Source organism: Shewanella sp. 30m-14 (assembly GCF_052977125.1).
This window is the reverse complement of record NZ_JBRILW010000008.1, coordinates 115,344-173,014: the sequence shown is the minus strand read 5'-3', so window position 1 is coordinate 173,014 and position 57,671 is coordinate 115,344. Positions and strand designations below refer to the sequence as shown.

General features: G+C 45.2%; 51 protein-coding genes (2 of these 51 cut by a window edge). 26 read left to right on the top strand and 25 right to left on the bottom strand.

Going from position 1 to position 57,671, the window contains the following annotated elements; genetic code table 11:
* The 4 genes from ftsX to ACVBIU_RS08505 all read left to right on the top strand — a co-directional run.
* On the top strand, positions 1-382 hold the end of the coding sequence (gene ftsX, locus ACVBIU_RS08520; RefSeq protein WP_447163520.1) for a permease-like cell division protein FtsX. The gene continues 584 nt to the left of window position 1, outside the view; the window shows 382 of its 966 coding nt (coding positions 585-966); its start codon lies off the left edge, out of view; it ends in the stop codon at positions 380-382.
* A 337-nt stretch (positions 383-719) separates the two neighbouring features.
* On the top strand, positions 720-1,577 hold the full coding sequence (gene rpoH / locus ACVBIU_RS08515) for an RNA polymerase sigma factor RpoH (protein WP_447158955.1): 858 nt from the start codon (positions 720-722) through the stop codon (positions 1,575-1,577).
* Positions 1,578-1,641: 64 nt separating this feature from the next.
* Positions 1,642-1,785, top strand: coding sequence for a hypothetical protein (locus ACVBIU_RS08510; protein ID WP_447163519.1), 144 nt, complete (start codon positions 1,642-1,644; stop codon positions 1,783-1,785).
* Between the two features lie 704 nt (positions 1,786-2,489).
* Positions 2,490-3,041, top strand: coding sequence for a hypothetical protein (locus ACVBIU_RS08505; protein ID WP_447163518.1), 552 nt, complete (start codon positions 2,490-2,492; stop codon positions 3,039-3,041).
* A gap of 300 nt (positions 3,042-3,341) precedes the next feature.
* Here the strand turns inward: ACVBIU_RS08505 and menE are convergent, their stop codons facing one another.
* The 4 genes from menE to menD all read right to left on the bottom strand — a co-directional run bounded on the left by menE (position 3,342) and on the right by menD (position 8,475).
* The gene (gene menE, locus ACVBIU_RS08500) at positions 3,342-4,781 is read right to left on the bottom strand and encodes an o-succinylbenzoate--CoA ligase (RefSeq protein WP_447163517.1); all 1,440 of its coding nucleotides are present in this window, start codon (positions 4,779-4,781) and stop codon (positions 3,342-3,344) included.
* A gap of 69 nt (positions 4,782-4,850) precedes the next feature.
* A complete protein-coding gene (gene menC, locus ACVBIU_RS08495; RefSeq protein WP_447163516.1) occupies positions 4,851-5,936 on the bottom strand; it encodes an o-succinylbenzoate synthase in 1,086 nt (361 codons plus the stop codon).
* Positions 5,937-5,950: 14 nt separating this feature from the next.
* Positions 5,951-6,766 carry a 2-succinyl-6-hydroxy-2,4-cyclohexadiene-1-carboxylate synthase gene (gene menH, locus ACVBIU_RS08490; protein ID WP_447163515.1) on the bottom strand — a complete coding sequence of 272 codons (816 nt, stop codon included), beginning with the start codon at positions 6,764-6,766 and terminating at the stop codon, positions 5,951-5,953.
* Positions 6,766-8,475 carry a 2-succinyl-5-enolpyruvyl-6-hydroxy-3-cyclohexene-1-carboxylic-acid synthase gene (menD, locus tag ACVBIU_RS08485; RefSeq protein WP_447158949.1) on the bottom strand — a complete coding sequence of 570 codons (1,710 nt, stop codon included), beginning with the start codon at positions 8,473-8,475 and terminating at the stop codon, positions 6,766-6,768. The genes menH and menD overlap by 1 nt, the downstream gene beginning before the upstream one ends.
* A gap of 238 nt (positions 8,476-8,713) precedes the next feature.
* Between menD and ACVBIU_RS08480 the strand changes: the two genes are divergently transcribed.
* Complete coding sequence (locus ACVBIU_RS08480; RefSeq protein WP_447158948.1) at positions 8,714-9,691, top strand: LysR family transcriptional regulator; 978 nt, start codon at positions 8,714-8,716, stop codon at positions 9,689-9,691.
* Positions 9,692-9,862: 171 nt separating this feature from the next.
* On the opposite strand, the gene ACVBIU_RS08475 is transcribed toward ACVBIU_RS08480, so the two are convergent.
* Together ACVBIU_RS08475 and ACVBIU_RS08470 are read right to left on the bottom strand one after the other, a co-directional pair.
* On the bottom strand, positions 9,863-10,324 hold the full coding sequence (locus tag ACVBIU_RS08475) for a tellurite resistance TerB family protein (RefSeq protein ID WP_447158947.1): 462 nt from the start codon (positions 10,322-10,324) through the stop codon (positions 9,863-9,865).
* Between the two features lie 111 nt (positions 10,325-10,435).
* Positions 10,436-10,954 carry a DUF2780 domain-containing protein gene (locus ACVBIU_RS08470; RefSeq protein ID WP_447158946.1) on the bottom strand — a complete coding sequence of 173 codons (519 nt, stop codon included), beginning with the start codon at positions 10,952-10,954 and terminating at the stop codon, positions 10,436-10,438.
* A 207-nt stretch (positions 10,955-11,161) separates the two neighbouring features.
* Between ACVBIU_RS08470 and ACVBIU_RS08465 the strand changes: the two genes are divergently transcribed.
* From ACVBIU_RS08465 to ACVBIU_RS08455, 3 genes are all read left to right on the top strand, one after another.
* On the top strand, positions 11,162-11,908 hold the full coding sequence (locus ACVBIU_RS08465) for a hypothetical protein (protein WP_447158945.1): 747 nt from the start codon (positions 11,162-11,164) through the stop codon (positions 11,906-11,908).
* Positions 11,909-12,035: 127 nt separating this feature from the next.
* Positions 12,036-13,466, top strand: coding sequence for a DUF4145 domain-containing protein (locus ACVBIU_RS08460; RefSeq protein ID WP_447163514.1), 1,431 nt, complete (start codon positions 12,036-12,038; stop codon positions 13,464-13,466).
* Between the two features lie 386 nt (positions 13,467-13,852).
* Positions 13,853-15,121 (top strand): hypothetical protein, encoded by a 1,269-nt coding sequence (locus ACVBIU_RS08455; protein ID WP_447163513.1) that lies wholly within the window; start codon positions 13,853-13,855, stop codon positions 15,119-15,121.
* A gap of 61 nt (positions 15,122-15,182) precedes the next feature.
* On the opposite strand, the gene ACVBIU_RS08450 is transcribed toward ACVBIU_RS08455, so the two are convergent.
* A complete protein-coding gene (locus tag ACVBIU_RS08450) occupies positions 15,183-15,512 on the bottom strand; it encodes a hypothetical protein (RefSeq protein ID WP_447158942.1) in 330 nt (109 codons plus the stop codon).
* A gap of 188 nt (positions 15,513-15,700) precedes the next feature.
* The gene (locus tag ACVBIU_RS08445) at positions 15,701-16,675 is read right to left on the bottom strand and encodes a LysR substrate-binding domain-containing protein (RefSeq protein ID WP_447158941.1); all 975 of its coding nucleotides are present in this window, start codon (positions 16,673-16,675) and stop codon (positions 15,701-15,703) included.
* A gap of 100 nt (positions 16,676-16,775) precedes the next feature.
* Between ACVBIU_RS08445 and ACVBIU_RS08440 the strand changes: the two genes are divergently transcribed.
* Positions 16,776-17,978: a multidrug effflux MFS transporter gene (locus ACVBIU_RS08440; RefSeq protein ID WP_447158940.1), complete on the top strand. Its 1,203-nt coding sequence runs from the start codon at positions 16,776-16,778 to the stop codon at positions 17,976-17,978.
* A gap of 199 nt (positions 17,979-18,177) precedes the next feature.
* Positions 18,178-18,771: a tRNA-uridine aminocarboxypropyltransferase gene (locus ACVBIU_RS08435; RefSeq protein WP_447158938.1), complete on the top strand. Its 594-nt coding sequence runs from the start codon at positions 18,178-18,180 to the stop codon at positions 18,769-18,771.
* 230 nt (positions 18,772-19,001) lie between these two features.
* Here ACVBIU_RS08435 and ACVBIU_RS08430 read toward each other — a convergent pair whose 3' ends face one another.
* The gene (locus tag ACVBIU_RS08430) at positions 19,002-21,140 is read right to left on the bottom strand and encodes a putative bifunctional diguanylate cyclase/phosphodiesterase (RefSeq protein WP_447163525.1); all 2,139 of its coding nucleotides are present in this window, start codon (positions 21,138-21,140) and stop codon (positions 19,002-19,004) included.
* A gap of 450 nt (positions 21,141-21,590) precedes the next feature.
* On the opposite strand from ACVBIU_RS08430, the gene ACVBIU_RS08425 reads away from it, so the two are divergent.
* The 3 genes from ACVBIU_RS08425 to ACVBIU_RS08415 all read left to right on the top strand — a co-directional run bounded on the left by ACVBIU_RS08425 (position 21,591) and on the right by ACVBIU_RS08415 (position 23,701).
* Positions 21,591-21,908: a hypothetical protein gene (locus ACVBIU_RS08425; RefSeq protein WP_447159133.1), complete on the top strand. Its 318-nt coding sequence runs from the start codon at positions 21,591-21,593 to the stop codon at positions 21,906-21,908.
* A 37-nt stretch (positions 21,909-21,945) separates the two neighbouring features.
* Positions 21,946-22,581, top strand: a complete 636-nt coding sequence (locus tag ACVBIU_RS08420; protein ID WP_447163512.1) for a class I SAM-dependent methyltransferase — start codon at positions 21,946-21,948, stop codon at positions 22,579-22,581.
* 148 nt (positions 22,582-22,729) lie between these two features.
* Positions 22,730-23,701 carry a hypothetical protein gene (locus ACVBIU_RS08415; protein WP_447158936.1) on the top strand — a complete coding sequence of 324 codons (972 nt, stop codon included), beginning with the start codon at positions 22,730-22,732 and terminating at the stop codon, positions 23,699-23,701.
* An 82-nt stretch (positions 23,702-23,783) separates the two neighbouring features.
* Here ACVBIU_RS08415 and ACVBIU_RS08410 read toward each other — a convergent pair whose 3' ends face one another.
* Positions 23,784-24,452: a flagellar brake domain-containing protein gene (locus ACVBIU_RS08410; RefSeq protein WP_447158935.1), complete on the bottom strand. Its 669-nt coding sequence runs from the start codon at positions 24,450-24,452 to the stop codon at positions 23,784-23,786.
* A gap of 278 nt (positions 24,453-24,730) precedes the next feature.
* On the opposite strand from ACVBIU_RS08410, the gene ACVBIU_RS08405 reads away from it, so the two are divergent.
* The gene (locus ACVBIU_RS08405) at positions 24,731-26,062 is read left to right on the top strand and encodes a M16 family metallopeptidase (RefSeq protein WP_447163511.1); all 1,332 of its coding nucleotides are present in this window, start codon (positions 24,731-24,733) and stop codon (positions 26,060-26,062) included.
* Positions 26,059-27,519, top strand: a complete 1,461-nt coding sequence (locus ACVBIU_RS08400; RefSeq protein WP_447163510.1) for a M16 family metallopeptidase — start codon at positions 26,059-26,061, stop codon at positions 27,517-27,519. The genes ACVBIU_RS08405 and ACVBIU_RS08400 overlap by 4 nt, the downstream gene beginning before the upstream one ends.
* Before the next feature lie 164 nt (positions 27,520-27,683).
* Here the strand turns inward: ACVBIU_RS08400 and trmL are convergent, their stop codons facing one another.
* A complete protein-coding gene (gene trmL, locus ACVBIU_RS08395; protein ID WP_447158932.1) occupies positions 27,684-28,145 on the bottom strand; it encodes a tRNA (uridine(34)/cytosine(34)/5-carboxymethylaminomethyluridine(34)-2'-O)-methyltransferase TrmL in 462 nt (153 codons plus the stop codon).
* 185 nt (positions 28,146-28,330) lie between these two features.
* Between trmL and ACVBIU_RS08390 the strand changes: the two genes are divergently transcribed.
* Together ACVBIU_RS08390 and ACVBIU_RS08385 are read left to right on the top strand one after the other, a co-directional pair.
* Positions 28,331-29,263 (top strand): LysR family transcriptional regulator, encoded by a 933-nt coding sequence (locus ACVBIU_RS08390; protein WP_447163509.1) that lies wholly within the window; start codon positions 28,331-28,333, stop codon positions 29,261-29,263.
* A gap of 1,929 nt (positions 29,264-31,192) precedes the next feature.
* Positions 31,193-31,798, top strand: a complete 606-nt coding sequence (locus tag ACVBIU_RS08385) for a hypothetical protein (RefSeq protein WP_447163508.1) — start codon at positions 31,193-31,195, stop codon at positions 31,796-31,798.
* A 408-nt stretch (positions 31,799-32,206) separates the two neighbouring features.
* Here the strand turns inward: ACVBIU_RS08385 and ACVBIU_RS08380 are convergent, their stop codons facing one another.
* From ACVBIU_RS08380 to exaC, 3 genes are all read right to left on the bottom strand, one after another.
* Positions 32,207-33,085, bottom strand: a complete 879-nt coding sequence (locus ACVBIU_RS08380; protein WP_447163507.1) for a YjjW family glycine radical enzyme activase — start codon at positions 33,083-33,085, stop codon at positions 32,207-32,209.
* A 59-nt stretch (positions 33,086-33,144) separates the two neighbouring features.
* The gene (locus ACVBIU_RS08375) at positions 33,145-34,713 is read right to left on the bottom strand and encodes a YjjI family glycine radical enzyme (RefSeq protein ID WP_447163506.1); all 1,569 of its coding nucleotides are present in this window, start codon (positions 34,711-34,713) and stop codon (positions 33,145-33,147) included.
* Positions 34,714-34,910: 197 nt separating this feature from the next.
* Positions 34,911-36,431 carry an acetaldehyde dehydrogenase ExaC gene (exaC, locus tag ACVBIU_RS08370; RefSeq protein ID WP_447158926.1) on the bottom strand — a complete coding sequence of 507 codons (1,521 nt, stop codon included), beginning with the start codon at positions 36,429-36,431 and terminating at the stop codon, positions 34,911-34,913.
* Positions 36,432-36,703: 272 nt separating this feature from the next.
* On the opposite strand from exaC, the gene acuI reads away from it, so the two are divergent.
* Positions 36,704-37,684 carry an acrylyl-CoA reductase (NADPH) gene (acuI, locus tag ACVBIU_RS08365; protein WP_447163505.1) on the top strand — a complete coding sequence of 327 codons (981 nt, stop codon included), beginning with the start codon at positions 36,704-36,706 and terminating at the stop codon, positions 37,682-37,684.
* A gap of 341 nt (positions 37,685-38,025) precedes the next feature.
* Here the strand turns inward: acuI and ACVBIU_RS08360 are convergent, their stop codons facing one another.
* Positions 38,026-38,958: a LysR family transcriptional regulator gene (locus ACVBIU_RS08360; protein ID WP_447158924.1), complete on the bottom strand. Its 933-nt coding sequence runs from the start codon at positions 38,956-38,958 to the stop codon at positions 38,026-38,028.
* Between the two features lie 759 nt (positions 38,959-39,717).
* On the opposite strand from ACVBIU_RS08360, the gene ACVBIU_RS08355 reads away from it, so the two are divergent.
* The 4 genes from ACVBIU_RS08355 (at position 39,718) to ACVBIU_RS08340 (ending at position 44,447) form a co-directional block, all read left to right on the top strand.
* Entirely contained in the window at positions 39,718-41,238 is a 1,521-nt protein-coding gene (locus ACVBIU_RS08355; protein WP_447163504.1) for a flavocytochrome c, read from the top strand.
* Positions 41,239-41,266: 28 nt separating this feature from the next.
* Entirely contained in the window at positions 41,267-41,620 is a 354-nt protein-coding gene (locus ACVBIU_RS08350) for a cytochrome c3 family protein (protein WP_447158922.1), read from the top strand.
* A gap of 342 nt (positions 41,621-41,962) precedes the next feature.
* Positions 41,963-43,207 carry a hypothetical protein gene (locus ACVBIU_RS08345; RefSeq protein WP_447158921.1) on the top strand — a complete coding sequence of 415 codons (1,245 nt, stop codon included), beginning with the start codon at positions 41,963-41,965 and terminating at the stop codon, positions 43,205-43,207.
* Positions 43,208-43,340: 133 nt separating this feature from the next.
* Positions 43,341-44,447, top strand: a complete 1,107-nt coding sequence (locus ACVBIU_RS08340; protein ID WP_447163503.1) for a hypothetical protein — start codon at positions 43,341-43,343, stop codon at positions 44,445-44,447.
* Between the two features lie 93 nt (positions 44,448-44,540).
* Here ACVBIU_RS08340 and ACVBIU_RS08335 read toward each other — a convergent pair whose 3' ends face one another.
* Entirely contained in the window at positions 44,541-45,428 is an 888-nt protein-coding gene (locus ACVBIU_RS08335; protein ID WP_447158919.1) for a LysR family transcriptional regulator, read from the bottom strand.
* A gap of 121 nt (positions 45,429-45,549) precedes the next feature.
* Here ACVBIU_RS08335 and ACVBIU_RS08330 point away from each other — a divergent pair, with 121 nt between their 5' ends.
* The gene (locus ACVBIU_RS08330; RefSeq protein ID WP_447163502.1) at positions 45,550-46,197 is read left to right on the top strand and encodes a TetR/AcrR family transcriptional regulator; all 648 of its coding nucleotides are present in this window, start codon (positions 45,550-45,552) and stop codon (positions 46,195-46,197) included.
* A 29-nt stretch (positions 46,198-46,226) separates the two neighbouring features.
* On the opposite strand, the gene ACVBIU_RS08325 is transcribed toward ACVBIU_RS08330, so the two are convergent.
* Together ACVBIU_RS08325 and ACVBIU_RS08320 are read right to left on the bottom strand one after the other, a co-directional pair.
* Positions 46,227-47,597, bottom strand: coding sequence for an ATP-binding protein (locus ACVBIU_RS08325; RefSeq protein ID WP_447163501.1), 1,371 nt, complete (start codon positions 47,595-47,597; stop codon positions 46,227-46,229).
* Positions 47,598-48,281: a response regulator gene (locus ACVBIU_RS08320; RefSeq protein WP_447163500.1), complete on the bottom strand. Its 684-nt coding sequence runs from the start codon at positions 48,279-48,281 to the stop codon at positions 47,598-47,600.
* A 231-nt stretch (positions 48,282-48,512) separates the two neighbouring features.
* Here ACVBIU_RS08320 and ACVBIU_RS08315 point away from each other — a divergent pair, with 231 nt between their 5' ends.
* Both ACVBIU_RS08315 and fieF read left to right on the top strand, forming a co-directional pair.
* A complete protein-coding gene (locus tag ACVBIU_RS08315) occupies positions 48,513-49,001 on the top strand; it encodes a Spy/CpxP family protein refolding chaperone (RefSeq protein WP_447163499.1) in 489 nt (162 codons plus the stop codon).
* 181 nt (positions 49,002-49,182) lie between these two features.
* Positions 49,183-50,052, top strand: coding sequence for a cation efflux pump FieF (gene fieF, locus ACVBIU_RS08310; protein ID WP_447158914.1), 870 nt, complete (start codon positions 49,183-49,185; stop codon positions 50,050-50,052).
* A 154-nt stretch (positions 50,053-50,206) separates the two neighbouring features.
* Here the strand turns inward: fieF and glnG are convergent, their stop codons facing one another.
* From glnG to ACVBIU_RS08295, 3 genes are all read right to left on the bottom strand, one after another.
* The gene (glnG, locus tag ACVBIU_RS08305) at positions 50,207-51,616 is read right to left on the bottom strand and encodes a nitrogen regulation protein NR(I) (protein WP_447158913.1); all 1,410 of its coding nucleotides are present in this window, start codon (positions 51,614-51,616) and stop codon (positions 50,207-50,209) included.
* Between the two features lie 17 nt (positions 51,617-51,633).
* Complete coding sequence (glnL, locus tag ACVBIU_RS08300) at positions 51,634-52,674, bottom strand: nitrogen regulation protein NR(II) (protein WP_447158912.1); 1,041 nt, start codon at positions 52,672-52,674, stop codon at positions 51,634-51,636.
* Between the two features lie 149 nt (positions 52,675-52,823).
* Positions 52,824-53,372, bottom strand: a complete 549-nt coding sequence (locus ACVBIU_RS08295) for a DUF4124 domain-containing protein (RefSeq protein WP_447158911.1) — start codon at positions 53,370-53,372, stop codon at positions 52,824-52,826.
* Between the two features lie 247 nt (positions 53,373-53,619).
* Here ACVBIU_RS08295 and ACVBIU_RS08290 point away from each other — a divergent pair, with 247 nt between their 5' ends.
* Positions 53,620-54,306: an MliC family protein gene (locus ACVBIU_RS08290; protein ID WP_447158910.1), complete on the top strand. Its 687-nt coding sequence runs from the start codon at positions 53,620-53,622 to the stop codon at positions 54,304-54,306.
* A gap of 194 nt (positions 54,307-54,500) precedes the next feature.
* On the opposite strand, the gene ACVBIU_RS08285 is transcribed toward ACVBIU_RS08290, so the two are convergent.
* From ACVBIU_RS08285 to ACVBIU_RS08270, 4 genes are all read right to left on the bottom strand, one after another.
* A complete protein-coding gene (locus ACVBIU_RS08285) occupies positions 54,501-55,124 on the bottom strand; it encodes a glutathione S-transferase family protein (protein WP_447158909.1) in 624 nt (207 codons plus the stop codon).
* Positions 55,125-55,247: 123 nt separating this feature from the next.
* Positions 55,248-55,925 (bottom strand): type 1 glutamine amidotransferase domain-containing protein, encoded by a 678-nt coding sequence (locus ACVBIU_RS08280; RefSeq protein WP_447158908.1) that lies wholly within the window; start codon positions 55,923-55,925, stop codon positions 55,248-55,250.
* A 110-nt stretch (positions 55,926-56,035) separates the two neighbouring features.
* Positions 56,036-57,193 carry an iron-containing alcohol dehydrogenase gene (locus ACVBIU_RS08275; RefSeq protein WP_447163498.1) on the bottom strand — a complete coding sequence of 386 codons (1,158 nt, stop codon included), beginning with the start codon at positions 57,191-57,193 and terminating at the stop codon, positions 56,036-56,038.
* Between the two features lie 165 nt (positions 57,194-57,358).
* On the bottom strand, positions 57,359-57,671 hold the 3' portion of the coding sequence (locus ACVBIU_RS08270) for a TetR/AcrR family transcriptional regulator (protein ID WP_447159132.1). Its footprint extends 290 nt past the window's final position; the window shows 313 of its 603 coding nt (coding positions 291-603); the start codon falls outside the window, past its right edge — the gene reads right to left on this strand; the stop codon is at positions 57,359-57,361.

The window sequence follows — 57,671 nt, the reverse complement described above, 5'->3', positions numbered from 1 at the left end:
AGCCATCGCAGCACTTCTAGTATTAGCCGTGGTATTGGTCATTGGTAATACGATTCGCTTAGCGATTATGAACCGCCGTACTGAAATTGAAGTGATGAAACTGGTTGGTGCAACCGAAGCCTTTATTCAGCGACCTTTCCTTTATACCGGGATCTGGTATGGCGTAATAGGTGGTGTGTTAGCGTGGATTATCATTAACTTATTGGTTTGGTATCTGGACTCAGCGCTAGCGGAATTGTTGGGTTTATATGGCAGTACGTTGCACATGGAATCTCTCACCTTTGCTGAACTTGGGCAATTAGTCTTACTCGCTTCGTTTTTGGGGTGGTTAGGTTCCTATCTTTCTGTGCGTCAGCATCTCAGAGCAATAGAACCGTCATAATAAAAGACTATTCTAACTGACAACTAGCCAACAAAAGCTCAGGCTAAATGATGAACTTTTTTTCATTTGCGTTAACGATAGCTAGGTGTAATATTTTGTTGGCGAATTTAAGTATGGCATTTAGCTTGGGTACTAGACTGGTATGATAAGCGGTTTTTGTGAGTCAGTATGCTCACTCTATACCTACTATATAAGTGATACATAAGCGTACATATTAGATAACGCCGATGGTTGACATATTTTGTCAATTAGTCGATAGTTCACAGTCCGTTTCAGTAATGAGCGGCTCGAAAGTAGATTTTAGCAAGACCTTTGTAAGCAAGTCGCAGGAGCGTAAATGACAGAACAAACGCAATCAATGGCACTGATGATTCCCCAGAGTAGTGGAAGCCTCGAGTCTTATGTTCATTCAGCACACAACATCCCGATGTTGGAAGCTGATAAAGAATATGAGCTAGCGAAGCGTCTGCAAGAAACGGGTGATTTGCAGGCTGCGAAGCAGTTAATTATGTCGCACTTACGTTTTGTAGTACACGTTGCAAAAGGTTACTCAGGCTACGGTTTACCACAGGCTGATTTGATTCAAGAAGGCAATATCGGCCTGATGAAAGCGGTTAAGCGTTTCGACCCAGATGTGGGCGTACGCTTGGTATCGTTTGCCGTGCATTGGATTAAAGCTGAAATTCATGAGTATGTGCTTAAAAACTGGCGCATCGTAAAAGTGGCCACCACTAAAGCACAACGCAAGTTGTTCTTTAATCTTCGTAAAGCTAAAAAGCGTTTAGGTTGGTTTAGTGATAGCGAAGTGGGCATGGTGGCTGAAAATCTAGGTGTATCAAAAGCCGACGTGACCGAAATGGAATCACGCATGGCAGCGCAAGATCCTGCATTTGATCTGGCTAGCGATAACGATGACGAACAAGATTATGCTCCTATGCATTACCTTGAAGATCATTCATCAGATTTAGCGTCTCAAGTTGAAACAGACAACTGGGAGCAGAATAATCAAGCGCGTTTGCTATCGGCCATCAAGACACTTGATGAGCGTAGCCAACATATTCTTCAAGCGCGTTGGTTAGATGAAAACAAGACCACATTGCAAGATTTAGCATCGACTTACCAAGTGTCTGCTGAACGTATCAGGCAGTTGGAAAAGAATGCAATGAACAAGCTTAAAGGCTGTATGGAAGTTTAATTCCATTATTAGTTTTAGAGACTTTATTAATAATTGAAACCTGCTTACCCAAGCAGGTTTTTTTATGTCTGGAACATTTATGCCAAAAGCCCATGGATGGGTAGCTTTTGGCTTTATGTCTGGAACATTTATGCCAAAAGCCCATGGATGGGCAGCTTTTGGCTTTATGTCTGGGGCTTTTATGCCTAGAGTTTACCTAGGGATGTAGGTAGTTCTTATCAATCAAACTTCGTTTGATAAAGGTCGTGAGCTTCCAGCTCACACACGGCCAAGAAGGGGTCAACAGCAACCCCCTCTTGGATCTCCCCGCCGCCCCCGACGAAGTTGTTGATCCTCATACTTATGGATAAATAACTAACGCTTCCGATGGGGCATCCTGCCCCGCGAAAGCTATGCCGACGTCCATGTCGGCATCACGTGATTTATTCCAACGTACTTCGGCAACTTCGATGGGGAATTGGTGTTTTCTGTAAGTTCAGTGACAAGCGTTAGCTTTACAGTTCGTATGATAAACACTGAAACCTACAGGTTATGCTTTTCTAACCCGGTGTAGATACGGTTGAGGCCGTCGAAAACAAGGATGTTTTCGTTGAGTGGTCAGGGCCTGTTTTGTTTTTAAGAGCAAAAGCGTGCCTCAGCAGTGTCTGCGCATACGCCTGCCGCAGGCATTTAGCTGCATTCGATAGTGAAAGTGAAAGTGAGTAATGAGTTAGTTAGTCGTCTCGGTTAGCTGCTAAGGAGCTTTCTGTGAGGATGTGAGAGCAATTCAGGTACCAGTGCAAACTTTTCCTACTATGAATGCTCGTTTCCACAATTGTAATTTGCTAGAGTTATTATTAATCAATGGGTTCATGTATATGAATCTTTAATGAATATAAGCGTATACGCATTCTGAATATATGAGGTTTTAAAATGAGCAGGCCCACAGGAATAAGTCGTAGAATTGAGCAGTGCATAAAGCACCTTCAGGAAAATGATTATGAGGGAGCATTGGTTAATCTATTTCCTGTAATTGATAAAACGGCAAAGAAACGTCGACCGAAAGCCGGCGTAGGTCTTAGAATTAAGAGTTTTTTAAAGGATGAAGAGGTTTTAGTCACAGCTGTCGGAACCGGTAATGTTTTTAAAGGCTGTAATTTTGACGGCATGTCGTTTGAGGATGCTCTTTACAAATTTGGACGAACCTCTATAGCTCATGAGGGGGAACTAGATCCACGATTAGCATTCAATCAAAACGGCGGAATGGTAATTGGTAAGGATAATTGGAATCTGCCATCAGGGTATATAGTGGGTATGACGCTTGCCGTAATAACTTCCCCAGAGAATATAGGTGAACGTACAACTGAAGGCTTAGGGATCACGATCTTCGAGAGGCAATTTAATCTTAATGATATCTGGGGGCAACCCGAAGATGTTAAAAAGCATATTTGCTATAAATTTCGTAACTCAAGTCTATTTGATTAAAAGCGAACAGATGATTTACGTAGTGAATTAAAGTGGTAGCGCTTTGTTAGTAGCCGAATGTGTGGGGGAAACGCTTGCCCTATATGAACCAGACGAAACTACATCTACTAGATGCGAGCCTCATACTCGAATATGAGGCTCCTAAGGTCTAAGGTGATTGCGCCTTTATAGGCGAGTGTAGATGCTGCTAAGGCCTTAGAAATATGGCCAATTCTATTCTATACATGATTTGGGATTCCCTCGGCCCTTGGAGACAATATGGCTGGAGTTTTCGCTAAAAGTTGACTGAAATTCAACTCACTATTTCGCGAGATTAACCGCTTCAACAACCTGTTTGCGTACAACCTTAATCCCGGCACAGCTGACTTCTGGCCAAGGGTAATAACGCCTTGGTCGCTTGAAGCGGGCAATTTTGTCGGCGAGGAACTTAGTTAGCTCGGCTTCCGAGGGCAACTGCTCTTGGTCATGACTGGTGCCACTCACTAGTTTAAGAATAGCCGATGGTAGATAGCCAAACTTGGCATCGTCCTCAGGAAACACGATGGCGTCAACGATTAACGGATGTAGCTTGAGTGCCGCTTCTATCTCTTCGGGTTGGATATTCTCGCCGCCGCTGATAAACATGTTGTCGGCGCGGCCGTCGATGCAGAGGTTGCCGTTATCATCAAAGTGGCCTAAATCTTTGGTGTAGAACCAGCCGTCCTTATCTAGCGGTAGATTAAAGCCATCAGCGGTTAAATATCCAAGGAATAAGCACTCGCCTTTTACCCATATTTCACCATCAACAACCTTTAACTCTCGCCCCGATAAGACGTTACCACTAGAGCCGTCGCTGCGGGCGATACCGGTGCTGATCTGCGATCCCATTTCTGTCATGCCGTAGCTGGTGTAGGCCTTGATATTGCGCTTAGCCAGTTCGGCTAACAGGTTGGCTGAAATGGCGCCGCCGCCGAGCAGCATGGCTTTGACCTGGCTTAAGTTGTCGCTACCGCTACCAAGAAGCTGTTGTAGCTGCGCGCTGACTAAAGACAGGTGGGTGATAGCGTCGCGACTGAGTTGTTCAGCCAGAGTTAGGTGCTTGTCTTCAAATACCACGCAGGCACCTGCGAGGGCGCAGCGGTTTAAAATCGCGAGGCCGCCGATATGAAATAGCGGCAGCGACAGCAACCAATTATCCCCTGCAGCTAACGTAATTAGTTCACTTGAACCTGCCGCGCTGGCGATATGGTTGGCTAGGCTATGGGCGGCGGCTTTGGGCGTACCGCTGCTGCCAGAGGTGAGTATTGCGTTAACGGCAACGAGAGGTTCAAGAGCTGGTGCCAGCTGCTGGCTTTGGAGTGTAAAATCTACAGTCACTGACTCAAACTGGTTTTGATTGCTTAAGGCCAGAACCAGTGACGAGTCCACCGGATTATCAACTGCAAGCCAGTAGTGACGATAACTGTGAGTTTGCATCAGATCCACGACTTGCTTAGCAGCAAAGCGTGGCGATATGGGACAAAAGAGGATGCCGCTGTCGACACAGGCCCAATAGAGTAGTAGCAGCTGAGGCCAATTATGAGCGATACAGGCGAGGCGGTCGCCTTTTTGCAGCCCCTGGGCTGATAACTGCTCTGCAACTGAGTTAACCTGCTGGCTTAGCCCCTTATAGCTCACCGCTTTACCTGCAAATTTGTAGGCTGCGTTAGCGCCGTGACGCTGCGCGATGTTGTGGATGGGTGAGCGTGTCTTAGCTTGCATGCAGTTATCCGTTATTTGGCCTATGTGGATCTTGTTGAGCTGCTATAGATAGAGGTCTGAGGTAGTCGCTTACTTAAGTGCGACGAGTAGCGTCAAATCATCAAGGCTTAAACAGTCTGCTTTGCCTGAATGAGCGAGCAAGTCCTGGCTAAAGGCGCCAAGCGTGTCGATCCCTGGGATCTCATTTGGCGTCATGATCCGTGCCAAATGGCTTAAGGCGTCGATACCTAAACTGGCTTCTAAACTAGAACTTAACATACAGCGAACGCCATGTTCTTCAGCTGTATCAATCAGTCGTTGTAACGTCTCGAGACTGCCAAGCAGCATTGGCTTGAGGATTAGCGCACGTAGCCCTGGTTGCATTTCAAATTGATAGTCTGGGCTATTGAGTGTTTCATCCAGTGCCCATGGCAGCTCAATGGCTTGATAAAACGCGTGGTTATCCTCAGGGTTTTGACAGGGCTCTTCAATATACTCAATGCTGTTAAGTGGTATGCAGGCGGCAAATTCTATGGCTTGCTCCAGGCTAAAGCCTCGATTAGCGTCTAAACGCAATTTTAGATCGGGTCGAATCGCTAAGATCTGATGAATAAGCTTGATCTCATCTTCTAATGAGTCTTGAGCCACTTTAACTTTTACGGCAAAAATAGTTTTAGGCAAAGAGCGGACTTTGTCTGCGACGGCGTTAAGCGGTTCATCGGCATGACGATAAATAAGCGGCACGGTACGTGGCGTTATTAGGTGGCTGTCTAACTTGCCGTGCAGTTTACCGTGCAGCAGGCTAAGGCCATAAGCGAGTGCGGGATATTGATTAGCAATCGCGCTTTGTTCGGCAATGTCTAACAGCTTATCGGCTGGCTGCTGGTGCAGCAATGGCAATATTTCAATGAGTTGCTGGCTAACCGCTGCTAATGTCTCACGGCTAAAGCCTGTAATCATTTGCCCTTGGCTGTCGGAGCCGCTAAGCGGTGAGATCTCAACCGACTCTTGCCTATCGCCATCGGCTGTCATAATTGTTCCAGTGAGTACTAAGCCTTGGCGCTGCTCAATGCGCTGCTTGCCTACTGGCAGTGGCTTAGTTAGGTCGATAGCAAACTGATGCAGACTCAATTGAGTAAGAGTTAATGGGGCTGCTTGCTGTTGAGTTGCTGTCATTGAGTGCTCACTCTTTAGTTAGAAGTCGAGTTAGAAGTCGAGGTAAAAACGTGTTTTAGTAGTTTACCAAAGAGGATGGGCGCTGCTAAGTGCACATTGTGGCCGCTGGCTTCAATAGCATGTAACTCTAGCACTTGCTGTTGTTGCCAGCATTTGGCCAGCGCCATAAATTTACTGTCTTGATGGCCTGCTATAAAGTGTGTAACGACGCTCAATCGACTGGGTGTATCCCAAAGGTCGCCTTGCTCGGCGAGCGAGGTCGCTTGATAGCAATTGGCTAGCAGTTGTGGCTTATTGGTCGCCCTCTTGTCGATTAAGTGGACGCGTTCAACGTCGGTTAAATCACTAAATACAGCTTGCTGATACCATAGGCCTAAAAAGCGTTTAATGGGCAGGTTTGCCAGTTTTAATGCCCATGCTGAATCACTCTCTTTACGAGCAAGTTTATCACTTTCTTGTTTTAAACCGGGATGACAAGACTCCAAAACCAAGCTCAGTAATTGCTGAGGGTACAGGTTTGCGATATGCAATGCGATACGCCCGCCAAGAGAGTAGCCCACTAAATGGTATTGGCTAATGCTAAGCGTCGATAAGGTCGTTTGAATAAGCTCTGCGCAGCGGTTAAACCCCGGCGTGGGCAAGAGGAATGGGTTTGCCTGACAAGCCTCAAGGTTATTATCACCATGGCCGGGCAGGTCGAGAGCAATACAAAAAAAGTCATCTTGTAACTGCGCTACAACCTCATTCCAGTCTTCTTTGCTGCCTAAAAAGCCGTGCAGGAATACCACGGCTGGCGAGCCTATTTGACCTGCGCAGCGATAGCTCAGCATTAGCTTTGCTTTACCCAATTGGCTAGTTGCGCTATCTGCTCGCTGGCTTGGTTCTGGGCCACTGTGACTTCTATGACAGAGGGGCCAGAGTAGGTCATAGCGTACTCGTAGGACTCTATAAAGTCGGTTAACGAGTCGACTTGATTGTAGGCTAGGCCGAACATGGCAGCGCCGAAACCAAATTCAAGTCCGTGAGATAAACGATAGTAGTCGCTTCTGAGCTGCTCATTGGGCACAGGCAATAAATTAAAGATATTACCGCCATCGTTGTTGAGAATGACGATCACCAACGGGCTGGTGACACTGCGGGCTATTGCCAGCGAATTAAGATCATGTAGCGCAGAGATATCGCCAATGATGAGTGTCGTTGGTTTGGCCTCGGCAATAGCGACACCGCAAGCGGTAGCTAATAAGCCATCAATGCCTGATGCGCCGCGGTTAGTGAAAACCGTTGCGCTGCCGGTGGTGATAGGTGCGAACATGTCATACAGGCGCACGGGAAGACTGTTACCGATAAACAGTTGCTGCTCATTGGTTTGCATCTTGGCAATCGCTCGAATGGTTTGCGCTTCACCAAACTCGGCATGATCAATCTGCTGCTGATACAGGGTTTCTAACTCATCGTTAAATTGAACTAAGTTTAGTGCCCAATTTGCTTGTGACGATCTTGGCCAGGCGAGCGCGGCAAATTGATGGGCTGGGGCAATCCAAACCTGCTTAGATTTATTACTGGGGTCAAGCCGTTGTTGCTGCGGCAGTACTTGCCAATAATCTTTCCAGTCTTGGTCATTGAGATAGCTAATGAGGCGTTTGGACAGAATACGACCGCCAAACACAATGACTTTTTCAGCCTGAGCTAACAGTGCCTTTGATTTTGGCTGGTGCAGCAGTTGATCGATATTACCGATTGCGCCGCCATGCTGTCTCAGTTGCGACTGTGCATCGGTGACAATGGGCCAGCCCAGTTTTTGTGCAAGTGCGATGAGCTGCTCAGGTTGTTGCTCGGGTGCGAGTGTCGCGGCAACAATGACTCCTTTACCATGAACAAAACGGGCAAGAGCATCAGATGTCGGCATCTGGCTTGTATTCATTGGAGCGAACCGACTGTAAGGCGTGGTTTGTTGCTGCCACTGGGTCACTGGCGCTAGATAGCGAGAAAAATCGACACTAGGTTCATTTGGATATAGAGGTTCACGATACATACAGTTGATATGCACGGGTTGTGATTGGTTACACACCGCTTCATCTAACATGCTCAGTAGCGCTTGTGGCGCGATATTCATGTCGGGTGTTGGCAAATTTAGCTGTTTAGCATATTGCGCGAAAATAGCGGGCTGAATAATGGCCTGGTTAGCACCGCAGTCGATAAGCTCTGGCGGTCTATCGCCAGATAACACGATTAAAGGCACATGGGTGAGCCAAGCTTCTATCACAGCAGGGTAAAGGTTAGCGACTGCAGTCCCTGACGTGGTAATAATCGCAACAGGCGCTTGGCTTGCTTTAGCTAAGCCCAGCGCCATGAAGCCTAGGCCTCTTTCATCAAAGTGAATATGTTGGCTGAGCTTCGACTGTTTTGCCGCCGCTAGAGTTAATGGGGTGGAACGGGAACCTGGCGCCATACAGACGTGTTTTACACCAAGGCGGGCCAGTTCTTCTAAGATTAACGTTCCCCAAAGCAGGTTCAGTTCAGCTGTGTGTTCAGTTTGCATAGGTATTTACCATCTCATTGATAGCCTTAGTTTAACTTGCTTTAGGCTAAAGGAGTATGATCACTCTAGAGTTTTCTTTAGCGAGCATTTTGTCAGGCATTAATAGAGAGAGTCAGTCTTTATATTTTTATACCTACAATTAGGTATAGATGTGATTGGGGTAGCAAAATCGTATACTTTTCAGTGTTATAGTATTGTATACAATAATTAATAAAATGTTTTTTTAGGCAAGGATTTGATGCGTAAGGAACTTTCGAAGTTAGACTATTTTACTCTCAAGGTGTTTGTTGGCTTAGTTGAGTTTAAAAATGGTTCGGTTGTTGCCCAGAAACTTAGTACGACACAACCAAAGGTGAGCCGCGCTTTAAGTAATATGCGAGAGGTGGTCCGTGATGAATTGTTTGTTAGGCGCCAATATGGTGTTGAGCCTAATGTAATGGCGGATAGAATATATCCTATCGCCAAATCTATTGTTCAGGCCTATGAACAGATGGCTGATGCGACTGCTCAACGCCCTGCTAAAAATCAATTAGTGATCGCAGCTCAAGAGCATTTATCTGGATTCTTGGTCGAATCGATTACTGAAGTTTGTCAGCGCCAAGGGCTAGATATGTCGGTGAGCATTCAACCTTGGAGCGATAATGTGCAAGAGTTATTGGCTCAGGGAAAAGTCGATTTCGCAATTACGGTAAACGCTAAAGCGTCTGATGTAGTACAGAACGTCAAGGTTGGAGACGTTAAGTATTACTTTCTGGCTGCAAAGAAGGGGCACTCATTATTTGAGAAAGAGTTGACGCTGAAGCATCTACTCGAAAATAAGCTGGTTTTTATTAACTACTCTAAAGTGGGCTTAGTTGATCATTGGTTTGAAAGTTATACAAAAGAACATGACTTAGACCTTAAAGTGAGTTTTAAAACGACGAGTTTAGCGATGGCGCTCAATCATCTTACTAAGTGTGATGATGTGTGTTGGACAGCCTCCATCTTCTCTCATCTGTACTTTAATAACCGGAATGATATCGATTATATCGATGCAACGGATTTTTATAATCAGGTGCTGTTTCCTAGCCGTGACCGTGAAAGTTATACCTACTATTTGCAGTATCACCATTCCCATGAAAATGATTTTTCTAAGGCGTTATCGACGCTGTTAACTGAAAAGCTCACGCTTGCTCAAGAATTATATGACCAGCAAAAGCTAGCTCAGGCTGCGTAATGATAAGAGGATGGAAACCAAGTTAACTCACTCAAGTATAGGTATTTTAACTTGATGTTGTTGGCGGAGGGTAACTCATTTAGACGGTTCACCGCTGGTTAACAGGTACATAATCATCTAATAAGATTAATGCGGTTTTAGAATGAACCTTCATTCTAAAACCTGCTAAGTCTAAGAGGGCTTTCCGAGTTGTTCCATGGCGATATTTCGCATCTGGATCAGTTCGCTATGGCGCAGATATAGAAGCTCAGCAGTGCGGCGAATAATTTGGTCTTCATAGCGACATAAATGACCATCAGCATAGGCAAGCTGCCACATTGCTAAGATCAGCTGCTGTTTTTGTTCTACATCGAAATTGTCATTAATCGCTTGAGTAAACTCATACAAAGAGGTGGATTTCTCTTGTGATTTTTTTGCATCACTAATCAAGGTTTCTACATCGTTAATGCTGAGATTTAAAGTGGTGGTTAACAGCTCTGGCAGGAGTTTATTTTCTTGCTCAGACACACTCTCATCAGCCATCACCACTTCTAAAAGTAGGCTTGCAGCTGCTAGATTTAAATGTTCGGCGAGCTCTTCATCAGATAGTTTGACGTGTGGGTTAGCAAAGAAATGTTTGAGTTTTGCAAGCATATTAACTCCTAAAGCTGAAGAGGGAATGTGATTATAATGATATTTAGAGCACTATTTTCATCGAGAGTTCCCTCTCAGTTATACGCCGATAACTGAGAAGGAGAAAGGCGTTTATAAGATAGAGTTAAGGCCTTTCATCAGTAGATCTGCTGTGCCAGCGCTACCGTTGGTGTCTAAGTATCCTTTTACAATATCGACCATAGGCGCTGCTAACTCTTTTGAAATCCCTAGCTTTTCAAAGGCGTCATACACCATGGCACCCCCTTGAAGAGACTCACCTAAGCCACCGGCTTTTGATAATAAACCAGACATGCCTGAGTCACTGTTTAGCTCAGGAGCTGCACTTAACAGCCCATCGACCCCTGGGATCGAATCAGCTATTGAGCTAAAGTCATTGCTACCTAAAGAGCTTTTCGCCAGTGAAAGCAAGCTACCTAATCCACCCTCAGCTTGGGTCTGACTCAGACCCAGTTGTGACATCACGCTACCGACTAAGTCACTTGACTCGGCTTGCTCGCTCGGTGCTTTAGCGGTTTCAGTTGCTTGGCCTAATTGGTCCAAAATTCCAGCACTGGCTGGAGTGCTCAGTAGGGCGGTAATGGCAAGCAAACTTGCAGTTGTTAATTTCATTTGGGCTGTCCTTAGTTGTTTATATTCTGTCTATTCTAGCGGTTTTAACAATTTGTTTGCATTTTTTTGTTTGTCGACACCAACGAATACGAATCACATATTCAGTTTGAGTGGTGTAATTAGTGATTTCAATTGTGCATTAATTTATAAACTTGGGTATCCTTAGCGTTAACTCGTGTTATTGAATTTTATCTTTTGGAAAACCCTATGCCATTGTCAGCAATTTTGACTCAAGCTTTTAACTTTTTTCGAAACAATATTAGTCAGTTAGCATTTTTGTTTGTACCAATTTTATTTATACAAGTTGGTATACAACTATGGCTAAGTTTAGAGATTAGTTCTGCCGATCTTGAAAACCCACAATTTGGCACTAGCCACATGGTCGCCATGATGGTGCTGTTGCTGGTATTTTCGTTCCTGATCGCCGCTTTAACGTTATTTTTAGAGATCCGTTCTCAAGGTCACAGCCCAAGTAATGGCATGATCTTAAAGACGGGTTTGAACTTTGTTCCACCGCTATTGTTAGCGGGAGTGTTCTCGGGTCTTGCCGTTGCCGCGCCAGTGATGATTTTGGCTGCGATTAATGTCAACTTGATGATTATCGGTATCTTTGTATCGCTTTATCTGTTTGCTCGCCTGGCATTCGTTAACTTCATGGTTGTGGTTGAAAGACTGACCCCAATGGAAGCTATTAAGCGCAGCTTTAGTTTTAGTGGTCCAATCGTACTTAAAACAATTGTCGTGCTATTGCTATACATTCCATTGTCGCTATTTGGTGGCATATTGGCACAAATTACTGAGCTAGGTGGCCTTCCTGTACAGCTTATTGGCGAAGTGATTGTGGCCTTCTTTGGCCTATTTGTGAACGTTGCCCTGTTCCGTTTGTATATGGTGTCGCGTCCGACTCCTGAAACGCCTGGCAACATTCAAGAAAACGACAGCAGCACTGATTAAATCAGTATTGTATTGAGCCTTGCAGTATTTTGCTTTCGAGTAAAGTGCTGCCGGGTTAGCGTGTTAGTTTAAAATTGCGACTCGCTTAAGCAGCGATATTTTTCGGTTGTGGTTAGGGGTATACGTCTTGTTGAACGATATTGAATTCGTGAATCTGTTTTCTGCGGAATTAGGCGAGGATTATCGCAAGGCTAAAAGCTATGTAAAAGATGTTCCTACCCAGGCTTTACTGCATGTGCGTAGCTTCAGTCATAAGCTCACCAGCTTGCTTGCTGAACCCAAGACAGTGCACTTTGAAAGCCCTAATCTGTATGATCGTATCGAGCAGTTAAATCAACGCCGACTCATAGATGTTAAAACCACACGCGCACTGCATAAGCTTAGAAGCGATGGTAACCGTGGCGCCCACCCTGAAAAATATCACCTGACTCCAGATCAGTTACAGCAACTAAGTGAACGTTCGATCAAGCACCTTTTATCTTTGGTTGAATCGCTGTTTGTGAGCGTGACGAAACAAGATAAACCCGACTACTACTTCGAAGAGTTTGATTCATTGGCGGGACGAGATCTTTGTTATCGTGCGGTAATGGAGCGAGATCCCGAGTCTCAGTATTTAGTGGGTATGTCGCTAAAAACGCGGGCATTGATGCAGCGTGAGCAAGAGTTGGCACTGCACGATAGTGGTCAGGAGGCGGTGGAAGATCGCTCAACAGCTTCACTGAAACAAGCCAGCTATTGGTTCGCCCAAGCCTCGGAAAAAGAGTTAAATGCCTTGTATGAGCACGGCGTGTCTTTAATCCATGGCTACAGTGGAGAGACTGACGTAGCCGCTGGTGAGCGAGCGATTGCTAAAGCTGCAGATGCAGGAATTGCCAATGCGATGGCACTGCTAGGTTATTTCTATCTGGTGGGGAGCGAGCAATTTAGTGTCGACCTAAATCTGGCCGAAAAATTTCTAAGTCAGGCTGCTAAGCTTGAGCAATCAGAAGCGATGGCCAATCTTGGGGTACTGTATTACCAGCAAAATAATTTAACCACGGCTTATAAGTATATTAATCGGGCGGCACAGGCCGGTTTTCCTCATGCACAATTTCATTTAGCCTTGATGCTAGCTCGCGGTGAAGGCTGTGAGCAAGACAGCGTAAAGAGTGCCTATTGGATGGCGGAGGCTGCAGAGCAAGGGCAGGTTGACGCTATGCTGTCACGCGCACAAACCATGTTGCATGATGATAATGCATTAGGACAAGATCTCTCCCAGGCAGAATCTTACTTACGTGAAGTGATTAAATACGGCCACAGTGTCCCAGCCATGATAGAGCTGAGTATCGCCCTTGCCGATGGTATTTTGGGGCACATTGACGTGGTGTCTGCCGCCGCCTTACTCAAAATGGCACGGGAGCGAGCGAATCAGGAAGAGCTAGATGTGATCTTGCCTTTATGGGGATCATTATCACACCAAGTCGATGCGGTATTAGCGGTGAGCAATTCAAAAGAAGAGCGTGTGTCATTACACAAAGCGGCAGAACTATTGTCAGAGCCTACAGAGTTGGCTGAGTAATGACTCGAGCCCGTAGCATTGTTCGTCTAGTCTATGTTGTACTTTCTTGTCCCCATTCAGTCGCTATTCGCGCTTCACTCCGCAGCTAAACTTGAATCAACCTCAGAATAACTATGCATTATCAGTGATAAAATATAATTATCAATGCATGGGTTAGCACCAAAGATTGACTTCGATTGGGCTGCTGGGTGAGTTCTTTTCATGTTCAGTACCCTGCTATACTTAGCTCCTGTTAGCCTGTAACTCTTTAATCCTCTGAGCTTGCCCTATCTATTATCTGCTATCCTCGTTGACTAGTTAGTCAAACTGCTTAATCGACTGTTACAATTGTATAATGTATACTTAGGTTGTGTTCTTGATTATCCGCTTACCCGCTAGGAGTTCTTTTGCCAAACTTTGATACTGAACAAGACAGTGCTGCAACCTTATTATTTGATGCACAACAAGCTACGCTGAATCAGTTTGCAGAGCGCTATATCAAGCTGGTGTTAGCTGTAGGTCAACATGATAGCTATTATGTTGACGCATACTACGGGCCAGAAGAGTGGCAGAAAGAGACCTACTGGCAACCGTTAGCAGAGCTTCAAAGTCAGCATCAATTCGGTTCTGAGTTATTAGCAACACTGGCACTACAGGTAAGCGCTGATGAGCTTGTTGAGCGTTATCAATTCTTAAAGACGCAGTGGCATTCTGTCGGTGCGTATCTTAATTTCTTACAAGGCAAGCAACTGAGCTTTAATGAAGAAGCGGTTGCTTTATATGATTGCCATTTAAGTCCCTATTCACTGCTAGAGCATCAACAAGTGCTGGCTGACATAGAAGCTCTACTACCGGGAGATGGCAGCCTGACCGAGCGTTATAATCAATTTAAGTCTCAGTTTATTGTTCCAAAAGACAAAGCGGCACAGGTGTTTACGGCCTCGGTTGATATTGCTAGGCAACTCACCAGCAAGCACATGAACTTGCCTGACAACGAAAGCTTTGAAATTGAATATGTGAACGACAAAGTGTGGACGGCGTATAACTGGTATAAGGGTGACTCCCACAGTTTAATCCAGTTAAATCAAGACCAACCATTAGGTATTGAGCGCTACTTAGAGTTGGCGTCCCATGAAGGCTATCCTGGGCATCATGTATTTAATGTCTTGCAAGAGCAGAAGTTAGTGAAGGCTAAACAATGGCTAGAATATGCCATTTATCCGTTATATAGCCCAATCTCTTACCTTTCTGAGGGCAGTGCAAACTATGCGTTGAGTTTGATCATGTCTGACGACGAAGTATTGGCCTTTGAGCGTGATGTGCTAATGCCGCTGGCAGGGCTAGAGGGGGATCTGGCTTTATTCCATAAGGTATTAAAGCTGATAAAGAAACTTGGCTACTACGAAAACTATGTCAGTCAGTGTTTAACCGACAAACAGGTTGATGCTGAAACGGCTGAAAAGATGCTAATCGATGGCGCGCTATATCCGCGTTCTCGTGCTAAACAACGAGTGCAGTTCTTTGATCGTAATCGTTCGTATGTGATTAACTACAGCGTGGGCGAAGATGCTGTTGCTGCTTGGGTAGAGGCTAGAGCTGAGACTAAAGCAGATAAATGGACACACTTTGAGGCCCTGTTATCAAGACCTCTTAATGCATCAGATATGCTCGTTTAGCCTGCGAGGCCAGTTAACTCGAGCCCAGTTAAACCTGCGCTAAGCTTGAGTTAGAGCTGAGTTAAACTGGTTCATTTGGGTTGTGTTCAAAAGTACGACCCTGACGTGGAGTTGAGGAGGTCTCTTTGAAAATAGTCTCCTGGAACTCTTCACTTTGGCTGTGAAACTCTTGATTCGCTTGCTGCTTTTGAAAGCGAGCTAGCTGACGCTTTAGGAATACTCGGCCAAATAGACTGAGTACGACAAAAGTAATGGCGCCAAATAGTAATAAAAATGGCAATGCAACCAACGCTAACGTCATAAACGCTAAGCCGATAACGAATGCTAACCAACCACGAGTACCTGAAAATCGATTCAGCATCGGATTGTGTTGAAATTGGCTATAAATCATATGTTCTCCCAAATGTCTTAATGTTAGCTTACACGAAGAAGATGAATGAAGACTGAATGGCTTTAGTCTTTTGTTCGTGATCTCTAAGGCTAACTGTTAAATATTATATTGCCGAATATTTAAACTAAGATCACGTTAATAAAGCTTCATCTTAATATGTGGCATTCATCCCCCCAACTCTGCGCAGGCTATTTAGGGATATTATGGCTAGAAAGTGCATTCGCTACGCTTTCGCAAATAATCTCTTTTACCCACTTGTGTCCCGGTTCGTCAGCATTACGTTCATGCCAAAGTAATACATAGGCGAGAGGAATAAACTCAAAGGGTAGAGGTAACTCAACGAGTGAATAAAGCTTCTTAGCATGTTTAGCGAAGCTCGCGGGTAAGGTAAAAATCAGATCGCTATGGGCACATACGCTCGCGGCCCCATAAAAATCAGGCACGGTGGTGCTTAGGCGACGATGATGGCCTAAATCAGCTAGATGGTAATCGAGTGCCCACCAGTCATTGCCTTCACAACGTACTTGAACATGTGACATCTCAAGATAAATATCAAGATCCCAGTGACCAGCCGCTATTGTTGAGAGAATGGGGTGGTCTTGGCGGACTAAGCAGACTTGATGGTCGGTAAATAAGGTCTGGTGCGCTATGCCCTCGGGTAATCTATCGACTTGAAAGGCAGCCTGTGGATGCAGTTCCCGCCCTGAAATACCAAAGTCTATCTGTCCTTGCTGAATAGCTTGAATCGAGTTTTCTGTCCATACAAAGCTATTGAGTTTAAGGTTGGGCGCTCGATTGAGCAGCGTACCAATAAAGTAGGGGATCAATGTTTCATAGGCGCTCTCAACCATGGCAAATGAAAACTGGCGCGTGCTGTTATGTGGCGTAAAACTGGGCGGCAAGGTTAATTGGTGCAGCCCTTGTAAGCATTGCGGCAGCATTTTTCCTAACTGCACGGCATGAGCCGTTGGCTTAAGTCCATGAGCTGTGCGCAGAAAAAGCGGGTCACCTAGGGTTTCTCTTAACCGGTGTAAACTCTTGCTTAACGCTGACTGGCTGACATGCAAACGGTTGGCCGCACGGGTGACACTTTGTTCTTCTAATAGCACTTGTAAGATAACCAATAGGTTTAGATCGATACGTGCGAGGTTTTCAAGTTTCAAAGATATTCCTCAATGGAAATTCATAATGGAAATAATATCATTTCTGTTCATACCTTAGTTTGATTACTATAGCGCTGTTTTCCTAATTCTGAGAAAGATCATGCGTCGTAGTTTGTTACCTATTTTATTGCCAATGGTGATTTTAAGCCCGTTGGCTATCGATATTTACCTCCCATCTATGCCTGCAATGGCGGCAGAGTTTTCTGTGTCAGCGAGCGAGATCCAATCGACGCTGGTGCTTTTCTTATTTGCTATGGGCACAGGCCAGCTATTAATCGGGCCGTTAGCAGACCGTTATGGTCGTCGCCCCATTGCGATTGGCGGTATCATTTTTTACATGATTAGCAGTGTATTAGCCGCTATCGCTGTGGAGTTTCATTGGCTTCAAATAGCCAGAGTGATGCAGGGCTTAGCCGCGTGTTCAACTTCAATAGTGGTATTTAGTGCCGTAAGGGACTGCTTTTCACCAAAAGAAGGCGCGCGATACTACAGCTATTTGAATGGCATGATCTGTATTATTCCTGCATTAGCACCGACACTTGGCGGCATGTTAGCGCTGCAATTTGGCTGGCGCTCTAACTTCATTTTTATGGCGCTATATGGCCTGGTTATTCTTGCGTTAGTGACCTATCGCTTACCTGAGACTCGCCCACAAAATACCGTGAGTGATGGGCCGCTATATCGCTGGGCACGCTATAAGCCGGTGATAACCGAGCCACATTTTGTGTTTTATGCTATCGCTTGTATGGCAGGTATGGCTGCGATTCTTAGTTATGTGTCTTATGCGCCAGTCTGGTTGATTGGTCACCTTGGAGTGTCTGAATTAGCCTTCAGTGGCCTGTTTGGTTTAAATGCAGCAGTGAATATCGTGGCTTGTTTTGCAGCGCCGTTAGTGATGAAAAAATTAGGTAACCGCTCTACAGTGATTATCGCATTAGCGCTAATGCTAGTATCTGCGGTAACTCAGGTCATAGTGCAGCTCGTTGGGCCGCAAACAGGCATGATGGCGGCGTATAGCTATATGCTACCTATGATGCTGCTATGTATTGGCTTTGCACTGTTACTTGGTCCAGCAACCAGCATGGCGCTATCAGCCTTTGGTGAAAGAGCGGGCACTGCAACGGCAATGCTTGGCTTTATTCAGATGAGTGGCGCTTCACTACTTACGGCGTTAGTGCAGCAAACGAGTCTGCCTGCACCTTATGCAGTAGCAATGCTGATGGGCTCTGGTGCCATCGTGCTACTCGCTATGATGGCGATGCCAAAGTTAGATCACTGGCATCAAGAGCAGCACGCTTATTAGGCTTGTCTGCCGAGAGCGGCTGATAACTAATAGTAACAGTTAACTTTGTTTCACCCTGAAACACTTTAGCCTGCACAGACTAACCATCTATGCAGGCTTTTTTTATTTGATGATATTTGGTGTATTCCATAGTCATATTATTTGTAACAACACTCAGCTACAATTTGCAGGCTACTCCAAACAAATACTTAGAGGTTTTGTGTCTCGTCCAACTTGTCCTAACTGCCACTATCCGTTAAATGCGTGTTTGTGTGCCAGTATTCAAACCATGCAGGTCAAACCTGAACTGATTATTTTGCAAGACCCGAGTGAAGTCGGCCATGCCAAAAATAGTGTGCGCTTGCTAGAGCTTGTCATTACAAACACGCAAGTTGTAGTGGGTGAAAACCCCGATGATTTTGCAGGGGTGCGTGAGCAATTAGCGCAGTCGAATAAGCCTATTTATTTAGTGTATCCGTCAGACAATAGTGTATCGGCAAACGAAACTCAGGTTGAGAAAGAGGTAATACTGCTTTTTTTAGATGGTACCTGGCGTAAGGCGTATAAGTTACTGCAGTTAAACCCTTGGCTGCAGGCTTATCCTGCGCTGCATTTGGATCTAGATTCCGCGTCAAATTACACAATACGCAAAGCCAGTCGCAGTGATAGTTTGTCAACATTAGAAGCGGCGGCCATGATGCTCAAGGCGATCGATCAGCAGCAAGATGTTACGCCGTTAACTCATGCCTTAAGCGCGATGGTTGAGCAGAGGCTAGCGTCTATGCCAGCAGAAGTAAGAGCCAGATATCGCTAAGAATCTTTATTGATTTGCAGGTATGAGGTGTGTCGATGAGTCCGTTCATCGATGTGAGCTTTTGTGATTCACATCGTTTATTCCTTGAAAAAACCCTGTCGATATCACGCTAATTTTAGCGGTAATAGGGTTTAATATGCCTATCATCTTATGGTGATGATAGTGGCTACGCTGGCAACAGCTTTTGCAGGGAGCGACACTGAGTAATTACATTCAGAGTGCTGGCGTAGCTACCCTCCACATGCTTGGGGGAGCGAATCTTCTCGCGTAATTGACTTCAATGTTTCTAAAGAAAAGCGTTCGCTGGTTGTCGGTTTGCCAAAATAGTAGCCTTGGCCCATCCCTTTCCCTATGGTTAAAAGCAAATCTCTTTGCTGTCTGGTTTCTATCCCTTCAACAATAAAGCGGATCTTCAAGGTCTGAGCTAACTGGATGACGGCTTTACAGAGGTTAACTCCCTGCTCGCAGTGTAGATTTTGGACAAACTCAGAGTCAATTTTTAGGGTGTCAATTGGCAAGGTGCTTAAATGGCTCAATGAAGATAAGCCTGCACCGAAGTCATCAATGGCAATGCTGATGCTCATCGCTTTTAATTGGGTCAGCACTTTTGTAATGAGCGTCGGTCGGCGGATAAGCGCGCTTTCGGTGATCTCTATAATTAAGGCATTAGCAGGTAACTGTGTTCGTGCTAATACTCTTTCAAGCATGGAGATGAAATCGGGATGCTCAAGCTGTGAGGCTGAAATGTTGACGCTAATTTTTAATATTGGGTTGAACTCTTTACGCCATTTTACCATCTGTAAGCAGGCTTGCTCCAATACCCATTGCCCCACGTTGACCATTGAGCCTGTCTCTTCTAATAGAGGAACAAAGTCGTGAGCTTCAAGGATTTCACCATTACTTCGTTGCCAGCGAAGCAGGGTTTCGACACTCACTAACTCGCTAGACTCAAGCTCGACAATACCTTGATAGACTAAACTAAATTGCCTTAAACCTTGTGCATGGCGCAGATCATTTAAAATGTGGAGCTTTTTCTCAGCAGCCTCTCGAATCGTAGCGTTATAAAAGCGAATATGATTAGGGCTATTTTTAGCTGAGTACATTGCGGTATCAGCCATGCTCAGTAGCTGATTCGCTTCATCGCTTTGTTGCGGAAAAAGCGAGATCCCGATACTGGTTCCCAGATAAAACTTTTGACTATCGACCTCGAACGGTGCTTCAAACAGTGAGAGTACTAACTCTGAAAATGCTTCAATCTCTTGTCTGCTAGCGCACTCAGGCAGTATTAAAGTAAATTCATCGCCACCAAGACGCGCAATTTCAGCATTCTCAATACAGCATGCTTCTAATCTTGCTGCTACAAGCTGTAAGACTTTATCACCCGTTGAATGGCCAAAACTGTCGTTAACATTTTTAAAACCATTGAGATCTAAGAACATTAAGGCGCCAATCATGTCAGGCTTATGCTTGATATGACTAATGGCTTTATTGAGGAGCTTAATCAGATGAAAACGGTTGGGTAGCCCGGTCAGTTTGTCATACATGGCTTGTTGAGTGAGTTTAGCTTCGAGGGCTTTTTTGTCACTGATATCACTAAATAGATTGACATAGAAGACCTGTCCATCGGCATAAATCCGTCGACAGCTCTGCCATGCAGGAAAAGTAGAGCCATCAGAGCGGCATTTCCAAACTTCACCTTGCCAGCTACCACGATCGTTTAATTGTGTGCTGGATGTGTGCGTATCGAGCTGCACTTCAAGATGCAGGTCGGCGGGGGTTTTTGTGAGTAAATGTTCAGCACTGAAACCACAAATACGGCACATCGCTTTATTTACCGCCAAGATACGTTTGCTCTCGTCGGTGATATAAACCGCTTCAGCGCTGTCTTCTAAGGTGATTGACATCAATTCTTTGGGCAAGGTTTCAAAGCCGTTGCTGATGGTCTCTCTGGTGCGCTTACGCCTATTCATAGGCTTAAACGAAATAATCATCACTTGTTTTTCATCAAGTTCAGCAGGATAGATAGTCACAACTGTGGGTAAGTCTTTGCCTTGCTGGCTCATGTGTAGCCAGCTCATCGATACAACTTCGCCTTTAGCGGCTCTTTTGAGCATTTGCTGGCCATATTCGACGCTGCTTCTGCCTGATGATTGGATCCTAGGGGAAAAATCAAACGGTGTTGCATGAAGAAAGTTATGCTCTTGGCTCTCAAAATAGTTGAGCGTTGCAGCATTAGCTGCCAAAAAGCGAGAACCTTGAATAATAGCCAATGCAGTGGGCTCAGACTCGTTTTGCCAAAGCTTGAGCTGATCTGATAATCCGGGGACGGTAAAAGATACACGCGAATATAGCTTAGACCACATTGACACACTCATACACTCTTCCCTTTTGGTATGACTCTATTCAGTGCTAGAACAACACAGGAATTGATGATAAAGCCAGCAATTTAGTATAGCTTTATTCGATTGGCGTCAAAAATACCTTTATTTGACGCTTTGTACAATTAAGATGTAACAAAATTGAATCTAGAGAACATTTATAACAAAAATAGTTTTGAAATCGATAAGTTAAGCTGTCAGTACCGATTAAAATCGTTGCGAACCATCGCAGTGACGGTTTGCTGTAATACAACGGTTTTAATTTAAGCACTTTAATTCAATTGCTTGAGATAAATAGTGGCCAAGACAAAATAAAAGACGATGCGAGCACCGAGGAAATGGGTAGAATATGCATTTAGAGAAGTGCTTCTTATAAAAGGAATAAAAGTGGCCATTCAGAAAATAGCATTAACGAGTCAGCTCTTCGTTTTTCTTGGTTTTATGGGAATGAGTTTAGATTTAGCCGCGGCGGACCCAGAAGCGACCGCTGAGCGGGCCCATTCTTTATCGCTACAAGCAGAAAAAACCAAGCAACGCGTTGAGCATGAGCAACTGCAAAAAGCGCGTGATGCCGCCAAGCAAAGGCAAGAGCGCGAAAGCAAAGTGCTTGAAAGGCAAGAGTCTGGTGATTGGGAAAGCGAGCAAAGAGAAAAAGCACAAACACAATTTAAGCAGCGTGAATCGCGTGAAGAAAAATACTTGCGTGAAGCGCGAGAAGCGGCCAGTAAAGATCGCAAAATCCCCAAGCCTTTTGAATAAGCCTTATTACCAAAATAAATAGAGTTAGGAATATCCAGTGAGTATTTGTCCCTTGTGCCAGCAGCCTGATTTACAGGCTTTCCATCAAGATAAGCTGAGAGAATATCAGCGCTGCAATCATTGCTTACTGGTCAGCGTTCCAGATCGCTTCTTGCTTAATAGTGTTGATGAAAAAGCCGTTTATGATCAACATCAGAATAATCCTGATGATCTTGGTTACCGTAAATTTTTATCAAGGGCACTGGATCCTATTTTAGCGCGAGTCACTCAAGATGCGCAGGGGCTAGATTTTGGCTGCGGCCCCGGTCCCACAATTAGCGTGATGGCGGCAGAAAAAGGCATCAAGGTTGATAATTACGATCTCTATTATTGCAACGACCCTCAAAAGCTGCAGCAGCAATATGATTTTGTCACAATCACAGAGGTGATTGAGCATGTAGCGGATGCAAAGTCCTTATTAGCGACACTCGATAGCCTGCTAAAATCTGGCGGCCTATTGGTGATTATGACTAAGCGGGCAGGCGATCTCGACGCTTTTCGCAACTGGCATTATAAAGGCGACCCGACTCATATAAGATTTTACTCGACCGCGACCTTTGAATGGATAGCCAAGCAGTACGGCTGGACACTCGAAGTCATGGGTAATGATGTAGTGCTTTTTACTAAAGATTAACGGCAGGTGCGTAAAGCCCTGTCCTCAAGCTGGCAACAACTTGCTATAGTCGCTGTGTAAAAATAGTCGCTGTGTAAAAATAAACACCCCATCTGCAAAGGCTCTTCTATAGGGCCTTATTGTTAATATGAACAAAGGAATGAGCAGTATGAAAGTAACAATTTCGGCACTTATCTATTGGGCGTGTATCTGCTTTAGTGCTTCGCTATCGAGCGCTGCACAGGCTGCGTCGAGTGACTCGATTACGTTTTTAAACAAAGCCGATGCCGCTAACGTATTAACCCAAGAAGATGACTTTGTTCGTGGTATTAGTCAATTTGATATGGCCTCACGCATGAAGCGTGCAGACAGTCCGAGTAAAGCTGAGTATCTGGCTTTTGTTGCAGGACAGACCTTAGATTGGAGTGAACAAGAGCGCACTGCTGTGAAGCAAGCATTTGCCCAGATCCAGCCTCAACTAGCGGCATTAAAAGTGTCACTGCCAACACCCATAGAGTTTATTAAAACCACCGGCTTAGAAGAGGGCGGCGCGGCTTATACCCGAGGCCAAGCCATTATTTTGCAGCAAAAGCAGCTGACAAATGAACAAGGCCTGCCTGGGTTAGTTGCCCATGAGTTACTGCATATATTTTCTCGTTTTAATCCCCAAATGAAACAGCAGCTTTATCAAGCGATTGGCTTTTACCCTGTCGGCGAGATTAGTTTTCCTACGGCGCTTGCCAAGCAAAAAATCACCAATCCCGATGCACCCATCAACGACTTTGCCATTAGAGTTCGCTATGACGATAAGCTGGTTTGGGCTGTGCCTATTCTGTACTCGGCTGATAAGCAATATAGCCTAGAGAAAGGCGGTGAGTTTTTTGATTATTTAGAGTTTAACTTTGTGATTGTCGGCAGTGATGAGCAGCCAAATACCGCAGCTTATGATCCGGCCAATGCACAAATTGTAAAAGTGTCTGAGCTAAAGGGCTTCTTTAAGCAAATTGGCCGTAATACCAACTATATTATCCATCCAGAAGAGATCATTGCAGAGAACTTTTCATTCTTAATGACGGGCGAAACCGAGCTTAAATCGCCAAAACTACTGCATAGCATCGAGCAGATTTTTGTTGCTCAGTGATTTGAATAAATAACGTGGCTGGTGATCTCATTAACCTTAGCTGAAGCTATCAGTACGGTTATTCGGTGCCAGCCATATCTATTTAGCTGTTTAAGTGATGCAGTATTACCTTTTGCACTAACTCTAGTGTCGCTTCAGCCTCTGAATCTAGGGCAAAACCATATTGTGCTAAGCCTGTTTGTGGCTCTAACTCTTGCTGATTCTTCAGGGTTACAGGAATGGTTTTTAGCTCATCATCAAGCTCAACTTCGAGCCTAAATTGGCTATCCACAATAAAATCGCTTCTGGCTTTACCTACAAATGCCCCGCCTTTAATTGAGATATCTTTTAAATAACCGCTTGAAATAACATCAGCACAATCGAGTGCAATAAGACTGGCTTTGACATTGATAGGCACGCGAGAATGCTGCCTCAAGGCAACCGTTTGCAACTCTTTGGGATAGGTGACTATTAGCCAGCGACCTACAGAGCTAACAACTTGTTGAATAGTACTTCTAAAGGCCAAGATCTTGGCATCTTGCTCGTCGCTACTGACGACCCGAAGGATCACACTCTGTCGCTCTCTGATATAGGCACTTGCAGCTTGCCAAGCTTTGTCATTGCCTAAGGCTAAGATAACCGAACGACCGGGATCTATGCCGATTAAGCGGCTACGCAAGCGAATTGTTTGTGTTGGTGTGAGTAACTGCAGGTGCACCCCAGTGCCGCAGTTGATCGTGTCTAATGTATTGAAGTCCTTTTCTGATGGCATAAAGCAGCCTACCCGTCGATTAAGCAGAGCTTGAAGCTAACATAAAAGAGTCGTTTTCAACAACGAGAACACACCGGCGTTGCGTCTGGTTTACCTTGAGTTACAAATATTTGCCGCAGTTAATTTGATTTTCATCACAATTTGCTTTTTGATGGACGCTGCTTTCATAGCGAAACATCGCGATGAAAAAGAATAATAGTCGGAAAAACACAAATTTTCGTCATACGCTGACTGGAAAAGGTTAAGTATGGCAAAGGTGCTCAAACAAGGAGCGGATAATGAAGCGCTATACAAAGGCATTGTTTTTGAGCCTAGGATTGCTAATGGCAATGCCGATGGCTCAAGCCACAGAGGCCAAAGATATTCAGAGTTTTACTTTGGATAATGGCATGAAGATTATGGTGTTGGAGGATAGCTCGATACCCAATGCCAACATGTACCTATTTTGGAAAGTCGGTTCACGTAATGAGGTACCGGGCATTACCGGGATCTCCCATTTTTTTGAGCACATGATGTTTAATGGCTCTAAAAAATATGGCCCTAAGATGTTTGACCGGACCATGGAAGCCGCGGGTGGCGCAAATAACGCCTACACCACTGAAAACTTAACCGTATACACCGACTGGTTCCCCGCTAATGCGCTAGAGACTATTTTTGACTTAGAAGCCGACCGTATAGAAAATCTCGATATCAACGAGCAGATGGTGGAAAGTGAGCGTGGAGTTGTCGCTTCAGAGCGTTTAACTGGGCTTGAAAACTCTAACTGGCGGGTGTTGCAAGAAGAGCTTAAAGGCGCAGCGTTTAGGGCACACCCTTATAGCTGGTCGGTTATCGGTCACGAATCCGATATTGCCGCTTGGACGTTAGAAGACCTGACTCAATACCACAAAACCTATTACGCACCGAATAACGCAGTCGTGGTGATTGCGGGCGACGTGAAGCTTAGCGAGGTTAAAAAGTTAGCCGATAAATACTTTGCGCCAATTCCAGCGCAAGCGCCACCAAGAGTGGTGAAAACGGTCGAGCCTCTGCAAAAAGGTGAGCGCCGTGTATTTGTGCAAAAAGCATCAGTGAGCACCCCTAATGTGATGCTAGGCTACCATATTCCTGCGACCTCAAATGCTGACTATTACGCACTGGATCTACTGTCGTCTATCTTGACCACAGGCAACAGTTCACGCATGTATCAAGGCTTAGTCGATAAGCAAGTTGCCATAGAAGTTGATACTTATATGCCGATGTCATTCGACCCGAACCTGTTTTACGTGATGGGGGTGGCAAATCCTGGGGTGACAGCTCCAGAGTTAGAAGATGCGATGATCAGCGAGATCAATCGTGTAGCCCGTGACGGCGTGACGGCAGAAGAGCTTGAGAAAGTAAAAAACATCAAGCTAATGGGCTTTTATCGCGCCATGGAAACGATTAACGGCAAGGCCAACACCATAGGGACCTACGAGCTGTTCTTTGGTAGTTTTGATAAGCTATTTAATGCGCCAGAGGCTTATAACAAGGTGACACCAGAAGATATTCAACGTGTCGCGCAAACTTATCTTAAACGTGCAAACCGCACTGTTGCCGTACTGGCTGCAACCGAGGAGGCTGACCAATGAAAAAGTGTAATTTAAGCTTAAGTGCCTCGGCCTTACTGCAATCTAAAAAACTACTCACAGTGGTGGCTGTTGCGGGGGCGCTCGCGCTAACTGGCTGTGCTGCCACGGACCCGGCAAAGACAGTCGACACGGGGAGCTTTAGCGTACCTGCATATCAACACGTTACTCTGTCTAATGGCTTAACCGTGTATATGATGCCGCAGCGTGAAGTGCCGCTTATCACTATCGATGCCATCGTCCGTGCGGGTGCGGTTAACGACACCACCTCTGGTGTGGCCGAAATGACCGCCGCAGGTTTAATGTTAGGTGCAGGCGGTAAAAGTAAGCTGGAGATAGAACAGGAGGTTGATTTTTTAGGTGCCAGTTTAAGCAGCGGCGCAGGTAAAGAGGGCAGCTATATCAGTGCTAACTTTATGGCAAAAGATGCAGATAAGATGCTGCCGCTAATTAAAGATATGTTGCTTGCGCCAGACTTTGATACCACAGAGTTTGATAAGTTACGTCAGCGAGAAATTGCCGGCTTATCGCAATCGAAAGAGAGCCCGCGTGCAGTGATCAGTCGCTACTTCGATAAACTTGTTTTTGGTGAGCATCCCTACGGCAATGCTACATCAGGTAACAGTGATTCGTTGGCCGAGCTAACGATCCCGCAGTTGCGTGCTTTTCATAAGAGTTACTATCAACCGTCGAATACGGCCATTAGTGTCGTCGGTGATTTTGAGCCTGCACAGATGCAAGCCAAGCTAGAGAAGCTGTTTGCCAATTGGCAAGACGCTGAGCCTGTCACCTTAATCAATCTTACCAAGGGTTTACCTAAGTTTGATGCAAGCGCAGTACTACTGGTGGATAAGCCTGATGCGATTGAAACGACCTTCTTAATTGGTGGTATGGGTATTCGTCGTGATAATCCTGACTTTGTTGGGCTTACCGTGATCAATACCATCTTGGGTGGCCGCTTTACCTCATGGCTTAATGACGAGCTAAGGGTCAATGCGGGCCTGACTTATGGCGCACGTTCTGGTTTTATCCCTTACTCGGCGTCAGGCACATTTAGGATCAGCACCTTTACCAAAACGGCGACCACCAAAGAAACCATCGACTTAGCCTTAAAAACCTATGCAAGGTTATGGGAGCAAGGGCTAGATCAAGCGACCTTAGACTCTGCCAAAGCTTATGTTAAAGGTCAGTTTCCGCCTAAGTATGAGACCAGTGCTCAACTTGCCGGGCTAATGACGGATATGTACCTGTATGGTTTTGATGATACCTTTATCAATGAGTTTCAGGCCAAGGTGGATGGATTAACGCTAGAAGAATCAAAGCGCTTAATCGACACTTACTTCCCGAAGAAAAACCTACAGTTTGTCATCATCGGCAATGCTGCCAAGATAGCGCCGATTGCCAAAGAGTATGGCAAGGTAAAGCAAGTAGACATGACTCAAGTGGGCTTTGGTGGCTAAGCTTCCTTAAGGCCGTAAATACATAACGGAACACAGCAAAAAGCCGCGGTAATCGCGGCTTTTTGCTGTCTGGAACAGTTATGGCAAAAGCCCATGGACGGATAGCTTTTGGGCTTGTGTCAGGAACAGTTGTCTGCAACATTTATGCTCGAATACGAGTCTGGTTACATACCTGCGTAATCTAACTGACGCCAAGCTTCATAGCTGATAATGGCTACGGCATTCGACAGGTTCAAGCTACGGCTGGTCGACATCATAGGAATGCGCAGGCGCTGCTCGGTAGGGATCGAATCGATAATATCAGCGGGTAGACCGCGGCTTTCAGGGCCAAATAACAACACGTCATCTTGCTTAAAGGTCAGCTCAGAGTGTGGACGACTGCCCTTAGTGGTACACGCCATAATGCGCTTACCATCCATCGCCTCAAGGAATGCCTCGAAGTTCTTGTGGTGGGTTACGTTGGCAAGATCTGCGTAATCTAAACCTGCACGACGTAGCTTTTTATCTTCTAGATCGAAGCCTAATGGCTCAATCAGATGCAGCTGGCAGCCGTTGTTAGCGATTAAGCGGATGATATTACCGGTATTTGGGGCGATTTCGGGTTCGTAAAGCGCGATATGAAACATGCTGGCCTGCCTAAAAATTGGTGAGCCGAGATTATACGGCAAAAACCTCGATGCGGAAAATCGCGCAGCGGTGATGGCAACATGTTGCGTGAGATAGGTCGTGATTATGTGGTTTAGCAATATGCCAACCGCTGTTTTAGGTCTATATTCCGCTTTACGAATACACGGTTTATTTAGGCAAACGTATGGATCTCGCTAAACTTTCTCGGATCAGCATGAAGCACTTGATCACCCTGCATGTGATGCTCGACACCTTGAGCGTGACTGCCAGTGCTGAGCGTTTATGTTTAAGCCCGTCATCGGTGAGTAAGACCTTAAGCCAGTTAAGGCTCAGTCTCGACGACGAGCTGTTTTACCGTCACGGCAATAAGCTGGTGGCCACGCCATTAGCGAGAAGACTGGGGCCTAGCGTGCATCAAATCATCAATGATATGAATCAGCTGATGACCCAAGAAGCCTTTAATCCTGCTGAGTATAAAGGCCGATTCTCACTGGCGATGCGTGAAAGCACCTTTGAATTATTAGCCGCCAAGTTAACCGCCCATGTGCTGACGCAGGCGCCGAATATTCGTTTAGATATTTTTGCCAAAGACAGCGTGGGTTTTGATGGTTTAGTTAAAGGCAGTTTAGACTTTATCGTGTTGCCTCACGATAGAAGTCAGCCGCCGATCTCCCAGCATGAACTGGTATGGGAAACCTTGATTAATGACGAGATGGTGTGTCTGATGAATCCTGAGCATCCGCTGGCGACTCAAACGCAGATCACTATCGATGATTACTTAAGTTATAGCCATATTGGTATTAGCGATACTGATTTAAATACCCCATTTTTTGAGATGCAGTTAGCGCAGCAAGCACGCAATCGTGCGGTACCGATTTCGGTTTCAGACTTTGGCAGTGCAGCGTTACTGTGTCATCACAGTGAGTTGCTGTTTACCAGCTCGAGGCGCTGGGCTGAAATAGCGTTGCAAGCAAAAGGTTTGGTGACCAAGGCGATGCCACTTGATTATGGTGAAGTGGCGTATAGTTTGGTGTGGCATAAGCAGAGTATGAATGACCCTGCACTTAGGTGGTTGTACCAACAGTTGGTTGCTTTTACTCAGGTGGAATTCGAGTAAGTTAATTCTGATTTTTGGCATCAGGCGATGCCTGAGCTTTGAGTTAGACTTCGTCTAACAACTACATCAATCAAACTTCGTTTGATAAAAGTCGTGGGATGTCATCCCACACTCGGGCAAGGAGGACTGCTCGTCCTTATCAAGAACATCCTTGTTCAAAAGCCAGTTCGCCGTCCGTGGTTCTCGCTCAGAGAGTCCATAGTTATGGACTTCGCCCTTGCATCCACCATGACGCCCCTACGAAGTTACATGCATTTGATACGGGCCTCAGTTATTTTCGAAAATCGCTATCGCCTCATATTCGCCGTCCATGGCTCACCTAAGGCTATCTCGGCATCCTGCCTCGCTCACACGACTTTCTGTTTACAAGAGTTCTTCAATAACTTCGGCAACTTCGATGGGGGATGGATGTTTTCTGACACAAAGTGAGCGGGTTTTAATTCTGTGTTTTCATATTAATGGCTCAGTAGTGAAATGATTATGCCTTTCTAACCTCGTGCAGATACGGCTGAAGCCTTCGGTTTCAGGGATGAAACCGCAGAGCGGCCAGGGATGGCGTAAAGCGTGTTTCAGCAGTGTCTGCACATGCCCCTGCTGCAAGCTATTGGAACCGCAAATGCCAGAAGTTGGTTTGAAGATTCAAGTGATGAAGAGTCTAAAGGTTTAACGCTGTAGATTTAAAGCTTGAGCAAGTTTCCCGCAAAGGAAACCCTTAACTTCTGCACATACGCCGGCTGCAAGCCATTGGAACCACAGATGTCGGAATTGGCTTCATACCTTCAAATGGCTATGAGGCCAAAGGTTCGCATGCTTTAGATTTAAAGTCTGCGTTAGTTTCACGCAAATGAACCCCTTACCCTCTGCATATACACTTGCTGTAGGCAATTAGCTGCATACGATGCTGAAAGTGATCTATGAGGTAGTTGGTCACATCATTAGAACAGTTAGCTTCAGTGTAAAAACTCTGAGGCCACAATGACCAGGCATTCGTATCCTTTATGGTTAATTATTCTCCTGTTGGTTGTTCTAGAACCAATCAATAGAGTTAACTATTTAAAAACCGCAATTGAACAGTATTTAAACTTATATGAATAAAAATTTGACACGCGTCACGTTTTATTGCTAATTTGAACTCAGCGGTTTAGGTCGGAGTGTTCATTGATATAACGAGGACTCAATCGACTGGGAGTTCGACATTAGCTAGCTCCGCTGGCTGAGCCGGATTCGACAGAGCTGAGGCATTGTTATTAGAAGCTTCGACCGAACTACTTTTCAATCCGAGTCTTGCGAATACTATCGGATACCCATTGAGTTACCCACGGGTAACTTTGATAAGCCTAACAAATCAGCATTCATGTTAGGCAGTAAAACAAAAAAGCATCCCAGCGGGATGCTTTTTTTTGCTTTGAATTTTGGTTGATGGTTAGACTTCGTCTAACGACTTTATTTATCAGACTACGTCTGAACTCTATAGTTAGATTTCGTCTAACAACTAAAGTCGTGGCCTTGCCACTTATCAGGCTGCGCCTGACCCTTAAGCAATCAAGCTGCGCTTGATAAACGTCGTGGTATTCCATCCCACACCCGGGCAAGGAGGACTGCTCGTCCTATCCTCCTTGCATCCACCATGACGCCCCGACGAAGTTACATGCATTGGATACAGGCCTCATACTCCAATAAAAATCGCCTAACGGCTCAGATGGGACATCCATGTCCCCCCGAGCCTGAACCATCATCCATGATGGTTCCACGGCATTTTTATCTACGTACTTCGGCAACTTCGATGGGGAATCGGTGTTCCCTGTGAGTTAGGAGTACTCAATTAAGAGTTACTAATCAATAACTTTAATTAGGTTTTGAAAGGCTGTTGTTTGATAATAAATATTCATCATTTAGTCCATACTTACATTCAGTAAAGGTTGAACCTATTTGAAAACAATATTCCTTATTAGCGGTAGCCTGTTGGCTGTGCTTTTTGTGATGCTTGGGATTGTCATAGGAGTTTCATATGATGCTCCAACAGAAGAAACCCTCGCTTGGATACAAGCTCTATCCTCCGTTGGTGGTGTTGTTATAGCTGCATCAACGATGCTTATTGCACTATATGCTCTCCATACATGGAAAAGTCAGTTTGATCACGCAGAGAAGTTCAAAGCCATAGTCAATTTAGAAACTCAGTTGAGGGCTCTATATGAATCATTTGATAGCTTGCTAGAAGGTTATATTCAGAATGTTGTATATGCTAATTCCGAAAAAGACTACTCAGATTTACAGAAGTGTTACCTTGCTGAAAGGGACAGTTTTATTAGGTTAATGGATTTTTCCTTGAGTTTCTTATCATCTAAAGAACAAAAAAAAGTACTACAAGAATTTGAAAAAACTCGTAAGGTTTTTGATGATGCACGTGGTTTGGCTAACTCATATCACGGGTGTGGCGATACTTCTGATTTCAATATTTTGAGGTTTGAAAATAGTAAGGAAATTGAAAGGAATCAAACGGACTATAAAGGTTTACTAAGACGCCTTAGAAGGTAATTAATTTTTAGTTAAAGACGCCGAAGTGTTGGTTTAATGCTTTTCTAACCCAGTGTAGATGCGGCTTAGGCCTTTGATGGCATGGATGCCATCGTAGAGCTTACATGGAAGTACTTGCAGCGTGCCTAAGAAGTATCTGCACATACGCCGGCTGCAAGCCATTGGAACCACAGATGTTGGAAGATACATCAAGTACTGCCCAAGCATTGGTAAAACAAAGGTTCATCGTTGTAGCTTTAAAACCTACGTTAGTTTCAAGCGAATGAAACCCTTAACCTCTGCACATACGCTGGCTGCAAGCCATTGGAACCACCAATGCTAGAAGTTAGTTTGAAGATTCAAGTGATGATAAACCCAAAGGTTCATCGCTTTAGCTCTAAAGCTACATAAGTAGGCTTAGCTCAAAGCCTACAAATAAACATTGGGTAAAACTAAATTACGTACTCCACGCTCAGTTAGCCGTGCCGCTAACTCAAGCATCTGCGCTTCACTGCAAGTTGGCCAATTAAGGGCTTCGCCTGTTACGCCATGATGTTGAAAGGCGTTAAGCTTAACTCTTACATTGGCAGGTAACTGGCTTAGATAGCCTGCTATGGCATTAACCTCACTGTCAATATCACTTATTCTCGGAATATACAGTAGGCGTATTTCGTATAGCTTTCCCTCTGCCGCAAGCCGTTTTAAACTGCTAAAGACCCGATGATTATCGCGGCCTGTGATGTAATAATGAGTGTGCTCTTGCCAGGACTTTAGATCGATCATCGCGCCATCTAGGTAGGGCATAACTTGCTGCCAGCCGTTTTCACTTACATAGCCGTTACTGTCGATCATGCAGCTTAAGTGAGCTAAATCTGCGCTGACTTTTATCGCTTGAAACAGCTCGACGATAAACGGCAGTTGCAAAGTGGCTTCACCGCCGCTGACGGTGATGCCGTTGATAAAGTGCACTTGGCTGCGGATGAGCGTAAGCATTTGCTCTACGCTGAATTGACGAGTCTTAGGGCTAGATTGCTTAGGGCAGGTGGTTAAACAAATATCACACTGGGTGCACTTGTCACTGTCCCAAACGATCTTAGATTTACCTTGAACTGTTGTTGTCAGAGCTAACGCATCTGCTGGGCAGGTGGCCACGCAATCGCCGCAACTGTCGCACATGTCTATGGTGTACGGGTTGTGACAATTTTTGCAGCTAAAATTACACCCCTGCAGGAAGATGACTAGGCGACTGCCTGGACCATCGACGCAAGAGAAGGGAATAATTTGGTTAACCGTCGCGACTCTGCCCATGTTTTACTCTAAACCCTGTATTAAACTAATTGTTAATTTATAAGCAGCTTACTTGGCCGTTATTTGGCGTATACCGGCGCATGCTCATTAGCTACCACACGAGGCTGACGCTGCAAAATCTTAGTATTCTCTGCTGCCTCAGCGCCTAACCATGTGGTATTGGTGCGTGAGCCCTCTGCTTTAAAGCTGGCGATATCAGACAGCTTAACCATATAACCTGTGACGCGGATCAAGTCGTTTGAGGCCACGTTGGCGGTAAACTCGCGAAAACCTAAACTCAGCGCACCTTTGCACAGCTGCATCATCGCCTGTGGGTTGGCTTTAACCGTTTCATCTATGGTGAGAATGTCACTAATCCCCGAGGTGTAATATTGGTGATGCTCTGCGATCGCTTGAATATGCGCAATCGGGTTGGGCTCGGTGCCATAGGGAATACGCACGCCCGGCGTCACGTCTTTGTCGATGCTAATGCCGCCCTGCGAGTGCAATAACGCTCGGCCGTTGTAGCCGTAAGTTACAGGTGTTGATTTTACGATGGCATCGAGTGCTTTAGAGATCTTATGCCCAAGCTCGTTAGCTGCCGCACTATGACCATAATGGCTGCTTGGCTTATCTTCTCTTGATTGGTCTATGTTGTTTTCATTGAAATCAGGTGTGCCCTGCAGAATGCTAACAGCCTCGGCCATGCCGTAGATCCCAAACATAGGCGCAAAACGTGATTCTTCAATCAAGGTTTCTTTAACTAAAAAGCTATTAAAGAAGTTAGATTCTTCATGCAAAAATTTAGCGCGCGCGTCAATCAGCTCGAATGTGAGCTGGCAGTATTGCGGCAGGATATTATCGAAGAAGTCACTGATGCTATTGGCTTTAAGGGCGACCTCTTTTAGGTTCAGTCTTACTAAGGTGTTGGCACCACCGGCTAATGGCAGCGAGTTATAACAACTGACAATGCCGAAGCCTTTGTTATCAAACGTGTTGGCATGGATTGGGTAGTTAGCAATATGGGGTTTGCTGCACTCACAAATATTGCTGGCGGCAACTTGTAGTAGCTCGTCCGGCGTAATTTGTGGGTCGTACATAAAGGTTAGATTCGGCGCTATCTGCTTAAGCTCGGCATCGACACGTAAAATGGTGCGGCAAACAATATTGTCTGTCGGGCCGATGTTTACGTGCATAAAGGCATCTGGCAAGGTGCGGTCTAGCATGATCCAAAATAGCTTTAATTTACGATAAATAGTCTCGTCATCAAGACCTTGGCAAAATGGTAATAGCACGTCATCGAGTTGACCTAGATAAACGGGAATATTGGTGACTGATGGTACATGGTGATAGATGATAGTTAATGCATTTAAGGCTTCATCTAAGTCTTGCGCCGGGCTTAGCTCTAAATACTCAGAACCATTTTGTAAAAACTTGGCGTAATCGGGCAGAACATATCTTGGTTTGAACGGCGCGTTACCTTCAAACATATCACAGATAACACCTTGCTCTTTGGCCTCGGCTACGGCATCTGACACCTCAACATAAGGCAGACTCGCTTCTGCTTCTAAGGCTAAGAAGTTAGACTTTTGCTTTGGCGAAAGGTTAGGGTCACGAGCTATTTGAGCGATTCTGTTTGCGACGGTCATGGTGCAGTATCCACTAATATTTTATGGATATATTTTAAGATGCTAACGCTAAATTCTTATAGTGAAAAACGGCTAAAGAGTGATTGCCAATTTGGAAATCCGAAGCCAGGGTTCTCAACTTATTTGAAAGTGAGTCGGTGAGCGCGGCAGGCTGGCAACTGCCAGCCTGCATAAGGTGAGAACAAAGCTAAAGCGAGCTAGAAGAAACCTAACGGATTAGCATCGTAACTGATCAACAGGTTCTTAGTGTTCTGGTAGTGATCTAACATCATCTTGTGGGTTTCACGGCCAATACCTGATTTTTTATAACCGCCAAAGGCGGCGTGAGCAGGGTAGGCGTGGTAACAGTTAATCCATACGCGTCCCGCTTGAATGCCGCGTCCCATACGCTGGGCGGTATTCATATCGCGAGTCCACACGCCAGCGCCTAAACCGTATTCGGTATCGTTGGCAATTGCTAAGGCTTCAGCCTCATCTTTAAAGGTAGTTACCGAAATGACTGGGCCAAAAATCTCCTCTTGGAAGATGCGCATATCATTGGTGCCCTTTAAGATTGTCGGCGTAATATAAAAGCCATGACCGTGTTCACCTTCAAGTTTGCATATGTCACCACCAATCAATACCTCAGCACCTTCGTCTTTACCTATGTCCAGGTAGCTTAAGATCTTATCGAACTGCTCCTGTGAGGCCTGCGCCCCCACTTGGGTGTCGGTATCGAGTGGGTTACTTTGCTTAATGGTTTTACAGCGCTCAATCACCTTAGCAATAAACTTGTCGTAAATAGACTCGTGAATTAATGCGCGTGATGGGCAGGTACAGACTTCACCTTGATTGAAAAACGCCAACAACATGCCCTCTATGGCTTTATCGAGGTATTCATCTTCATGATCCATTACATCGGCAAAAATAACGTTAGGAGACTTACCGCCAAGCTCGACGGTTGATGGAATCAATGATTCAGCGGCGCACTTTAAAATATGGTGACCTACTTCGGTTGAGCCAGTAAAGGCCAGTTTTGCAATGCGCTTGCTGGTGGCTAGCGCTTGGCCGGCCTCAGCGCCAAAACCATTGACCACATTCAGCACGCCTTTTGGCAGTAAGTCTTCAATGAGTTCGAGCAGCACTAGAATTGATACCGGTGTTTGCTCAGCAGGTTTGAGTACCACGCAGTTGCCAGCAGCGAGCGCGGGGGCAACTTTCCATGCCGCCATCAGTAGTGGGAAGTTCCACGGAATAATCTGACCAACCACGCCAAGGGGTTCGGGAAAGTGGTAGCTAACAGTATTAGCATCAATATCGGCGGCGCTGCCTTCTTGGGCGCGAATGCAGCCAGCAAAATAGCGGAAATGGTCGACCACTAACGGTAGATCGGCCGCTAGCGTTTCGCGTACAGCTTTACCGTTATCCCAAGTTTCGGCAATGGCTAAGTATTCAATATTTTGCTCAATGCGATCGGCAATGCGTAGCAAGATGTTTGCACGCTCGGTGACCGAGGTTTTGCCCCAACTGTCTTTGGCTTCATGGGCGGCATCGAGTGCAAGTTCAATATCAACTGAACCTGAGCGTGGCACCTGGCAAAATACCTGGCCATCTACGGGGGAAGTATTGTTAAAGTAAAGATTATTAACCGGTTTAGTCCATCTACCGCCAATGAAATTTTGGTACTGTGGTTTGAAATTGATAATGGCGCCGGGGGTGCCTGGTTTGTTATAAATCATACGAACGATTCCTTGTGTATTATTTATGCGATAACTCAGTGTAGTAGATAAAATAATGGCGAGGGTATAGGAAAAAAGTCGAGTAGCTTATTGCTAGGTTTTTTGGCTATATTGTTGCTCCATATAACAATAATTAGAGCCTTTGGTTTTGGTTATTTGTGCTAGTCGCTATCAAATATGAATCCGGTGCATTGTTTCTATGCAAAATATGCACTTCATTCATAACTATTTATGGCCTATGCTTCTCTCATCAGTTTAAATAGGAACTTGTCATGTTTAACGCACTTGTTTTGACCCAAGAAGAAAAGCTTACTTTGGCGAATGTTCGTCAAATCACCGAGGCTGACTTGCCTGAAGGCGAAGTGTTGGTGGACGTTTCGTGTTCATCACTGAACTACAAAGATGGTTTGGCGGTAACGGGTGTTGGAAAAATCATTCGTAACTTCCCTATGGTGCCGGGCATCGACTTTGCGGGTACGGTACTTGAGTCGAGTGACGAGCGTTATCAAGCGGGTGACAAGGTGATTTTAACTGGTTGGGGCGTGGGCGAGAATCACTGGGGTGGTCTAGCTGAAAAAGCCCGTGTTAAAGCCGACTGGTTAGTGCCAATGCCAAGCAATTGCGATGCTGCTAAAGCGATGCAGATTGGTACTGCAGGTTTAACGGCGATGTTGTGTGTTCAAGCATTGCAGCAGGCAGGTGTACAGCCTAGTGATGGCGATGTATTAGTCACTGGCGCCAGTGGTGGCGTTGGCTCAGTTGCGGTGACCTTGCTAGCGCAGTTAGGTTATCGTGTGGTGGCAAGCTCCGGTCGCGTAGAGCAAAACGGTGCCTTGCTAACTAAGTTAGGTGCCAGTGAAGTCATTGATCGCAGTGAGCTTGAAGTGGACTCGCGCCCGCTTGAAAAGCAGCGCTGGGCCGGCGTAGTGGATACCGTTGGTAATAAGGTATTGGCAACCGCATTAGCACAGATGAATTACGGCGGCGCAGCTGCTATTTGCGGTTTAGCGGGTGGCTTTGCATTACCCACTACCGTGATGCCATTTATTCTACGCGGCGTGAGGCTGCTAGGTGTTGACTCGGTTTCTTGCCCGTTTGACAAGCGTCAAGCAGCGTGGGAAGCGGTACTTAACTTGCTACCAGCTAGCTACTTTGAAGATGCTTGCGAGACGATTTCGCTTGAGCAAGTGCCAGAATTTGCACAGCGGATTATTAAAGGCCAGGTAACTGGTCGCGTGCTAGTTCAGCTATAAGCAGGTGCTAGGATCTAGGAAAAGCTGAGAAAGAGCCTAGGTCCTAGGAAAGCCGGAAAAGCATGCTTTCTTCTGTAGTTTGGGCTTTAGCCCATCATGCATGCGACCCATATCTTTGATGTCTATCTGCAGTTCAATCCATCTCTAATTCGATTTATTTTTTTGACGGCATAAATGCCGACCTACATAAAGTGGCAAAGGCACTGTTTTGGTGTTTGCTTTTCCTAGTAGGACGAAGTCCGTCCTCGAAGCACAGCGCTCTAGGGCCTAGAACCTAGAACCTTGTTTATTATGTCCGCCCTCGAAGCACTACGTCCTAGGAGCTAGAAAATACTAATCGGTTACAGATTTTGTGGCGTTTGCTCCAACAAGGTTTGTGTGGCGTTAGCTATCTCTTGGCGTAACCACTTTTGCGCCTTGTCTTGCTCACAGCGAGAATGCCAAAACAGATTGTAATCTAGGCTTTGCAGCTTAAAGGGTAGCGGTTTAACTGTTAGTTTATGTCGCTGGGCTGCCATTTCAGCCATGCCTTCTGGCAGGGTAATAATCAGCGGATTAACCGATTGCAGTGCCAACGCGGTATCTAGATGCGGCGTGCGCAGTAGTTCGGTGCGCGGCGGATATTGGCTTATTGCATCATCGAGCAACGCCTTGACCCCATCACTAATCGCAATGGTGGCATGGGGATAATGCAGGTAATCTTCTAAGCTGATGTCGCTATTAGCCAGTGGGTGGTTAGGGGACAATAAGCAACTGACGCCGACCTTCCCAAGAAAGGTGTGCTGCAGATTCCCGGTTTGACCAATGGCGCGGCAAATTGCCATATCGGCGCCTTTAACACTTAGCTGCGCTTGTAATTCTTTTTGCTGCACAGGCACGATCTCTAACCTGATCTGCGGCGCTTTTTGGTAAATACCGGGCAAAATAAACGGGATTAATGCCTGCATGGCGTAATCAGTCACTGCGATAGAAAATTGTTGCTGGCACTCCTCGGGCACAAAAGCTTTTGGAGTTAGCAGCTCGATGAGCTGGCCTGTGGGTTGGCGTAATTGCTGATAACACTCGAGTGCAAATGAAGTGGGCACGAGTTGCTGGCCAACACGTGAAAACAAAGGATCGTTTAGCATCTCTCGCAGGCGAGATAATATGCGGCTAGTCGCCGATTGGCTCAGGTGCAAGCGTTTGGCTGCTTGAGTGACACTGCGCTCTTCGACCAAAATTTGCAGGGCGATCAATAAGCTCAGATCTTGGCGGTAGATCTCTTCTAATTCCATAATATGTCAGGTTTTCCAATTAATACTAAGCAGCATAAAGGCGTGATAGTTACCCTTATCGTTACTGTTATCGAGAGTTTAGCGCTTTTTTAATATAAGTACCTGTATCAGATCCGTAATTCCACTCGAATCCATATCTGTAATCGAAAACTATAATCGAAAACTGTAATCGAAAACTGTAATCGAAAACTGTAATCGGAAATTGTAATCGAAAACTGTAATCGGAAACTGTAATCGAAAACTGTAATCGAAAACTGTAATCGAAAACTGTAATCGAAAACTGTAATCGAAAACTGTAATCGGAAATTGTAATCGGAAATTGTAATCAAGTTTGAATGAGTTTAATCATCAAATCATCGCCTTTAAAGCGAAAGGTTATCTATCTTGGCGAGATTATTGCGCTGATTATGAGTGCGTTTTCTCTGTCAGGGTTACAAAAATACAACCTAAACATATCGTGGGGTTGTTGCCAGATTAAATTTGCTTTTAAAGGGGGATACGGCTTACGTCATAATGCAAGTAAACTCGCGCTATCTCAGCATTTTTAGGGTTTTGTTGTTAAGGACTTTGCACTTGGTCTGCATTTGGAATGGATTCCAAAATACCTCTAAAGTAATAAAAAACTCAAACATTAGATCTCGGTTAAAATTCGTAAATGTTATTTTATTGTATACAGTAAATCCTTGTTTACCTCCCGTTTTGGAACGGGTTCCAGCCCTATGATTATTGCGTCTAATAAAACTAATAGGGTGATGACAGATGAGCAATAAAGATCTGCTAGGACGCCGTAATTTCATTAAAGGATTCGGAGCTGCAGCTGGCGTGGCGCTAGCTGCACCAGCATTGGCCGTATCTGAGAAAGCGGATGGCGTTAAATGGGACCAAGAAGTAGAAGTCCTAATTATCGGTTCAGGTTTTGCGGGTTTAGCGGCGGCGATTGAAGCCACGCGTAAAGGCGCAAAAGATGTACATATTTTCGAAAAGATGTCTTATTTTGGCGGTAACTCTGCCATTAACGGTGGTTTGTTCGCAGCCCCGGGCACACCGATGCAAAAGCAAGAAGGTGTTAAAGACTCTGTAGAAACCATGGTTGCCGACCAGTTAAAGTCGGGCCGTGGTATTGCTGATGAAGCATTATTACGTCACGTAGCTGAACACGCTGTAGAAGCGCTACAGATGACTTTAGATGCGGGTTCTGAATATCACCCATACCTACAGCAGTTAGGTGGTCACTCTGTTGCACGTACTTATCAAACAACAGTGAGCTGTGGCGCGGGGATCACCCAGCCATTACTGCATGAGTGTCGCAAATTAGGTGTGCATACTCATAACCGTGCTAAGTTTGAAGGTTTCTTAGTCGGTGATAAAGGTGAAGTCGTTGGCGTGAAAATGCGTGACAATTATCACTTTGGTGAAGATCAGCCGGGTAAAGTCAGTAATATTCGTGCGACACGTGGCGTGATTATGGCGACAGGTGGCTTCGCGCAAAACGTTGATCTGCGTATGGCGCAAGACCCAACGCTGACAGCTGAAGTAGGTTGTACTAACGCACCTGGCGCTACAGGTGAAGGGATGTACGAAATGTTCCGCCTAGGCGCGGTTCCTGTTCACTTAGCACATATCCAGTCTGGCCCATGGGCATCACCAGATGAAGGTGGTTTTGGTTATGTGTCTAACTACTCTATTTATAACTTCCCGCATTCAGTGGCGATTAACCGTTTAACCGGTCAGCGTTTCATGAACGAGATTGCCGACCGTAAAACCCGTGCTGATGCCGAGCTAAATTGTCGTGATGCACAAGGTAACGCTCTGCCTCCAATCTTGATCACTAGCTATAAGGATTCTAAAAAGCATCCTAATACCAAGAAAGTGCTTAAGTACGATGTGGGTTGGAAGTTTGACTCAATTGAAGATCTTGCGAAGCATTTCGATGTGCCATTAGCGCCGCTTAAGCAGCAAATTTCTGAGTATAACGAGTACGTTAAAACGCAAAATGATCCTCAGTTTGGTAAGAATATGACAGAGGCAAAGGGTAAGTATATTGAGGCGCCATTCACAGTGGTTCGCTTATGGCCAAAAGTGCATTACTGCCAAGGTGGTGTGCAGATCAACACTAACGCTGAAGTAAAAGACAGCTTTACTGGGCAAGCTATCCCAGGCCTATATGCGGCCGGTGAAGTATGTGGTGGTATTCATGGTGTGAGCCGTTTAGGGAGTTGCTCTATTCCTGAATGCATGGTGATGGGTATGACGGCTGCGCGCAGCATGATGAAAGCCTAAACTTGCCAGATAATAAGAGGAATGAGCGATGAGTAAATTAAAAGCGGTATTAGCGCTAACCTTTGGTTGCCTACTAACCTTATCTGCACAAGCTGTAGAAATACGTGACCACCATAAAGAAGTGATCGGTAAAGATTGTAAAACATGTCATGACAATGGCATCAAGCAATTTCCATCAGATCAAGCGTGTTTGCAGTGTCATGATGTTGATGACTTAGCAGAGCAAACAGCACGTAGTGAAGATGATAAGTGGCAGAACCCACACAACAACTTACATTACGGCAAAGAGCTTCCTTGCCAAGAGTGTCATAGCGAACATGGCACTAAGCAGCCATTATGTAGTAACTGTCATACATTTAAGTTTGATAAGTTTCAGCAGTAACTTCAACTCAAATATTTTTAGTGTCGTTTCATCTCAACGACACTGAATAATGAGTAAGGCCATAATTAATTTAATTATGGCCTTTTTTCCTGCATTGTTATTTTAGCCTCTCAATTTAATTGTGAGGCTTTTTTGTCTTTTAATTATTTCGGCTTAAACGGTTTAGCCTTAATAAATAAGCATGTTTTAATATTGTTTATATCTTTTACATTTGTTTTTAATATGTGACAAATATTGGGTTTTATTAAGTAAAGTTAGCTATCGGACCATTTTTGGAAACCATTCCAAATATAGTATTTATATAGTTATTAAAAATTATAATTTAAACCAATAGGGTGATGTATGAATAGTAAACTGGTGCTCGCAACAATACTTTTATCAAACAGTGTTGTGGCAGCTGATATTCCTGACTTTCTAGATAAAAACGATATTAATAGTGCTCAATTTCAGTGTTTAGGTGATTCCCCTCAATACAGCGCTAAAGATCAAAAGTATATTGATATTTTGTGGGATGAAACATTAACGTATTTAGAGGCTTACGCTATTGCATTAACCAATGGCCAAGCCAGTGGTTGTTTAAATTCAGATACCGCAATGGTTGACTCTACTGAGGGTGGGCAACATATGTGCGTGATGGACAGACGCGATATGAAGCTGATGGTTAAAAACATCTACCAAGTGATTAACAATAGCGATGAAGCAAAGAAGTGTTTTGGTGCACGAGAAGATGTGAGTTGGATTTATAACCCAGGTGGCGAGCTCAGCAAGAATTCTCCAGTGGCACAGCATTTTAGTCGTACGACTTTTGACGAGTTTTTCGATAAGAAAGTGACCGATAAACAAGTGCAGCAATACGGCAAAAGCTTTACTAAAAACTTCTACAAAATGGTCACCGGTGATGAAGTGAAAATGCCGGCTGTATTCCCTTACGACATTAGCGCTAACTCATTGCCTAACTTGTGGGCAGCAGCTGGCTGGTTCCCTATGTATGCCGAAGAAAGTAAGCGAAATGATAAGAATTTCAATAATATTCGCGGTGGTTATGCCTATGCAGAAATTTTTGGTCATTGGGGTTTATTGCGTATTGACGAAATTAATGGTGAAAAGGTGGGGGCAGAAGTCGGCATGACGGTTCAGTCAGTTGATACCTTGTATCCGTTCCATAACCATGCGGTTTCTGAAATGTACTACAACATGCGTGTACCTGCTTGCACCAATCAATTTAAAACTATGGCTATCCGTGAAGACTCACCATTAGTTAGCACAGTTAAAGAGGACGACAAGGTGCGTCGGGTGCAGTTTGATGAGGGACAGCACAACTCTCAAACAATGTGGCTGTCTGGCAGCAGCGAGCAAGATCCATTGATCTACTTCCATCAAAATACGATTCACGCATTTGATGTTGATGGTAGTTGTGAAGCGAAGCCTGAAGAGCGCGCGATTGTATCGGTATGGGCCCGCAGTAATGCCAACGACAAACGCAATGACTACGGAACGACTTTGTTGTGTGAATCAGCAAATAACCCAGGCACACCTGCTAAACGCGGTGAAGTGATTCAATGCGACTTAACCAAAGTTAAATGGTAGTCATTTGATAAGTATGGGTGGCAATGACCTTGCCACTTTTTATGGCGATATTGAAATATAAATTGTATTAATATGATGACGTTGTACGTATTAACGCAATTTATATTTATTTTACATGAAATGGATGTTTCAGATGAATAAATTAAATACAGCAATACCATTGTCAATATTAATGGCTTTGGCAAGTCATACAGCGGTTGCAGATGATCTTAATATTGGTGGCTCTGTTCGGGCAAATTATAGTTACAGTGATTATTCCGAGCCATCAAAAGATAAAATGGGTGATTTTGACTTCAATCTTCTTTCTATTACTTTTTCAGATAAGTGGAATGACATTGGCGTTAAAGCGGAGTACCGTTTTTATGATGGTTATGATCATTTAAAATACGGTTATGCTTTTTGGGATGTAAATAAAGATCTCACCATTAATGGTGGTGTCATTAGTAAACCCTTTGGTAATAAAGGCTACGCATCTCATAACTGGTGGTACAGCTTAAACTATTACATGGGTTTTGAAGACGATTATGGCGTGGGTGTCAGTGCTCAGTACCAAAATGGGGTTTCATTATCTGAATTTGCCTTTATTAAAAACGCGGTTTACGGCGGCACTGATCACCGCGATTTTGCGGGTACTGTGGCTAAGGGCACTGTCGATGGTACTAGTTATAACAACGAAGAAACCAATACTCTGGTTGCGCGCCAAAGCTTTACCTTAACCAGTGGTGAGCTAACCACAATATTGGGTGCGTCAGTTGAGTATGGTCAGCTATATAACTCAGAGTTTGGTGAGAATGGCGATACGCTAAATTATGCAGTGCACCTTGATATGAACTATGCCGGTTGGGGCTTTCAAGCACAGTACTTAGCCTTTGATTTTGACCAGTATGACGATGGCAAAATCGACCCAGATAAAATTGGTATGGGTATGCTAGGTGGATTCTATGAAGTCGCAAGTAAAGGTAATATCTATACGGCTAACTTGTCTAAAAGTATTGGCACCTCGTGGGGTAGCCTAACTGTGTATAACGATTTCAGTATGGTACAGCCAGACTTTGAAGAGTTTGATGACTCCATACTAAACTCCACAGGGGTATCGCTAGCCTATGGTCCCGTCTTTGTGTATGTGGACCATTATATGGCGAAGAATGTGCTTTGGCTTGGGGGCAATAGTTTGGGGTTAGTCCAAACTAATGATAATTGGGATCACCGCTTTAATATCAACCTAGCTTACTATTTTTAATTATTTAAGTGTTTATTTAAGTTAGTTATTTAAGCTCAGATACAAAAATGCCAACGTTCTCGTTGGCATTTTTACTTTAAGCCTCAAGCCAGTTTAGCTAAGCATTTGCGCTTGAGTGGCTTCACCTAGCGCTAGCACATTGGCCTTGATCAAGTTGATTAACTGATTTGTTGCATCAGTTTGTGTCTCTGGGTTGATATACAGCGACTCATTAAAGGTCGGTAATGGCGGAATGTTATGCTCGATAGGATCGAGGATCTGCATCTTATCGCTAATGCGAAACTCAGCAATGGGCGCTATGACTAAATCATTTTCAACGGCCATACACATAGCCGTTGGTGAGGGCGTAGAAAGTAGCACACTCATGGGGCGCATTGAGATCTGATGATTAGCAAAAACTTGCGCCCGAATAGGGCAGTTTTCTGGATATAACGCCATCGGTACCGTTTCGCGCTTATGGGCGCTGCCGTCTTTGGCTGCAACCCAATGAAAACGTCGCTCAAATAGTAACTCGCCATGACCCGCTGCGGGTGTTTGCCAATGAGTCGCAACAATCACATCAAATTCGCCATTATGTAGCCGCTTATAGAGATTGCCACTGACATCGGTATCGATGACTAATTCGATACAGGTAAACTCGCGAATAAACTCTAATAAGAAGCTGCCTAAATAACGATTGATGTAGTCAGTTGGCACACCGAGCCGTATGACTTCACGGTTTTGACAATCTTTTAGCTCGTCAATCGCCTGCGAACTGAGTTGCAGCATCTTATAAGCGTAGTTAAGCAGCGTCTTACCAGACTCGGTCATGGTGACACCTTTGTTATCTCTAAGTAACAAAGGCTTACCAACGCTCTCTTCTAACTTCTTGATTTGCAGGCTTATCGTTGACTGTGTACGGCAAAGTTTCTCAGCAGCTTTGGAAAGGTTTCCGCATTCAACTACCGCAATAAAGCTTTCTAATAGTTCAATTTTTAACATGGGCTATTGAGTTTATTCATGATGCTATCAGTATTACTCAATACCCGCTTGATACCTAGGCTGCTATTTTATGAATGTGAACTTAAATTATATTGATTGTTAGATTTGTGAAGAGGTCGACATGAGTAACTGGCAACAGCGAGAAAGCTATTTAACCGACATTGCGGAGCGCTGCTTAAGAGGGCATAAAAGCTTTGATTTGTGCCGTTCTCACCTGGTTGGAGCGAGTCAGATCTCCAAAGGCACCATCTACAATCATTTTCCAAGTGAAGCAGATTTAGTCGTGGCAGTCGCTACGGCACATTTTAGAAAACGTCTTGAAAGAGCCGCGATTGATGACGCTGTTTATCAAGACTATTTAACCCGCTTCTTGATGCACCATTGCTGGGGACTGCATGACGATCTGCTATATGACCGTTTTATTATTTCCCGTGTGATGCCTAACCCAGAGCTGTTAGAGCAAGTCACCGATGATAACCGTCAGGCATTCGAACAGATTTATGGTGAGTATATACAGTGGAATAACGATCTCATCAAGTCTGTTGGGGTGGTCGAGGGCTTTAACCGTGCAGAGCTGGTTGCCAACTATCTGCGCGGCGCTCAAATCAACTGCGACGATGCGGGCAAGCAATATGATGACGCGGGTTTGTACTATCAATTTAGCTATGCCCTAGCGCAGTTGATGGGGCACTCAGATAAACGTATTCCTAAGCAGGCAGATTATGCCAGCTGGTTAACCAGACTCGAGCCCGCGGCAAACGCTGCTTAGTTATTATCCATCATTGTAATGGATAATGGTTATTCCATCGGCAAGCTGATACTTATTTTCAATCCGTGAGCTTGATGGTTGTCTGCCTTTATCTTACCTTGATGGGCTTGAATGGCGGCTTTAGCAATCGCCAGCCCTAAGCCCCAGCCGCCGGACTCTCTATCGCGCGCAGACTGTGGGCGATAGAAAGGCTCGAAAATCGCTTCTAAGTCAGCTTCGTCGCTAATGCCTGGGCCATCATCGATAATCTCAATTTGTATGCTGCTGCCACTGGCAAATGCTTGAATCGAGACTTGCGTGTTGGCATAGCGGATGGCGTTACGCAGTAAGTTCTCAACCGCTCGGCATAAAGGCCGAGGGTAAAGCGGCAGCGTAATTGATTCATCTATGTCGATATGCAGCTGCTTTTTTTGCTGTTGAGCTTCGAAATCGGCATCGTCTAATACCTGGCTTAAGATTTCAGCAAGCTCAAGGCTGCGCTTGTTTTCGTTAGCGTTAAGCTTGACTCTAGACAGCTCTAACAGCTCGGCAATCATCTGCTCAAGTTGATCTGCTTCATACTCAATCCGCTCGGTTTCAGCTGTTTCTTGGCCTTTTTTACGGCTTAGCGCTAAAGACAATTTTAGCCTTGTCAGTGGTGTGCGCAGCTCATGAGAGATATCGCTGATCAATCTTTGTTGGCTCTTAACCATATTTTCAACCGAGTCGGCCATACCATTAAAGGCTTGAGCAAGCTGGCCAATTTCATCGTTTCGCTGGGCTGTTGCCATATCGACCCGGTGACTTAAATCGCCTCCGGCAAGTGCATCAGCACTGCGTTTGAGTGAGCGTAATGGCTTACCTAAATGCCAGGCAAATAAGCCACATAATAACCCTGATAGTAAAATCGCGATGCTAAGGGTTAAGATTTTATTATCGATAAAGAAGAAGAACCAGGGCCGTGGATGATGTTCTGGTAAACGGCCATATAGGCTGAAAGGCTTGCCCTCAACGTCAAAGTTATAGGGGCCGAAAATCAGCTCGTCTTTAAATTGGTGTTTAATCGGATGGCCAGCTTCATCGGCCATCAGCATAAAGCGTCTTAAAGCTCGAGATTGTTTATGGGTATTGAGTACCTTGCCGTACTCATCGACCAAATAGATGCGGGCCGGCCGGCCTTTAAATTCTTTAAAGCGGCTTAAATGTTTGAGCTTTTCAGTGCCCAGAACCTGCGGATTTGCACTAATACGCTCGGCACTTTTTTCAAGCATACGTTCAAGCGGAGGTGGCAGTGCTGATTGATCATGGTTTTGCTGCAATAAAGGCAGCAGCCCAATGAGCGCGATGATCAGTGAGCTACAGAGCCAAAAGCCCAGTAGTAATTTAACGAATATATTGTTGGGGGTTTTTCTCAGCTGCATTTAAGGTAACCAGATATAGCCTTTACCACGAATCGTTTTCACACGTGGGCGGCCGTCGTCTCGTTCAGGCATCTTCTTGCGTAAGTTAGAAAGATGCATGTCTAAACTGCGGTCAAAAGGCATCAGTTTTTTACCGAGCACTTTTTCGCTTAAGACTTCTTTGCTGGCCAGTTCACCGGCATGCTTAACCAATTCAAACAGTAAGCTAAATTCAGTGCCGGTGAGAATGATGAGCTGATCTTGGCAGTGCACCTCTTGGCGTGCGGGATCTAAATTAATATCGCCGTACTGATGTGTTGTCTGCGGGGCTTCGTTTGATTGAATATGGGTACGACGGATAATGGCACGAATACGTGCAACCAGTTCACGGTCGTTAAATGGCTTCGGCAGGTAATCATCGGCACCGATCTCTAAACCCACTACACGGTCGATTTCATCACCTCGGGCGGTTAGCATCAGTACCGGTGTTTGTTTCTTGCTGCGCAGCGCGCGCAAGACTTCAAACCCATTGAGTTTAGGTAGCATTACATCGAGTAAAATAAGGTCGAACTGCTGCTCTATGGCCAGATCTAACCCTGACTGCCCATCGTGGGCCAGTGTCAGTTCAAAGCCTTCAAGTTCTAGCAGTTGTGCAAGCAATTCAGATAGACCTAAGTCATCATCTATCAATAATATACGGCTCATATTTAACCTTCTAATGTACTCTTACTGTGGCGAGTATACCCTGTTTGATGTCAATTGCAGTTTAGGAGTGTAATTCAACGTAAAGAACAGAGGTCCTTGGCATTATCGAGCCTCATTTAAACAGCTTTACAGAGCTTTACGCTGTACAAACCCAAGCTTACATTGAGTAGACTAAACTGATAAGCGTCAAATCAAGCTTAGCAGTGCTGAGCAAATTCAAATGAGGCTACCATGATGAAAAAGAATACGTTTAAAGCAGGTTTGCTTGCCATAGTGGCCAGCACCGCATTATTAACCGCTGGTGTAAATGCTGCCGATGACCAAGATGGCTCACGTGATGGGCATGGCAAAAATGGCCATCACCAGATGCAAAGCGAGCGTGGCGGCCATCATGACCTGCGCAAGATGTTTCGCGGTTTAGACTTAACCGATGAGCAGAAGACTGAGATGAAAGCGCTATTTAGTGCGCATCGTGACGAGATGAAACAAAATCGTCCTTCTAAAGAAGCGCGCGCGGCACAAAAACAGCAGATGTTAGGTTTTATTACTGCAGCTAACTTTAACGAAGCTGAAGTGAAGCAGGCATTAGCCGCTAAACAAGCAGCGCGTCAGCAAAAGGCCGTTAATATGCTGAAGTTGCAAAACCAAGCGTATCAGTTGCTAACACCTGAGCAGCAAGAAAAATTCAAACAGCGTTTTGCTAAGCATCATAAAAGATAATTAGCTTATGCTTTGAACACGATTGCACCAGCTACCCAAGCCACTTGGGTGTAATAGAGGTTAATTGTTTTTCTCTATTAGGTCGATTGCTATTAACTTGAGGGGAAACATCAGTTTTTCCCTCAGGTTTGTTATAAACTTAAGGTCTGTGTTTCCCTTACTATATTAGTAAACAGATTTTATGAATGACACTTCCCAATATGACTTCTGGGTTAAGCTGGCCAGCCGCGCAGCGGTTGCGACAGCGTTAACCCTTATTACCATCAAACTTGCAGCATGGATGTATTCTGGTTCCGCCAGTATGCTGGCTTCATTGACCGACTCCTTTGCTGACGCGCTTGCATCAATCGTTAACTTTATTGCAATCCGCTACGCTATCGTGCCTGCGGATCAAGATCATCGCTATGGGCATGGTAAAGCTGAGCCGTTAGCCTCGTTAGCGCAATCAGCCTTTATTTTAGGTTCAGCTTTCTTTCTGATGTTGCACGGCAGCGAACGCCTGATTAATCCGGTAGAGGTGCAGCACGCCACGTTGGGGGTGATTGTTTCTGTTATCGCAATTTTGCTGACACTGGCATTGGTTATGCTGCAGAAAAGAGCCTTAGCTGCGACCTCAAGCACTGTTGTTGAAGCCGATGCGCTGCATTATAAGTCGGATCTATTCTTAAACGCGGCGGTATTACTGGCACTGGTTTTATCTCAATATGGCTGGTGGTGGGCTGATGGTTTATTTGCGGTATTAATTGCGTTGTTTATTGGTCAGCAAGCCGTGGGGCTGGCTTATCGTTCGGTGCAGTCTTTGTTAGATAGAGAACTTGATGATGAGACCCGGGAGAGAATTACGCATTTAGCTAAGCAAGATCCTCAAGTCAAAGGGATCCATGATTTACGCACCCGCGAGTCGGGTAAGACCATGTTTATTCAGTTTCATCTCGAACTCGACGGGACGTTGAGCTTGCATCAGGCCCATAAAATTGCGGTAGAAACCTCCGAGCGGGTGCGCAAAGAGTTTGTGGAGTCAGAGGTGATTATTCACCAAGATCCGGTGTAGCCGTTAGCGTATAAGCAAAAAAGGAGAGCCTGTGGCTCTCCTTTTTGTTTTCAGCCCTAAACCAACTACTGCAGTAGGTGGTTATCATCAATGAGGCTTTGCCTGAAATAAAACAAATGAAAGTTAAGCTTTACTACAAGCATTGAAGATCTCGTTAATCCATCTCTAGCTCTTTCAGTTTTCGGGTCAAGGTGTTGCGACCCCAGCCTAAACGTTTGGCCGCTTCTTGCTTATGGCCATTAGTATGTTTAAGCGCAGTTTCCAGTAATATCCGCTCGAATGCGGGCTGCACTTCGGTTAGCAAGTCGCTGTCGCCGTCGCTGAGACGTTGATCGATAAACAGCTTCAATGCGCCTTGCCAGTCATCACTATCGCTGCTTGGTGTACTATTGAGCTTAGGCTCTTGCAATAGCTCAGGTGGTAGATCTAGAGGTAAGATCTCTTGTCCCGAGGCCATGACGGTTAACCAGCGACAGGTGTTTTCAAGCTGACGTACGTTACCGGGCCAAGGAAGCTGCGACAGTTTAGTCGCGGTCTCTTTGGTTAGCATTTTTGGCTCAACGGCAATCTCTTTGGCGGCAATCATCAAGAAATGACGCGCAAGTTGTGGGATATCTTCTCTACGCTGAGACAGTGGCGGCAGGTGCACACGAATGACATTTAAGCGATGAAACAGGTCTTCACGAAAATCCCCTTGCTGCACCAGCTGTTCAAGGTTTTGGTGAGTCGCTGCGATAATACGCACGTCTACCTGTACCGGTGAGTGGCCGCCAACACGGTAAAACTGCCCATCGGCTAACACACGTAATAGTCGAGTTTGCACATCGAGCGGCATATCACCAATTTCATCTAAGAAGAGAGTGCCGCCATTGGCCTGTTCAAAACGGCCTTGTCGCACACTGCCTGCACCAGTAAAAGCGCCTTTCTCGTGACCAAAAAGTTCTGATTCAATTAAGTCTTTAGGGATGGCTGCCATATTGATGGCAATAAACGGCTTACCTTTACGCGGGCTGTGTTTATGCAGTGCGCTGGCAACGAGCTCTTTACCCGTACCCGACTGGCCGTTAATCAATACGCTAATTGAAGAACGAGAAAGGCGGCCAATGGCGCGAAAGACTTCCTGCATCGCAGGGGCTTCACCAATGATTTCTGGTGTGGCGACTAGCGGCTCTTCAACGATGATACTCGATGTTTGCTCTTTAGCGTGGGTGAGCGCTCGGTCGACTAAAGATATCGCTTCATCGATATCAAAAGGTTTAGGTAGGTATTCAAATGCACCTGCCTGATAGGCACTCACTGCGCTGTCGAGATCGGAGTGTGCCGTCATGATGATGACAGGAATATGCGGGTAATGATTTTGTAGGCGCTCCAGCAGAGTCAAGCCATCGGTGCCGGGCATGCGGATATCTGACACAATCACTTGAGGCTGCGCCATCTCTAAGGCTTGCCACAGCGATTCGGCTGCGGCAAAGCTGGCGCAGCTAAATTTAGCGCTTTGTAGTGCTTTTTCTAATACCCAGCGTATCGAACTATCGTCGTCGAGGATCCAAACTTGTTCAGCCATTGAGTGTTTTCCTCTTATTAACTATTGATGGGTAAGGTAATGGTAAATTCGGTATGGCCTACGGTTGAGTCGCAATCTATGCGTCCACCGTGCAAGCGAGCAAAATTATGAGCAATAGATAGGCCTAAACCTGAGCCTTGCTCACGACCAGTGACCATAGGGTAAAACAGCGTGTCCATTAGCTCGGGCTGTATGCCTGGACCGTCGTCGATGACCGATAACATCAGCACTAGCTTATGGCGCTGTGTACCTATGGTGATCTGGTGTTGAGTACGGGTTTTCAGGCGAATATGCCCACCCATAGGCTCTAAGGCTTGAATCGCATTTTGCACAATGTTGAGAATAGCTTGCTGCAGTTGGTCCGGATCCATCTCAATATCAGGAATAGAGGGATCATAATCTTGGGTGAGCTCAATGTTATCAGGTAGGGTGACATTGACTAACTTGACGACTTTTTGGATGACTTGATGAATATTAAACAGGCTATGCTGCGTCGGCTTTTGTGGGCCGAGCAAACGGTCGACTAAGTTACGTAGTCTATCTGCTTGCTCAATAATAAGATCGGTAAACTCGTTAAGCTCAGGCTCTTTTAGCTCACGTGATAGCAACTGCGCAGCGCCACGCAATCCGCCTAATGGGTTCTTGATTTCATGGGCGAGGTTACGCACTAAATATTGCGCAGCCTGCTGCTGAGCATCTTGAGTCAACTGTTGATGGATGCGGCGCTGTTGATCTACTTGGCGAAATTCTATCAGAGCAAGGTTCTGTTCTTGCTCAAGTGGCGTGAGCGTGACATCGACAGTATGTTGCTGACCATCAAGGGTGACTAAAGAGACAGTATTAATACTCAGGCCTTGACCATCGAAAATTGCCAATTTTAGCACTTGAGGATCGACACCGAGTAATTGATAGTGTTCGGGTAAGGGGTGTTCGCTAAGGCGGTGACTGCCCACACCGAGCAACTGCTCGGCGGCCGCATTCACGTAGAGTAACTCAAGCTCTTCATTGGTAACGATTACCGCCGTTACTAAATGGTTGAGCAATAAACTTGTATCCATCAGCTACTCCGAATTATGCACATGCACCTGTTTGGGCATTTCAGTTGATCGCACCACTATGGTGCACCAAAGTGGTGCAACCTGCAACTGGACTTCATCGGAATGTAGACTAAATCAATATAATCCTAAGCTTTTATATTAAAAGGTATTTACCCATTATCTCTAGGCTGAGGTTTTAAGCGAGCAGGCCCATAAATCGACGTCCGATGAAGAAAAATCGTTCTGGTAGAAGTCGATGCAATTATTTTGCCGTTCTGATCGAAAGCCTTAACAGCAAAGGTATGTTCACCACGATTAATGTTTTTCAGCTTAAATATGCCGATGGTTTGCTTGCTGCCTATCTGATTGCCGTCCATGTAGAGCGCTAATTGATGTGCTGCTGCGATCTGCGGAGTGATATTGGTGATAATGGTAATATCGCCATCATTGCTGCGGATAGACTCTTCTTCAGTTGGAGAGGCAATACTCATTTTATAAAGAGGCTTAACGGCTTCGGAATCGCTTGTCGTGCCGGGGAGTACGGAGACTTCTGGTAATTTAAGGCTGTTTTGAGTGTTCTCTTTAAATTCGACCACTTCAGCATTTTTTACCGGTTCATCAGAGAAATGAACGTTACCATTTTCATCGACCCACTTATAAACCGTCGCATGAGCAAGCGTTGTAACCAGTAGCATAAGTAGTATAAAGCCAGCACGCATTGTGACATCCTTTGTTACAGGGTTTGATACCGAAGATTAGCTGTTTTAACATAAAAAATCATGAACTTTGTGGTGATTTTATACCGCGAGGGGTCGTGCAGAAGTTGACTGTCTTGAGTGATAAGCTCATTTCACTTGATTGGCATCTTGTTGATAGCCAGTTTTTAGCAGTAAATTAGTAGTAATTTAGCAGTAAGATGGCTATCAATTAGCTTAGATTATTGCTGGCAACACATAAGGATAACAGATGCAAAAAACGATGTTAGTGAGTAGCCTATTATTGTTGGCTGCATGTGATTCGACTCAAACGACTCAAACAGCTCCAGCGATAGCGGCAGTCGACAGTGCTGCTACAGTTGATGGCCATCAACATGTTGCTCCGGCTTTTGATTGCGCTAAGGCTCAGGGACAAGTTGAAACTTTAATCTGCAATGATCCCGAGTTAGCGGTGTTAGATCAGAAAATGGCGCAGGTTTATCAAGCGGCGGTTGTTAATATTCCCGCAGCAGAGCAGCCTAAGGCGATGCAAAGAGGCTGGATTAAAGGTCGTAATGATTGTTGGAAGGCGCAAGATGTACGTGAGTGCGTATTACAAAATTATCAAAGCCGGATTATTGAATTACAGATCCAAGGTGGATTGTTAGAGGTGCCTGCAGCCGTAGTTTTTGATTGTGATAATCATCCACAGATCACTGCGGTTTTTTATACCCAGCTCGATCCGGTTACTGCGGTATTTACCTTTTCGAGTGAAAAAATGGGTGAACAACAGCTGTTAGCAACCAATGTGCGTAGCGGTAGCGGCGCGAAATACCAGGGACGTAACTTTGAATTTTGGGAGCATCAAGGCGAAGCCAGCGTGCAGTACCTCGGTGAACGTTACCAGTGCCAGTTACGTAAGTCAGTGCCTGCTACTAAGTTAGTACCCGTTCCGTAAGTTAGTGCCAGCTACACTAAGTTAGTGCTAGTTAAGTAAGCCTGTGCCGTCGACATAAGTTAATCTTAGTCACGTAAGTCGACGGCGCACTAAAGTGAATCGTTAAACTGAATATCATAATTAGCTTATGTAAAAAGCAGCCTTATGGCTGCCTTTCTATTGAATATTCATTTTTAGCTTTTGACAGCTAACAGCTAGCTTTTATCGTATTGCTGCTCAATCTCGCCAGCCTTAATGTGATTGGCGTGCTGACCAAGCTGCTTAGCGTAAGTGGCAATATGCGGGTACTTTTCAGCTTCACCACTGGCCACGAGTAGCTCAACGATAAACGACATCATGATATCCGCGCCAGTAAGCTTGTCGGCGACAAGGTAACGCTTACCTTCAAGCGATTGATTGACGTAGCTAAGAATTTTTTCAGACTCAATGGCAGCGTAGCCCTCTAAGAAGTTGGTTTGACAGCCGTCTTTGGCGACAAACATTCTCAGTAGTAAAGGCAGTATTGCTGAACTTTCTGCAAAGTGAAGCCATTGTAGATACTCAACATAATCAGGGCTGCCCTTTTCTGGTGCGAGCGTTCCTGCTGCATGGTTATCGATAAGGTATTGGGTAATTGCGCCTGATTCTGCAATCACTTGCTGTTGATACTCAATCACAGGTGACTTGCCTAGTGGATGAATGGCTTTGAGTTCTGGCGGCGCTAGGAAAGTTTGGCTATCTCGTTGATAGGCTTTTATTTGATAATCTACCCCAAGTTCCTCAAGTAACCAGATGATACGTTTTGAGCGAGACTTATTTAAATGATGCAGAGTGATCATTGGCGGTCCTTACAATTAATAAGAGCTATTAAGAAGTTCTGTGCGAAAGATAGAATCTGGCGCGAAGTTAATCGCGCCATAGTTCATGTAGTCAAGAGTGTAGTCAGAAGTTAGCTACTTGAGTTACTTCAGTTGCTTGATGATCTCATCGGCCACCACTTCAGAAGAAGCTGGGTTTTGGCCAGTGATTAAGTTGCCATCGACCGCCAAGTAGCTACTCCAGTCATCGCCTTTGCTATACAGCGCGCCATTTGCCAGCATCATATCTTCCACGAGGAAAGGCACGATATCAGTCAGCTGCACTGCCGCCTCTTCACCGTTAGTAAATCCTGTCACTTGCTTGCCAGCAACTAAAGGTGTGCCATCGGGGTTTTTCACATTTTTAAGTGCCCCCGGTGCGTGACACACAAGTCCTACAGGCTTTTTAGCCTGGTAGAAAGCGGCTATTAATGCGATAGAGTGATCATCGTTAGTGAGATCCCATAATGGCCCATGGCCACCTGGATAGAAAATCGCGTCGTAATCAGCTTGGTTTATCTCAGCTAACACTTTAGTGGTTGCCAGTTGCTGCTTGGCCTGTTCATCTTGATTGAATCTATCGGTCGCTGCCGTTTGAAAGTCCGGCTGCTCGCTACTAGGGTCTATTGGTGGTTGTCCGCCAGCAGGTGAAGCTAAGGTGACAGTACAGCCACTGTCTTTAAAGCGATAAAAAGGACTGGCAAATTCTTCGAGCCAGAAGCCTGTTTTTAAGCCTGTGTCGCCAAGTTTGTCGTGTGAGGTCAGTACCATCAATATCTTCATTTTGTCGTCCTTTTTATCTGTTGGTTTGCCAATAGCGGCATCCTTATTACGTGATGCCTGCCAGTTAGCTGAGGTCTCTGTTAAGTTTGTATCTGTTTAATTATTAAGAGTTATAAGTTACGTTCTAAAATCTTGCGGCTCATAGCCAGATCAACATCTTGTTTTTCACCTAAAGCCGTCATGCCGTGGGCTTCAAGCTTGCTAATGATCTCATCGATACTGCTACTGTCTAAATCGTAGTCTGATAGGCGAGTATTAATGCCCATCGCTTCAAAAAAGTCGCGGGTCTTGCTTATCGCCGCATCGATGATTTCATCAACCGAGCCTTGGTTAATTCCCCAAACGCGATCGGCATATTGCAGTAACTTCTCTTGCTTAGCTTCTCGGCGAACATCGAGCATACCCGGTAAAATCATCGCGATAGTACGGGCATGGTCAACACCGTAAAGCGCGGTAATTTCATGGCCAATCATGTGTGTTGCCCAGTCATGTGGCACGCCTTTACCTATCACGCCGCTCAGTGCCATTGTTGCCACCCACATCAGGTTGGCACGTACATCGAAGTCTTGAGGTTGGCTTAGGGCTTTTGGCCCTAATTCGATTAGGGTTTGAAGCAAGCCTTCGGCGAATCTGTCTTGCACTGGCGCATTAACAGGGTAGTTAAGGTATTGCTCAGTGATGTGAATAAAAGCATCGACAACGCCGTTAGCGACTTGGCGTTCTGGTAATGTGAAGGTTTTGCTTGGGTCTAATACTGAAAATTTTGGAAAGACGTGATTGCTCATAAATGAGAGTTTAGCTTGCAACGCTTTACGGGTAACCACGCTGGCGCTATTCATCTCAGAACCCGTGGCAGGCAAGGTCAGAACCGTACCGAATGGCATTGCTTGAGTGACCTTAGCGCCCCAGCTTAAAAGAATGTCCCATGGCTCACCTTCAAATAGCGCGGCAGCTGCCACAAACTTGGTGCCATCGATAACCGAGCCACCACCAACTGCTAAGAGAAAGTCGATATTTTGCTGTTTTACGACTTCGACCGCTTGCATCAATGTTTCGTAGGTTGGATTCGCCTCGATACCACCAAATTCAACAACTTCACGCTGCTTAAGCGCAGCCTTTACTTCATCGAGAGTACCTGTGCTTCTGGCGCTGTTGCCGCCAAACAACACTAAGACCTTTGCATCTTGTGGGACTAAGTTATCCAGTTCAGCAATTTTTCCTTCACCAAAACTAATGTGAGTAGGGTTGTAGTAATCGAAGCTGTACATAATCTTTCCTATAGTCGACTAATTGTCGAATGATACTAAGGCCTAACATTTAGTAGACCAGTCGTCTAGTAAACGGTTAAAAAAATGCCCGCCATCAACAGGTATAAGCATAGGCGGGGGAGATAAATTTGCTGATTATTTCAGTGAAGAGCATTTCACTTTAGATCACTTCAATACCGAAACAGGATTAGCTAGCAGGGCTTGAGTCATCTGTAATACGCGTGTGATGACATTGGGATCACGGGTTAATTTATTTCTTAAACTGGCACCTAACCACATCTGGTATAAGGTTTCTGCGGTATAGGCTGCATTCATTGCAGTCAGAGAGCCATCTTCTATTCCAGCTTCAATACAGCTCGCAAGGCGAGCAATAACCGCTGATGAGCCCTTGTCTAGGGCAAGGCGCATGGGTTCTGATAGATCTGAGACTTCGGCACTGAGTTTGACCACTAAGCACTTTTGGTCGATACAGGCATCA

Coding starts and splice junctions, on each gene's coding strand:
- ACVBIU_RS08425 (WP_447159133.1), top strand. CDS start 21,591: ATGGGAATGAGTTTAGATTTAGCCGCGGCGGACCCAGAAGCGACCGCT.
- menH (WP_447163515.1), bottom strand. CDS start 6,766: ATGCTGAGCTATCGCTGCGCAGGTCAAATAGGCTCGCCAGCCGTGGTA.
- trmL (WP_447158932.1), bottom strand. CDS start 28,145: ATGTTTCATATCGCGCTTTACGAACCCGAAATCGCCCCAAATACCGGT.
- ACVBIU_RS08355 (WP_447163504.1), top strand. CDS start 39,718: ATGAGCAATAAAGATCTGCTAGGACGCCGTAATTTCATTAAAGGATTC.
- menE (WP_447163517.1), bottom strand. CDS start 4,781: ATGCAAGCTAAGACACGCTCACCCATCCACAACATCGCGCAGCGTCAC.
- ACVBIU_RS08345 (WP_447158921.1), top strand. CDS start 41,963: ATGAATAGTAAACTGGTGCTCGCAACAATACTTTTATCAAACAGTGTT.
- ACVBIU_RS08375 (WP_447163506.1), bottom strand. CDS start 34,713: ATGACCGTCGCAAACAGAATCGCTCAAATAGCTCGTGACCCTAACCTT.
- ACVBIU_RS08410 (WP_447158935.1), bottom strand. CDS start 24,452: ATGCCATCAGAAAAGGACTTCAATACATTAGACACGATCAACTGCGGC.
- ACVBIU_RS08335 (WP_447158919.1), bottom strand. CDS start 45,428: ATGTTAAAAATTGAACTATTAGAAAGCTTTATTGCGGTAGTTGAATGC.
- ACVBIU_RS08475 (WP_447158947.1), bottom strand. CDS start 10,324: ATGCTTGCAAAACTCAAACATTTCTTTGCTAACCCACACGTCAAACTA.
- menD (WP_447158949.1), bottom strand. CDS start 8,475: ATGCAAACTGAACACACAGCTGAACTGAACCTGCTTTGGGGAACGTTA.
- ACVBIU_RS08415 (WP_447158936.1), top strand. CDS start 22,730: ATGAAAGTAACAATTTCGGCACTTATCTATTGGGCGTGTATCTGCTTT.
- ACVBIU_RS08350 (WP_447158922.1), top strand. CDS start 41,267: ATGAGTAAATTAAAAGCGGTATTAGCGCTAACCTTTGGTTGCCTACTA.
- ACVBIU_RS08280 (WP_447158908.1), bottom strand. CDS start 55,925: ATGAAGATATTGATGGTACTGACCTCACACGACAAACTTGGCGACACA.
- menC (WP_447163516.1), bottom strand. CDS start 5,936: ATGACAGCAACTCAACAGCAAGCAGCCCCATTAACTCTTACTCAATTG.
- ACVBIU_RS08320 (WP_447163500.1), bottom strand. CDS start 48,281: ATGAGCCGTATATTATTGATAGATGATGACTTAGGTCTATCTGAATTG.
- ACVBIU_RS08340 (WP_447163503.1), top strand. CDS start 43,341: ATGAATAAATTAAATACAGCAATACCATTGTCAATATTAATGGCTTTG.
- glnL (WP_447158912.1), bottom strand. CDS start 52,674: ATGGATACAAGTTTATTGCTCAACCATTTAGTAACGGCGGTAATCGTT.
- ACVBIU_RS08505 (WP_447163518.1), top strand. CDS start 2,490: ATGAGCAGGCCCACAGGAATAAGTCGTAGAATTGAGCAGTGCATAAAG.
- ACVBIU_RS08360 (WP_447158924.1), bottom strand. CDS start 38,958: ATGGAATTAGAAGAGATCTACCGCCAAGATCTGAGCTTATTGATCGCC.
- ACVBIU_RS08405 (WP_447163511.1), top strand. CDS start 24,731: ATGAAGCGCTATACAAAGGCATTGTTTTTGAGCCTAGGATTGCTAATG.
- ACVBIU_RS08400 (WP_447163510.1), top strand. CDS start 26,059: ATGAAAAAGTGTAATTTAAGCTTAAGTGCCTCGGCCTTACTGCAATCT.
- ACVBIU_RS08285 (WP_447158909.1), bottom strand. CDS start 55,124: ATGATCACTCTGCATCATTTAAATAAGTCTCGCTCAAAACGTATCATC.
- rpoH (WP_447158955.1), top strand. CDS start 720: ATGACAGAACAAACGCAATCAATGGCACTGATGATTCCCCAGAGTAGT.
- acuI (WP_447163505.1), top strand. CDS start 36,704: ATGTTTAACGCACTTGTTTTGACCCAAGAAGAAAAGCTTACTTTGGCG.
- ACVBIU_RS08480 (WP_447158948.1), top strand. CDS start 8,714: ATGCGTAAGGAACTTTCGAAGTTAGACTATTTTACTCTCAAGGTGTTT.
- ACVBIU_RS08450 (WP_447158942.1), bottom strand. CDS start 15,512: ATGATTTATAGCCAATTTCAACACAATCCGATGCTGAATCGATTTTCA.
- ACVBIU_RS08315 (WP_447163499.1), top strand. CDS start 48,513: ATGATGAAAAAGAATACGTTTAAAGCAGGTTTGCTTGCCATAGTGGCC.
- glnG (WP_447158913.1), bottom strand. CDS start 51,616: ATGGCTGAACAAGTTTGGATCCTCGACGACGATAGTTCGATACGCTGG.
- ACVBIU_RS08290 (WP_447158910.1), top strand. CDS start 53,620: ATGCAAAAAACGATGTTAGTGAGTAGCCTATTATTGTTGGCTGCATGT.
- ACVBIU_RS08380 (WP_447163507.1), bottom strand. CDS start 33,085: ATGGGCAGAGTCGCGACGGTTAACCAAATTATTCCCTTCTCTTGCGTC.
- ACVBIU_RS08465 (WP_447158945.1), top strand. CDS start 11,162: ATGCCATTGTCAGCAATTTTGACTCAAGCTTTTAACTTTTTTCGAAAC.
- fieF (WP_447158914.1), top strand. CDS start 49,183: ATGAATGACACTTCCCAATATGACTTCTGGGTTAAGCTGGCCAGCCGC.
- ACVBIU_RS08295 (WP_447158911.1), bottom strand. CDS start 53,372: ATGCGTGCTGGCTTTATACTACTTATGCTACTGGTTACAACGCTTGCT.
- ACVBIU_RS08470 (WP_447158946.1), bottom strand. CDS start 10,954: ATGAAATTAACAACTGCAAGTTTGCTTGCCATTACCGCCCTACTGAGC.
- ACVBIU_RS08390 (WP_447163509.1), top strand. CDS start 28,331: ATGGATCTCGCTAAACTTTCTCGGATCAGCATGAAGCACTTGATCACC.
- exaC (WP_447158926.1), bottom strand. CDS start 36,431: ATGATTTATAACAAACCAGGCACCCCCGGCGCCATTATCAATTTCAAA.
- ACVBIU_RS08510 (WP_447163519.1), top strand. CDS start 1,642: ATGTCTGGAACATTTATGCCAAAAGCCCATGGATGGGTAGCTTTTGGC.
- ACVBIU_RS08275 (WP_447163498.1), bottom strand. CDS start 57,193: ATGTACAGCTTCGATTACTACAACCCTACTCACATTAGTTTTGGTGAA.
- ACVBIU_RS08325 (WP_447163501.1), bottom strand. CDS start 47,597: ATGCAGCTGAGAAAAACCCCCAACAATATATTCGTTAAATTACTACTG.
- ACVBIU_RS08440 (WP_447158940.1), top strand. CDS start 16,776: ATGCGTCGTAGTTTGTTACCTATTTTATTGCCAATGGTGATTTTAAGC.
- ACVBIU_RS08330 (WP_447163502.1), top strand. CDS start 45,550: ATGAGTAACTGGCAACAGCGAGAAAGCTATTTAACCGACATTGCGGAG.